59 protein-coding genes (2 of these 59 running past the window's edge) are annotated in these 56,247 nt (G+C 46.7%); 28 read left to right on the top strand and 31 right to left on the bottom strand.

Annotated elements, in window-relative coordinates; translation table 11 throughout:
- On the top strand, positions 1–316 hold the 3' portion of the coding sequence (locus tag M1D90_RS16980; RefSeq protein WP_306453675.1) for a YqzG/YhdC family protein. 11 nt of this gene lie to the left of the window's left edge; 316 of the gene's 327 nt are visible here — the last part of the coding sequence; its start codon lies beyond the left edge, outside the window; the stop codon is at positions 314–316.
- A 31-nt stretch (positions 317–347) separates the two neighbouring features.
- On the opposite strand, the gene nsrR is transcribed toward M1D90_RS16980, so the two are convergent.
- Complete coding sequence (gene nsrR, locus M1D90_RS16975) at positions 348–779, bottom strand: nitric oxide-sensing transcriptional repressor NsrR (RefSeq protein ID WP_023856512.1); 432 nt, start codon at positions 777–779, stop codon at positions 348–350.
- A 258-nt stretch (positions 780–1,037) separates the two neighbouring features.
- Here nsrR and hmpA point away from each other — a divergent pair, with 258 nt between their 5' ends.
- From hmpA to M1D90_RS16960, 3 genes are all read left to right on the top strand, one after another.
- A complete protein-coding gene (gene hmpA, locus M1D90_RS16970) occupies positions 1,038–2,252 on the top strand; it encodes an NO-inducible flavohemoprotein (protein ID WP_095289877.1) in 1,215 nt (404 codons plus the stop codon).
- A gap of 95 nt (positions 2,253–2,347) precedes the next feature.
- Complete coding sequence (locus M1D90_RS16965) at positions 2,348–3,757, top strand: SpoVR family protein (protein ID WP_456282916.1); 1,410 nt, start codon at positions 2,348–2,350, stop codon at positions 3,755–3,757.
- A gap of 385 nt (positions 3,758–4,142) precedes the next feature.
- Complete coding sequence (locus M1D90_RS16960; RefSeq protein ID WP_095289879.1) at positions 4,143–4,979, top strand: C40 family peptidase; 837 nt, start codon at positions 4,143–4,145, stop codon at positions 4,977–4,979.
- 48 nt (positions 4,980–5,027) lie between these two features.
- Here M1D90_RS16960 and M1D90_RS16955 read toward each other — a convergent pair whose 3' ends face one another.
- Positions 5,028–5,906, bottom strand: a complete 879-nt coding sequence (locus M1D90_RS16955; protein ID WP_456282915.1) for a LysR family transcriptional regulator — start codon at positions 5,904–5,906, stop codon at positions 5,028–5,030.
- A 110-nt stretch (positions 5,907–6,016) separates the two neighbouring features.
- Here M1D90_RS16955 and M1D90_RS16950 point away from each other — a divergent pair, with 110 nt between their 5' ends.
- From M1D90_RS16950 to M1D90_RS16930, 5 genes are all read left to right on the top strand, one after another.
- Entirely contained in the window at positions 6,017–7,108 is a 1,092-nt protein-coding gene (locus M1D90_RS16950) for a citrate synthase/methylcitrate synthase (protein WP_025811804.1), read from the top strand.
- Between the two features lie 121 nt (positions 7,109–7,229).
- Positions 7,230–8,294, top strand: a complete 1,065-nt coding sequence (locus M1D90_RS16945; protein ID WP_456282914.1) for a PQQ-dependent sugar dehydrogenase — start codon at positions 7,230–7,232, stop codon at positions 8,292–8,294.
- Between the two features lie 81 nt (positions 8,295–8,375).
- Positions 8,376–9,245 carry an SDR family oxidoreductase gene (locus M1D90_RS16940; protein ID WP_026579988.1) on the top strand — a complete coding sequence of 290 codons (870 nt, stop codon included), beginning with the start codon at positions 8,376–8,378 and terminating at the stop codon, positions 9,243–9,245.
- 138 nt (positions 9,246–9,383) lie between these two features.
- Positions 9,384–10,742: a sodium-dependent transporter gene (locus M1D90_RS16935; protein WP_020450728.1), complete on the top strand. Its 1,359-nt coding sequence runs from the start codon at positions 9,384–9,386 to the stop codon at positions 10,740–10,742.
- A 21-nt stretch (positions 10,743–10,763) separates the two neighbouring features.
- Entirely contained in the window at positions 10,764–12,392 is a 1,629-nt protein-coding gene (locus M1D90_RS16930; RefSeq protein ID WP_095289888.1) for a pyridoxal phosphate-dependent decarboxylase family protein, read from the top strand.
- A 36-nt stretch (positions 12,393–12,428) separates the two neighbouring features.
- Here the strand turns inward: M1D90_RS16930 and M1D90_RS16925 are convergent, their stop codons facing one another.
- Both M1D90_RS16925 and pdxR read right to left on the bottom strand, forming a co-directional pair.
- On the bottom strand, positions 12,429–13,316 hold the full coding sequence (locus tag M1D90_RS16925; RefSeq protein ID WP_456282913.1) for an AraC family transcriptional regulator: 888 nt from the start codon (positions 13,314–13,316) through the stop codon (positions 12,429–12,431).
- A 77-nt stretch (positions 13,317–13,393) separates the two neighbouring features.
- Positions 13,394–14,803, bottom strand: coding sequence for a MocR-like pyridoxine biosynthesis transcription factor PdxR (gene pdxR, locus M1D90_RS16920; protein ID WP_161517281.1), 1,410 nt, complete (start codon positions 14,801–14,803; stop codon positions 13,394–13,396).
- A 112-nt stretch (positions 14,804–14,915) separates the two neighbouring features.
- Here pdxR and M1D90_RS16915 point away from each other — a divergent pair, with 112 nt between their 5' ends.
- A complete protein-coding gene (locus M1D90_RS16915) occupies positions 14,916–15,350 on the top strand; it encodes a GNAT family N-acetyltransferase (protein ID WP_456282912.1) in 435 nt (144 codons plus the stop codon).
- Positions 15,351–15,378: 28 nt separating this feature from the next.
- Here the strand turns inward: M1D90_RS16915 and M1D90_RS16910 are convergent, their stop codons facing one another.
- The 4 genes from M1D90_RS16910 to M1D90_RS16895 form a co-directional block, all read right to left on the bottom strand.
- A complete protein-coding gene (locus M1D90_RS16910) occupies positions 15,379–15,669 on the bottom strand; it encodes a hypothetical protein (protein ID WP_003180123.1) in 291 nt (96 codons plus the stop codon).
- A complete protein-coding gene (locus M1D90_RS16905) occupies positions 15,657–16,727 on the bottom strand; it encodes an anti-sigma factor (protein ID WP_011197691.1) in 1,071 nt (356 codons plus the stop codon). Before M1D90_RS16905 ends, M1D90_RS16910 begins: the two co-directional genes overlap by 13 nt.
- Positions 16,720–17,211, bottom strand: coding sequence for an RNA polymerase sigma factor SigM (gene sigM, locus M1D90_RS16900; protein ID WP_011197692.1), 492 nt, complete (start codon positions 17,209–17,211; stop codon positions 16,720–16,722). The genes M1D90_RS16905 and sigM overlap by 8 nt, the downstream gene beginning before the upstream one ends.
- A gap of 288 nt (positions 17,212–17,499) precedes the next feature.
- Positions 17,500–18,042 carry a cupin domain-containing protein gene (locus M1D90_RS16895; protein WP_456282911.1) on the bottom strand — a complete coding sequence of 181 codons (543 nt, stop codon included), beginning with the start codon at positions 18,040–18,042 and terminating at the stop codon, positions 17,500–17,502.
- 155 nt (positions 18,043–18,197) lie between these two features.
- Here M1D90_RS16895 and M1D90_RS16890 point away from each other — a divergent pair, with 155 nt between their 5' ends.
- The 3 genes from M1D90_RS16890 (at position 18,198) to M1D90_RS16880 (ending at position 20,386) form a co-directional block, all read left to right on the top strand.
- A complete protein-coding gene (locus tag M1D90_RS16890; protein WP_035339104.1) occupies positions 18,198–19,193 on the top strand; it encodes an aldo/keto reductase in 996 nt (331 codons plus the stop codon).
- 125 nt (positions 19,194–19,318) lie between these two features.
- Complete coding sequence (locus M1D90_RS16885) at positions 19,319–19,918, top strand: lysophospholipid acyltransferase family protein (protein WP_020450740.1); 600 nt, start codon at positions 19,319–19,321, stop codon at positions 19,916–19,918.
- A gap of 102 nt (positions 19,919–20,020) precedes the next feature.
- A complete protein-coding gene (locus tag M1D90_RS16880; protein WP_195536122.1) occupies positions 20,021–20,386 on the top strand; it encodes a DUF805 domain-containing protein in 366 nt (121 codons plus the stop codon).
- Between the two features lie 29 nt (positions 20,387–20,415).
- Here M1D90_RS16880 and M1D90_RS16875 read toward each other — a convergent pair whose 3' ends face one another.
- From M1D90_RS16875 to M1D90_RS16860, 4 genes are all read right to left on the bottom strand, one after another.
- Complete coding sequence (locus M1D90_RS16875) at positions 20,416–21,693, bottom strand: acyl-CoA thioesterase/bile acid-CoA:amino acid N-acyltransferase family protein (RefSeq protein ID WP_095289900.1); 1,278 nt, start codon at positions 21,691–21,693, stop codon at positions 20,416–20,418.
- On the bottom strand, positions 21,690–22,310 hold the full coding sequence (locus M1D90_RS16870; RefSeq protein WP_456282910.1) for a TetR/AcrR family transcriptional regulator: 621 nt from the start codon (positions 22,308–22,310) through the stop codon (positions 21,690–21,692). Before M1D90_RS16870 ends, M1D90_RS16875 begins: the two co-directional genes overlap by 4 nt.
- Before the next feature lie 107 nt (positions 22,311–22,417).
- The gene (locus tag M1D90_RS16865) at positions 22,418–23,740 is read right to left on the bottom strand and encodes a hemolysin family protein (protein ID WP_020450744.1); all 1,323 of its coding nucleotides are present in this window, start codon (positions 23,738–23,740) and stop codon (positions 22,418–22,420) included.
- Between the two features lie 60 nt (positions 23,741–23,800).
- Positions 23,801–24,226, bottom strand: a complete 426-nt coding sequence (locus tag M1D90_RS16860; RefSeq protein WP_020450745.1) for a MerR family transcriptional regulator — start codon at positions 24,224–24,226, stop codon at positions 23,801–23,803.
- 314 nt (positions 24,227–24,540) lie between these two features.
- On the opposite strand from M1D90_RS16860, the gene M1D90_RS16855 reads away from it, so the two are divergent.
- The 4 genes from M1D90_RS16855 to M1D90_RS16840 all read left to right on the top strand — a co-directional run bounded on the left by M1D90_RS16855 (position 24,541) and on the right by M1D90_RS16840 (position 27,550).
- On the top strand, positions 24,541–25,914 hold the full coding sequence (locus tag M1D90_RS16855) for a hemolysin family protein (RefSeq protein ID WP_456282909.1): 1,374 nt from the start codon (positions 24,541–24,543) through the stop codon (positions 25,912–25,914).
- A gap of 97 nt (positions 25,915–26,011) precedes the next feature.
- Positions 26,012–26,413 carry a hypothetical protein gene (locus M1D90_RS16850; protein ID WP_003180147.1) on the top strand — a complete coding sequence of 134 codons (402 nt, stop codon included), beginning with the start codon at positions 26,012–26,014 and terminating at the stop codon, positions 26,411–26,413.
- Positions 26,414–26,622: 209 nt separating this feature from the next.
- Positions 26,623–26,910: a hypothetical protein gene (locus tag M1D90_RS16845; protein WP_456282908.1), complete on the top strand. Its 288-nt coding sequence runs from the start codon at positions 26,623–26,625 to the stop codon at positions 26,908–26,910.
- Positions 26,873–27,550, top strand: coding sequence for an N-acetylmuramoyl-L-alanine amidase family protein (locus M1D90_RS16840; protein WP_009328972.1), 678 nt, complete (start codon positions 26,873–26,875; stop codon positions 27,548–27,550). Before M1D90_RS16845 ends, M1D90_RS16840 begins: the two co-directional genes overlap by 38 nt.
- Positions 27,551–27,756: 206 nt before the next feature.
- Here M1D90_RS16840 and crcB read toward each other — a convergent pair whose 3' ends face one another.
- The 3 genes from crcB to M1D90_RS16825 are packed head-to-tail and all read right to left on the bottom strand — an operon-like array spanning position 27,757 to position 29,231.
- A complete protein-coding gene (crcB, locus tag M1D90_RS16835) occupies positions 27,757–28,113 on the bottom strand; it encodes a fluoride efflux transporter CrcB (RefSeq protein WP_456282907.1) in 357 nt (118 codons plus the stop codon).
- Complete coding sequence (locus M1D90_RS16830; protein WP_035339092.1) at positions 28,110–28,511, bottom strand: fluoride efflux transporter FluC; 402 nt, start codon at positions 28,509–28,511, stop codon at positions 28,110–28,112. Before M1D90_RS16830 ends, crcB begins: the two co-directional genes overlap by 4 nt.
- A 15-nt stretch (positions 28,512–28,526) precedes the next feature.
- Positions 28,527–29,231 carry a glycerophosphodiester phosphodiesterase gene (locus tag M1D90_RS16825; RefSeq protein ID WP_268509150.1) on the bottom strand — a complete coding sequence of 235 codons (705 nt, stop codon included), beginning with the start codon at positions 29,229–29,231 and terminating at the stop codon, positions 28,527–28,529.
- Between the two features lie 191 nt (positions 29,232–29,422).
- Here M1D90_RS16825 and M1D90_RS16820 point away from each other — a divergent pair, with 191 nt between their 5' ends.
- From M1D90_RS16820 to M1D90_RS16810, 3 genes are all read left to right on the top strand, one after another.
- Positions 29,423–29,530: a YhdX family protein gene (locus M1D90_RS16820; protein WP_003180159.1), complete on the top strand. Its 108-nt coding sequence runs from the start codon at positions 29,423–29,425 to the stop codon at positions 29,528–29,530.
- Positions 29,531–29,712: 182 nt separating this feature from the next.
- Positions 29,713–30,789 (top strand): mechanosensitive ion channel family protein, encoded by a 1,077-nt coding sequence (locus M1D90_RS16815; protein ID WP_023856529.1) that lies wholly within the window; start codon positions 29,713–29,715, stop codon positions 30,787–30,789.
- A 29-nt stretch (positions 30,790–30,818) separates the two neighbouring features.
- Positions 30,819–31,568: an NAD-dependent protein deacylase gene (locus M1D90_RS16810; RefSeq protein ID WP_456282906.1), complete on the top strand. Its 750-nt coding sequence runs from the start codon at positions 30,819–30,821 to the stop codon at positions 31,566–31,568.
- Between the two features lie 39 nt (positions 31,569–31,607).
- Here M1D90_RS16810 and M1D90_RS16805 read toward each other — a convergent pair whose 3' ends face one another.
- Both M1D90_RS16805 and M1D90_RS16800 read right to left on the bottom strand, forming a co-directional pair.
- Positions 31,608–32,102, bottom strand: coding sequence for a GNAT family N-acetyltransferase (locus M1D90_RS16805; protein ID WP_023856531.1), 495 nt, complete (start codon positions 32,100–32,102; stop codon positions 31,608–31,610).
- A gap of 134 nt (positions 32,103–32,236) precedes the next feature.
- Entirely contained in the window at positions 32,237–33,148 is a 912-nt protein-coding gene (locus M1D90_RS16800; RefSeq protein WP_026579976.1) for a polysaccharide deacetylase family protein, read from the bottom strand.
- A 293-nt stretch (positions 33,149–33,441) separates the two neighbouring features.
- On the opposite strand from M1D90_RS16800, the gene dat reads away from it, so the two are divergent.
- Positions 33,442–34,293, top strand: a complete 852-nt coding sequence (gene dat / locus M1D90_RS16795) for a D-amino-acid transaminase (RefSeq protein ID WP_023856533.1) — start codon at positions 33,442–33,444, stop codon at positions 34,291–34,293.
- A 41-nt stretch (positions 34,294–34,334) separates the two neighbouring features.
- Here dat and nhaC read toward each other — a convergent pair whose 3' ends face one another.
- Positions 34,335–35,693 carry a Na+/H+ antiporter NhaC gene (gene nhaC / locus M1D90_RS16790; protein ID WP_035339086.1) on the bottom strand — a complete coding sequence of 453 codons (1,359 nt, stop codon included), beginning with the start codon at positions 35,691–35,693 and terminating at the stop codon, positions 34,335–34,337.
- A gap of 237 nt (positions 35,694–35,930) precedes the next feature.
- Here nhaC and M1D90_RS16785 point away from each other — a divergent pair, with 237 nt between their 5' ends.
- On the top strand, positions 35,931–36,911 hold the full coding sequence (locus tag M1D90_RS16785; protein ID WP_026579975.1) for an aldose 1-epimerase: 981 nt from the start codon (positions 35,931–35,933) through the stop codon (positions 36,909–36,911).
- A gap of 15 nt (positions 36,912–36,926) precedes the next feature.
- Here the strand turns inward: M1D90_RS16785 and M1D90_RS16780 are convergent, their stop codons facing one another.
- From M1D90_RS16780 to M1D90_RS16760, 5 genes are all read right to left on the bottom strand, one after another.
- Complete coding sequence (locus M1D90_RS16780) at positions 36,927–37,403, bottom strand: DUF4944 domain-containing protein (protein WP_023856536.1); 477 nt, start codon at positions 37,401–37,403, stop codon at positions 36,927–36,929.
- A gap of 77 nt (positions 37,404–37,480) precedes the next feature.
- The gene (locus tag M1D90_RS16775; protein ID WP_456282905.1) at positions 37,481–39,415 is read right to left on the bottom strand and encodes a TOMM precursor leader peptide-binding protein; all 1,935 of its coding nucleotides are present in this window, start codon (positions 39,413–39,415) and stop codon (positions 37,481–37,483) included.
- The gene (locus M1D90_RS16770; protein ID WP_456282904.1) at positions 39,415–41,271 is read right to left on the bottom strand and encodes a putative thiazole-containing bacteriocin maturation protein; all 1,857 of its coding nucleotides are present in this window, start codon (positions 41,269–41,271) and stop codon (positions 39,415–39,417) included. The genes M1D90_RS16775 and M1D90_RS16770 overlap by 1 nt, the downstream gene beginning before the upstream one ends.
- Positions 41,272–41,395: 124 nt before the next feature.
- Positions 41,396–41,674, bottom strand: coding sequence for a hypothetical protein (locus M1D90_RS16765; RefSeq protein WP_456283513.1), 279 nt, complete (start codon positions 41,672–41,674; stop codon positions 41,396–41,398).
- Between the two features lie 725 nt (positions 41,675–42,399).
- Positions 42,400–42,900, bottom strand: coding sequence for a universal stress protein (locus M1D90_RS16760; RefSeq protein WP_026579971.1), 501 nt, complete (start codon positions 42,898–42,900; stop codon positions 42,400–42,402).
- A 521-nt stretch (positions 42,901–43,421) separates the two neighbouring features.
- On the opposite strand from M1D90_RS16760, the gene M1D90_RS16755 reads away from it, so the two are divergent.
- Together M1D90_RS16755 and M1D90_RS16750 are read left to right on the top strand one after the other, a co-directional pair.
- Positions 43,422–45,176, top strand: a complete 1,755-nt coding sequence (locus tag M1D90_RS16755; RefSeq protein ID WP_101560656.1) for an ABC transporter ATP-binding protein — start codon at positions 43,422–43,424, stop codon at positions 45,174–45,176.
- Positions 45,173–47,191 (top strand): ABC transporter ATP-binding protein, encoded by a 2,019-nt coding sequence (locus M1D90_RS16750; protein ID WP_080131302.1) that lies wholly within the window; start codon positions 45,173–45,175, stop codon positions 47,189–47,191. The genes M1D90_RS16755 and M1D90_RS16750 overlap by 4 nt, the downstream gene beginning before the upstream one ends.
- Positions 47,192–47,210: 19 nt before the next feature.
- On the opposite strand, the gene M1D90_RS16745 is transcribed toward M1D90_RS16750, so the two are convergent.
- From M1D90_RS16745 to M1D90_RS16735, 3 genes are all read right to left on the bottom strand, one after another.
- Positions 47,211–47,834: an NAD(P)-dependent oxidoreductase gene (locus M1D90_RS16745; protein WP_416377338.1), complete on the bottom strand. Its 624-nt coding sequence runs from the start codon at positions 47,832–47,834 to the stop codon at positions 47,211–47,213.
- 23 nt (positions 47,835–47,857) lie between these two features.
- The gene (locus tag M1D90_RS16740) at positions 47,858–48,001 is read right to left on the bottom strand and encodes a hypothetical protein (RefSeq protein ID WP_023856545.1); all 144 of its coding nucleotides are present in this window, start codon (positions 47,999–48,001) and stop codon (positions 47,858–47,860) included.
- Positions 48,002–48,171: 170 nt separating this feature from the next.
- Positions 48,172–48,375, bottom strand: coding sequence for an alpha/beta-type small acid-soluble spore protein (locus M1D90_RS16735; RefSeq protein WP_020450770.1), 204 nt, complete (start codon positions 48,373–48,375; stop codon positions 48,172–48,174).
- Positions 48,376–48,608: 233 nt separating this feature from the next.
- Here M1D90_RS16735 and M1D90_RS16730 point away from each other — a divergent pair, with 233 nt between their 5' ends.
- Positions 48,609–48,833: a hypothetical protein gene (locus M1D90_RS16730; protein WP_020450771.1), complete on the top strand. Its 225-nt coding sequence runs from the start codon at positions 48,609–48,611 to the stop codon at positions 48,831–48,833.
- Between the two features lie 50 nt (positions 48,834–48,883).
- Here the strand turns inward: M1D90_RS16730 and M1D90_RS16725 are convergent, their stop codons facing one another.
- The 5 genes from M1D90_RS16725 to M1D90_RS16705 form a co-directional block, all read right to left on the bottom strand.
- Positions 48,884–49,990: an ABC transporter ATP-binding protein gene (locus tag M1D90_RS16725; protein WP_023856547.1), complete on the bottom strand. Its 1,107-nt coding sequence runs from the start codon at positions 49,988–49,990 to the stop codon at positions 48,884–48,886.
- A gap of 115 nt (positions 49,991–50,105) precedes the next feature.
- The gene (locus M1D90_RS16720) at positions 50,106–50,987 is read right to left on the bottom strand and encodes a helix-turn-helix domain-containing protein (protein ID WP_020450773.1); all 882 of its coding nucleotides are present in this window, start codon (positions 50,985–50,987) and stop codon (positions 50,106–50,108) included.
- Between the two features lie 18 nt (positions 50,988–51,005).
- Positions 51,006–51,224, bottom strand: a complete 219-nt coding sequence (locus M1D90_RS16715; RefSeq protein ID WP_171866274.1) for a YheE family protein — start codon at positions 51,222–51,224, stop codon at positions 51,006–51,008.
- Between the two features lie 144 nt (positions 51,225–51,368).
- Complete coding sequence (locus M1D90_RS16710) at positions 51,369–52,727, bottom strand: YheC/YheD family endospore coat-associated protein (RefSeq protein ID WP_456282903.1); 1,359 nt, start codon at positions 52,725–52,727, stop codon at positions 51,369–51,371.
- Positions 52,724–53,809, bottom strand: coding sequence for a YheC/YheD family endospore coat-associated protein (locus tag M1D90_RS16705; RefSeq protein ID WP_020450775.1), 1,086 nt, complete (start codon positions 53,807–53,809; stop codon positions 52,724–52,726). The genes M1D90_RS16710 and M1D90_RS16705 overlap by 4 nt, the downstream gene beginning before the upstream one ends.
- Positions 53,810–54,138: 329 nt before the next feature.
- Between M1D90_RS16705 and M1D90_RS16700 the strand changes: the two genes are divergently transcribed.
- The 3 genes from M1D90_RS16700 to M1D90_RS16690 form a co-directional block, all read left to right on the top strand.
- Positions 54,139–55,269 carry a DUF445 domain-containing protein gene (locus M1D90_RS16700; protein WP_026579966.1) on the top strand — a complete coding sequence of 377 codons (1,131 nt, stop codon included), beginning with the start codon at positions 54,139–54,141 and terminating at the stop codon, positions 55,267–55,269.
- 122 nt (positions 55,270–55,391) lie between these two features.
- Positions 55,392–55,745 (top strand): YlbF family regulator, encoded by a 354-nt coding sequence (locus M1D90_RS16695; protein WP_016886435.1) that lies wholly within the window; start codon positions 55,392–55,394, stop codon positions 55,743–55,745.
- A gap of 447 nt (positions 55,746–56,192) precedes the next feature.
- On the top strand, positions 56,193–56,247 hold the start of the coding sequence (locus tag M1D90_RS16690; RefSeq protein ID WP_026579965.1) for a Cof-type HAD-IIB family hydrolase. Its footprint extends 809 nt past the window's final position; only the first 55 of its 864 coding nucleotides appear in the window; the start codon lies at positions 56,193–56,195; its stop codon lies beyond the right edge, outside the window.

Below are 56,247 nucleotides of genomic sequence, written 5' to 3'. Positions count from 1 at the left end.
AAAACGATATTGCACGTACTTTTTTTGCATATTAACGCTTTTGTCATTCCCGGCGAAGAGCCACTTTCAAGCAGGTGTTTCCGATGCGCCAGAACGGTGGGAGAGAATCGCCTGGAGCGCCCTTGAAGAAAAATACGAAGGTGCAAAGCTTGAGGATTATGAATATTTAGGGCGCACTCAAGTCAATGATGAAGAGACAAAAGATGTCTTCAGGGTAACCGTCAATCAGGAAGGCAAATCATTTTCGGCGCACGCCGAGGTGTATTTTCACCCGGTGACCAATGCGATCATCAACGTGAATATTTTTACTCTATAACAAAAAAAAACGAAGGAAGCAGCTTCCTTCGTTAACTCAATAATTTACGTATATGGTCCTGATTAACGATAATATCCTGCAGAGTGTATTGATCCAATACGTCCAAATAGGCGGAAAGGGCTTTGTTTAAAACATGCTTTAATCCGCAGATCGGAGAAAGTATACAATGGTTTTTTTCTCCGTTAAAACACTCGACAAGGTTAAAATCATCTTCTGTATTTCTTATGACTTCACCGATATTAATCAGTTCAGGCGCTTTTCCGAGACGAATCCCGCCGTTGCGGCCCCGAATCGTTTCAACGTAGCCAAGCTTGCCAAGCTCGTAAATCACCTTCATAAGGTGGTTTTTTGAAATGGAATAAGATTCGGCGATGTCTTTTATATTGACAAGCTCGTTTGAGTTTTTGGTTGCTAGAAAAATCAGTACTCTCAATGAGTAATCCGTATAATTTGTTAATTTCATCGCATTACCTCAATCAAACAAGTTTCCATTATCTTATCACATTTGCCTTCGGTTATGAGGGTGAAGCGGAAATTGTTACAAAAATATAAAACATTCATTGAAAATATTGCTTTAATTCCATTAAAAGTCTAGTATAAAGATGTATTCAAAATACATCTTTAATCAAAAGTAACAGTCCCATTTAAAAAAAGATCTTATTGCACCTTTAAAGATGTATTTTAAATATATCTTTAAAGTGACTGGAGAGGAGAAAGCGTTATGCTATCTGAAAAAACCATGCAAATTGTCAAATCGACCGCCCCTGTTTTAAAAGAAAAGGGAACAGAGATCACCACTTGTTTTTACAAGCGGATGTTTAATGCGCACCCTGAATTGAAAAATATCTTCAACATGTCCCGCCAGCAAACCGGCGGACAGCCGAAAGCTTTGGCTTTTACTGTTTTGCAGGCGGCTGAGAACATCGACCGGCTCGGAGACCTGCTGCCGGTTGTCAAACAAATCGGACATAAACACAAAAGTTTGCATGTGAAACCAGAGCACTATCCTATTGTCGGTCAGCACCTTTTGGAAGCCATTGAAATCGTGCTCGGCGAAGCTGCGACAGAGGACATTCTCCAGGCATGGGCAGAAGCCTATGAAGAGATCGCCCGCGTATTTATTGAAGTCGAAAAACAAATGTATGAAGAAGACAAAAAGCAGGATGGAAACTGGGAAGGATTTAAACCGTTTGTCATCATGGATAAGCGGGTCGAATCCGCTACGATTACTTCCTTTTACTTGAAGCCTGCCGATGGAACGGATTTGCCCGCTTTCAGTCCCGGACAGTACGTATCTGTCCGCATTAAAATTCCCGGCGAACCATATTTCTTAACAAGGCAGTACAGCTTGTCAGATGCCTGGAATAAAGACTACTACCGCATTTCAGTCAAACTGGAAGCGGAGGAAGGGCAACCGGTCGGAAGGGTATCAAGCTATCTGCATGAGAACATGGTGATCGGGGGCAGCTTGGAAGTGAGCGCTCCGGCCGGAGATTTTACCCTTTCCGAAGGAACGGATCGTCCGGTTTACTTCATCAGCGCCGGATCAGGCATCACGCCTGTCATGAGCATGGTGCAAACATTGGCTCAAAAAGAAAGCAGCCGCGAGATCACATTCGTGCACGCTGCGAAATCTGAACAGCACCACGCTTTCAAGGAAGAAACGGAGAAGCTGCTCGGCGCCAATCCGGCGAACCGTCTCCTGTTTGTCTACAGCAGGGGTGCTGAAGCGACGGAAGATCATATTGTAAAAGGCCGGGTGAATGAAGAGCTTTTGAAATCGATCGTGAAAGATCCAAATGGCGAATTTTATGTATGCGGTCCGCTTTCATTTATGAAAAGCGTGATTGAAGGATTGCAAAATCTTGGCGTTCAGATGGAAAACATCCGCTATGAGAGCTTTGCTTCATCCCTTGACATGCAAATAGCGAACTAACCAAAGAGGCAGCTGTCAAACCGACAGCTGCCTTTCATCTTTTCAAATCCCGGCTCATACAATAAAGAGAAGTCCAACCGGGGGGGATTTGAGTATTGAGCATACGGGAGCAAAAAGAGCTGCAGCGGGCGATAGCAGAAATTACGGAGATCGCGGAAGGATTCGGCCTGGATTTTTATCCGATGAGATATGAAATTTGTCCGGCTGAAATCATTTATACATTCGGCGCATACGGGATGCCGACAAGATACAGCCATTGGAGTTTCGGCAAGCAATTTCACAAAATGAAGCTTCACTATGACTTTGGCTTGAGCAAAATATATGAGCTTGTCATTAATTCAAATCCGTGTTACGCGTTTTTACTGGACAGCAATTCATTGATTCAAAATAAGCTGATTGTCGCACACGTTCTGGCTCATTGTGATTTCTTTAAAAATAACTGCCGTTTTCAAAATACGAAGCGCGATATGGTTGAAAGCATGTCGGCGACAGCAGAGCGGATTAAACATTATGAGACGGTCCACGGCTCAAAAGAAGTCGAGGCATTTCTCGATGCGGTGCTGGCGATTGAAGAACACATTGACCCTTCGCTCGTGAGGCCGAAGCTGTCGTGGAGCATAGATGACGAAGAGGAAGAAGAAACAGACGCGTCGCCCACTCCTTATGACGACCTCTGGGAACTGGATCACAAAGGATCGAAAGAGAAGAAGAAAAGGACGAAAAAAAAGTTTCCGCCGAAGCCGGAAAAAGACATTCTGCTGTTCATTGAAGAACATTCGCGGGAGCTGGAGCCTTGGCAGCGCGACATCTTAACGATGATGAGAGAGGAAATGCTGTATTTCTGGCCGCAGCTTGAAACGAAAATCATGAATGAAGGATGGGCGTCCTATTGGCATCAGCGAATCATCCGCGAGCTTGATCTGACATCAAGTGAAGCAATCGAATTCGCCAAGCTCAACGCGGGAGTGGTTCAGCCGTCCAAAACGGGCATCAATCCTTATTATCTCGGATTGAAAATATTTGAGGACATAGAGGAGCGCTACAACAACCCGACAGAAGATATGAAGAAGATGGGTGTAAAGCCGGACTCGGGGAGAGAAAAAATATTTGAAGTCAGGGAGATCGAATCAGACATTTCATTTATCAGAAACTATTTAACGAAAGATCTCGTAATGAGGGAAGATCTCTACTTGTTTCAAAAACAGGGAAGGGATTATAAAATCATCGACAAGGATTGGAAGGCTGTGCGCGATCAGCTTGTCAGCATGAGAGTCAACGGAGGATTTCCTTATTTGACAGTTGAGAATGGAGATTACTTAAAGAACAATGAATTATACATTAAGCATTGGTATGAAGGGATCGAACTCGATTTAAAGTATCTTGAAAAAGTTCTGCCTTACCTTCACCAGCTATGGGGAAGAAGCGTGCATGTCGAAACCGTGCTCGAAGATAAGCCCGTCATGTTTTCCTATGATGGAAAGGCTGTCCATCGCAGATATTTATAAAAAGTTTCAGGCTGCATTCGGGCAGCCTTTTTTTATTTTAAAGCGCAGCGACGTCCGTCACTATGCAGTTTTACGAGTTAATAACAAAAATGTAAAATAAAGTATTTGACACTCTTTCTAAAATTGTAATTTTCGCTGCAGGAAAGTGCGAAAATGTAGTATTTAAGTTACCTTTGAAATGTAAATGAAATATTATCGACCCTTAAAAACTTTTTTTAAAAACGAATAATTAAGGAATTTGACTTAGTAAGTCAAGACTATACCTGATGGAAACCCCTCCTTATAATAGAAGCAGAGGAAGGCTGAAGCAGCCGTTCTCAAAAATCATGAAACTGCTAATTTTTGCCTTTAAAAATATAAAGAATTCTGCTAGTGGGAGGACAACATGAAAAAACAAGTAATAACAGCAGCATCAGCGGTTGTTTTAGGATCGACTTTATTTGCGGGAGCGGCTTCCGCGCAAACCATAACGGTGAAAAAAGGGGATACGTTATGGGGATTTTCGAAGAAGTACGGTACAAGTATCAGCAAGATTAAACAGGAAAACAAGCTGAAATCCGATATCATTTACATAGGGCAGAGGTTGTCGATCAATGGAAGCAGCTCATCGTCTGCAAAAGTGTCGCAAGCTTCATCAGCTACGCATAAAGTGGTCAAAGGAGACAGCCTTTGGAAAATTTCTCGGTCATACGGCATGACCGTCAATGAACTGAAGTCTCTGAATGGTTTAAAAACAGATTTAATCCGGATCGGACAAGTATTAAAAGTTAAAGGGACGAAAAGCGTAAAAGCTGCATCAACGACAAAGCCTTCTTCTTCAAGCGGGACAAGCAAAACAAGTAAGGCACCTGCGCAAACCTCTTCAGCGCTGAATACGTCAAAGCTTGTTTCAGATGCAAAAGCCCTTATCGGAACGCCTTATAAATGGGGCGGAACATCTACATCAGGATTTGACTGCAGCGGATTTGTCTGGTACATCCTCAATAAACAGACAAATGTGGCGAGAACGAACACAGCCGGTTACTGGAATTCGATGAAGAGCGTATCAAGCCCTGCAGTAGGTGATTTCGTATTCTTCACGACATATCAGCCGGGACCTTCGCATATGGGGGTTTACATCGGAAACAATCAATTCGTTCATGCCGGTTCTGACGGCGTAACGATCAGCGATATGACAAACAGCTATTGGAAGCCCCGCTATCTTGGAGCAAAACGCTTCTAATGTTGCAGGGACAAGCCCGTTCATCATGATGAACGGGTTTTTTTCCGTTTAGAAACGGAACTCGGCTAAAAACGCTAAAAAGTGTTCGACCTTCTCATTATCTTTCAGACTAATTGCATATCCCCCTGCAACAGGAAGCTTCATGAAATCGCACGGCACCTCTATTAATCTTCCTTCCATCAGCTCGCGGCGCACAGTCGACAGCGGCAAAAATGATATACCGAGTCCTTCTGAAATAAATCGTTTCGTAATATGCGTCTGGCTTACGAGCATTGTTCTGACAAACGGAAATTTGATCCTCAGCTGCCTGACGAGGTCGTCCCAGTATTCGGGGTGATTATGGGTCAACAGCAAATATTCTTCAAGCAATTCTTCGACATCGAGCGGCGGCGCTTGTTCTGAATCGCGGCCGTCATGAGGGGCAACCAAAATCACGGGATCGCTGTACATGGAATAGCAGTTCAGGTTTGACGATTGCACGTTTAAGCAGCTTAATCCGATATCTGCATGGCCGGCTGAAATCAGGGGAGCGATTTCAGCTGATTCGGCGATCTTTACTTTGATCTCCGAATTCGGATGCAGCGCTGTGTATTTTTTTAATACAAATGGGAGAATCGTATCGGCGATAAGCGGTGAAACCGCTAGATTCAATGTCTGCGAATAGCCCTGTCTGATTCTGTGAAGCTCTGCCATGCTCGATTCATAGTCTTCCAGCAGGCGAAGGGCGAAAGGAAGGTAAGCGCGGCCTTCTTTCGTTAAATGAATGCTTCTTCCTTTGCGGGTGAACAGCTGGCACCCGAGTTCTTCCTCAAGCAGTTTAATTTGAACGGTGACGGTCGGCTGAGAAATAAATAAGGTTTCCGCCGTCTTTCTGAAATTTTCGTATTTTGCGGCAGTAACAAAGGTATGAAGCCATTTAAAATCCATTGCAGTCCTCCTGATTAATTTTGTTAATCAAAGACATCAATATAATTCAATATTTTTTAAATATTATATCAACTATAATGATATTTACAAAGGAAAAAGGAGGAATTGATATGGTTTATCATGGATTAAAAGGGATTACTTGTGTTGAAACAGCCATCAGCCGCATTGACGGTGAAGAGGGAAAGCTGATCTACAGAGGGTACAATGCTGATGAACTGGCGCTTACATCCACATTTGAAGAAGTCGCTTATCTGATACTCAACGGGTCATTTCCGACGGAAGCGGAACTCAGCCAATTCAATGAGATGCTCGCTTCATTCCGTGTGCTGCCAGAAGCATGCGAGCGATTGATCCGCAGCCTTCCTGCCGAATTAGACGATATGGCGGTTCTTCGCACGGCCGTTTCTTCATTCGGGGATAAATCGTTTGCGTTCAAGCCGACAATGGAGCAGGCTCTCAGACTGATAGCAGCCGCCCCGTCAATTATCGCCTTCAGAAAAAGGCTGACTGATGGCAAAGAGCCTGTTCAGCCGCTGGATGAGCTTGGCTTTGTGGAACATTATTTTTACATGCTGAAAGGAAAGCGCCCGACAGAAGCTCAGAAAAAAGCGCTCGAAACGTACATGATTCTTGCGATGGAACACGGCATGAACGCTTCAACCTTTTCGGCAAGGGTTACGGTGTCTACGGAATCCGATCTTGTTTCTGCCGTCACATCTGCACTTGGCACAATGAAAGGACCTTTGCACGGCGGAGCGCCGTCAGCGGTTACCGATATGCTGGAAGGCATCGGGGAAAAACAGCACGCAGAAAGCTATATAAGAGAGAAGCTTGAAAAAGGCGAGAGACTGATGGGATTTGGACACCGCGTCTATAAAACGCATGATCCGAGAGCGAAGGCTTTAAGGGTGAAAGCTGAGGAAATTGCCGGGGGCGACCGGGATATCGACCTTGCTCTTCATGTTGAAAATACGGCGATCCGCCTTTTGGAAGAATACAAACCGGGGCGCAAGCTTTATACGAATGTCGAATTTTACGCAGCGGCTGTCATGAAGGCGATCGATTTTGATGCCGCATTGTTTACCCCTACTTTTTCGGCAGCGAGAATGGTCGGCTGGTGCGCCCATGTGCTGGAGCAGGCTGATAACAACATGATTTTCAGGCCGTCGGCTAAATATATCGGGGAATTGGTTTCTCAGTAATGCGGACACACGCCTTCTCAGCGAAGGGCGTGTTTTTTAATAGATTTTTGTATGTTTAAGTAGGGAATTATGCCGGTGTTCTTGAATGTATTCATCAAGAAAATCCTTTAAGGGGGAGACGATGAAAAAAGGATTCCTGATGTTGATCATGCTGTTTTTTCTGTGTGCATGCTCGGAAGGCCGGGATTTTGATGCTGAAAATGAAGCGGCGGCGACAAAAGAAGGCGGAAGCGGCGCCGAGGTCATCGCAGAGCGCTTGGATGTACCTTGGACGATCGCTCACACTGGCGGGATTTTTTTCATTACCGAAAGAAACGGGGGAATCGTATCCATTGCCGAAGGCAAAAAGGAGCGCATGCAGCTTCAGCTGAAAAAGCCCGTTCATCAAGAAGGGGAAGGCGGGCTGCTCGGATTTGTGCTCCATCCTGATTTTAAAAACAATCAGGAGGCATACGTTTACCATACATACAAAGACGGGAGCCATCTGAAAAACCGGATCGTAAAATTGACGCTTGACCGCCTTACTTGGACGGAAACGGAGGAGCTGCTTGCCGATTTGCCAGGAGGCGTGATTCATAACGGCGGCCGGATGGCGATCGGGCCCGATCAAAAGCTGTACATCACGACAGGCGATGCGGGGGAAAGGGAATGGGCCCAGCAGCCTGAAAAGCTGGCGGGTGTGATTTTAAGGATGGAGCTTGATGGTGCGGTCCCTGCTGATCAGCCTTTTCGCTCGTCTTATGTATACAGCTTTGGACACCGCAATCCGCAAGGCCTCGCATGGATCGGCCGGCAGCTTTACAGCTCCGAACACGGGCAGTCTGGACATGATGAAGTGAACAAAATTGAACCCGGAGCCAATTATGGCTGGCCGGTGATTGAAGGAAGCGATGAGAAGCGGGGAATGAAAGCGCCGCTCATCCATTCGGGAGAAAAAACGTGGGCCCCATCCGGTTTAGCGCAGAAAGGGGATGTCCTCTATATGGCCGGGCTGCGGGGAGAGGGGGTTTTCCGGGTCGATCCTGCGGAAGCCAAAGCGGTCAAGTGGCTTGGCGGATACGGCAGAATCAGAGATGTAAAAGTAATCGGAGATGATCTGTATTTCATTACGAACAATGGCGACGGAAGAGGCGAAAAAAAACAGACAGATGACCGGCTCATCCGCGTGCCTCTGTCTGACCAGTAAACATGTCTCGTGAGTTCTTGCGTTTAAGGATGCCGGAATCGTGGTAACTGTGCACTAAACAATGGTGAAGAGGTGAGACGAATGAATCCGGCAAACAGACAGACGGATGGACAGAAAGCGCAAAAACAAGAAAAACAACCCGGGGCTGAGCACAAGATGGTGCCCCTTCCGCTCTCGGAAGATCGCGACTACAAAGGAAGCGGCAAATTAAAAGGAAAAACCGCCATTATTACCGGAGGAGACAGCGGAATCGGCAGAGCGGCCGCCATTGCATACGCCAAAGAAGGTGCCGACATTGCCGTCATGTACTTGGACGAACACAAGGATGCCGAGGAAACGAAAGAACGAATCGAACAGGAAGGCGCAAAATGCCTCTTGATTCCCGGAGATGTCGGGGATGAAGCACATTGCAAAACATCTGTCGAAAAAGCGGTGAATCACTTTGGCGGACTCGACATTCTTGTCAACAACGCTGCCGAACAGCATCCGCAAAAAGGGATCGAAGATATTTCGATCGAACAGCTTGAACAAACGTTCAGAACGAATATTTTCTCCATGTTTCACATGACAAAAGCCGCGCTCCCGCATTTAGGGGAAGGAAGCGCGATTATCAATACCGCATCGATCACAGCTTATGAGGGCAGTCCGGCGCTGATTGACTATTCGAGCACAAAGGGTGCGATTGTCGCGTTTACCCGTTCGATGGCTGCATCCCTTGTCAAAAAAGGAATACGCGTCAACGCGGTAGCGCCGGGGCCCATTTGGACGCCGCTCATTCCGGCTACTTTTTCGCCGGAAAAAACGGAAAAACACGGTACAAATACGCCGATGGGAAGGCCCGGACAGCCTTCTGAACACGCTGCGGTATATGTTCTGCTCGCTTCAGACGATTCTTCTTATATGACAGGACAGACGATCCACATCAACGGCGGAAGATATGTGACGACATAATTTCAACCGGCTGCCTTACAATTGCAGCCGGTTTTTTTCTGTTTGTTTTTTTCGGAAAAATAAGAATTTGAAAGATCACTTTCAAAAAAGCTGCCCCGTAAGAGATAATAGAAACAGAAAGAGAAAGGATGTGTATGAATGAGCGATCGCAGAATGACAGCAAAATGGGCATCCAAACTTGGATTTGTTCTCGCTGCAGGGGGATCCGCCATCGGCCTGGGGGCGATTTGGAAGTTTCCCTATGTGGCTGGAACGAGCGGAGGAGGCGCATTTTTCCTTGTATTTGTCCTATTTACGATCCTGCTGGGATACCCCTTGCTTTTGGGGGAATTTATATTAGGCCGAAAAAGCCAATCGGATGCTATCGGCACCTATCAAAAAATAGCGCCGGGGACGCCTTGGGTGATCACAGGCTGGATCGGAATCGCCGCCTGCTTCCTTGTTCTGTCGTTTTACAGTGTGATCGGCGGCTGGATTTTGCTTTATATCATCAAAGCAGTAACCGGTTCATTGTCGGGTCTCACGCAGGACGGATACGGGGAGCTCTTCGGTTCGATCATCCAAGATCCGCTGCAGACACTGGCAGCGCAGCTTGCGTTTATCATCATGACGATCCTCGTCGTGGCGAAGGGTGTGCAAAAAGGAATCGAGCGCGTCAGTTCGATTATGATGCCGCTATTATTTATTTTATTTATTGCGCTCGTTTTAAGGGCTCTGACGCTTGAGCATGCGATCGACGGCGTGCGTTTTCTGCTTGTGCCCGATTTTGGCAGCCTGACGCCGCAGGCGATTCTTTTTGCGCTCGGACAAGCTTTCTTTACGTTGACGCTTGGCGTATCTGTGATGGTAACGTACAGCTCCTATTTGTCAAAGTCACAAAACCTTCCGAAGTCGGCGGTCTCGATCGTGATCATGAACCTTGCCGTCACGCTGCTTGCCGGTTTGGCGATTTTTCCGGCCGTCTTTTCATTTGGGCTTCAGCCCGATCAGGGTCCGACTTTATTATTTACGGTTCTGCCGGCAGTTTTTGACCGGCTTCCATTCGGGATGCTGTTTTTTATCGGATTTTTGACGGCCTTTTTATTTGCTGCCCTGACTTCGGCTTTTTCGATGATTGAGATCATTGTTGCCGCTATTACAAAAGGCGATCAAACAAAAAGGGGAAAATGGACGTGGGCGATCGGCCTTTTGATTTTTGCCGTCGGCATTCCTTCCTGCTTGTCTTACGGAGTGCTCGATGAGCCGTTCATTTTTAAGAAGACGTTTTTTGATGCGGCGGATTATGTCGTCAGCAATATTTTGCTGCCGCTTGGCGCGCTTTTTATTTCGATTTTTATTCCGCTGAAATTGTCCAAACACGATCTATATGAAGAAATGAAGAGCGGATCAAAAGCGGGGAAAGGCTTTTTTATCGTGTGGTTTTATCTTCTCCGTTTCCTTGTGCCGCTTGCAATTGTACTTGTCTTTTTAAATTTAATCGGAGTGTTTTCATTTTAAAAGATCAGGAGATGGGTGAATATGGTGTTAGACTTTCAACAGATGTTTCCGAGCGAGGATGGCAATCACGAGGCGCGGTATCAGCTGCTGGCATTGCTTGAAGCGGTATTGGCCGGAATGGACAGGCTGAAGGATCCCGCCCGGATGACGCTTGGCCGCGAGTCTGAAGTTTCCTCTGACTACTATCAAAGCGTCATTGAAGAGGCCGCCTTGCCGGAAAAAGGCTTCGGGGCGGAAAAAAGCGTTGAAGAGCTATTGAAATTGCTTGACGGCCACCGTTTTTTAAACAGGCATTATGTGGCCAACGCGACACCTTTGCCGAACACCGCCAGCATCGCCGGGAATCTTTTAATGGTTCTTTTAAACGGAAACAATTTATGGGATGTAGACGGCACGGCTGCAGCAAGGACGGAAGTGCAGATCACGGCGATGCTTTCGGACATTGTCGGCTATGACAGGCACAAGAGCGGCGGTTTTACCACATGGGGCGGGCAGGGAGCTGTTTTTCAGTCGCTCAGGCTGGCGATCGCAAGCGCGTATCCTGAAGCGAATCAGCAAGGAACGCCGCATCACCTGTACGCGTTCTGTTCAGAGCTTTCGCATTTCAGTCTTTACAAATCGATGGAAGCTTCCGGAATCGGGACGGACCATTTGATCAAGGTCAAGACGAATCGCGATCATTCGATGGATCTGGCCGATTTGCGGGAAAAAATGCAAGCCGTGATTGAAAAAGGCGGACATCCGATCTATGTATTGGCAACGCTTGGCACAACCGACTCATTTGGCATCGATGATTTGGCCGGTATCAAAAAAGTGACTGAGGAAATAGAGGCCGCCTACGGTTTGCCTCCTGTCTATATTCATGCCGATACGGCGATGGGCGGGATGTACGGTTTTTTTAACGGATACGATTTCATCGGAAACCCGCTTCATCTTGAAGATGAGGTGCTTGAGACGCTTGCCCGCTACAAAAAACATTTTCAGCATTTGCACCTGGCGGACAGCTTGGTCTTTGATTTTCATAAACTTGGACAAACGCCGTATATCACAAGCCTTTTCTTGGTGAAAAACCGTGAGGCACTGAAAGTCGTTGATTTGGATCCGGATGAGACGCCTTATGTCGGTAACAGAGGGTTTGGCAGCTATCATACGAGCTATACGCTAGAGTGTTCGCGAATGGGAAGCAGCATACCGATTTATGCTTCTCTGCTCGCATTCGGAATCGAAGGCTACCAGGAGATCTTGGCCAATTACATCAGAGTTAACCTGGCATTTCGAAAAAAACTCCTGCAGGCTTTTCCGAATGCAGCCGTCACCAATGATGTATCACCTGTAACGACATTCCGCTTCTATCCGGGAAATGTCCACTATCACGAAGAAATCAGCGGCGCCATCACGGAGGAAGAAGTGCGGAATATTAACAAATTCAATGAAAAAATCGCCGAAACATTGGGAAGGCACCGCAGTCACACCTATTTTGGCAGCACGAAAAAGCAAACATACGTTTATCCTGCTGACAGCCGTTTGCCCGTGCCGCTTTATGTCCAGAAATTCTACAGTGTCTCGCCTTACACGACGGTTGATACAATTGACCATTATATCGCCTTTTTAAAAGCGCATGTTGAACCGTCCGATGTAGCAGCCGGATAAAATTTAAACGGGAGGGTTAAACCTCCCGTTCTTTCTTTAGTCTTTATATGCGGTTCTTTTTTGGACAGGTATCCATATTTCGCTTTTAAACGTTGGGGAGCTGATATCTTGATCCTGATTCCAAAGGATTTCCGGCCCTTTCGTTTGCTCGTAATGTGAAGACGGGAACCATTCAGCATAAATGCGTCCCCAGACATTTTGAAGGGTGTCCGGAAACGGACCGGCCGCTTCAAAGACAGCCCATGTCGAGGCGGGAACTTCAAGCTGTTCATATCGGTCCGGGCATTCCTTCGTTGTCGCTGCACCGATATAATGGTCAAGTTCTCCCTTCTCTTCCATCCGGCCTTCGGAAAAGTTCGCTGATGCTTGAATCAGTCCAAGCGGCTCGACATTTGACAGCTCTTTTAATTCAGCGATGTTTTCACTGCTTAAAGCTTTCCACATCGAGGCGATTTCCGGATTGATTCCGTGAAAGACGACAGGGACCCTTTTTTTGATTCCGACGATCCGAAATGCCTTCTTTTCTACAATACGGTAGTTCATTTCGTTTCCTCCTCTAATTGTTAACTGGAAGGTCATCGGAGGATATGCTTTCAGTGTGCTGATATCGTGCCTTGCCTCTGTCGGCGTGATGCCGTGCAGCTTTTGAAATGCGCGCGTAAAAGCATCCGGCGAGTGATAGCCGTATTTCACCGCAATATCGATCACTTTTCGATTCGTGTTCTTCAGTTCAAACGCTGCAAGGGTAAGCCGCCTGCGGCGAATGTATTCGGACAGCGAAATCCCTGCAAGAAAAGAAAACATCCTTTTAAAATGATATTCAGAGCAGTAAGAAAGCTTCGCAAGCGTTTGAAAGTCGATTCTGTCCGTCAGGTGTTCTTCAATATACGCCATGGCTTGATTCATGTTCTTCAGCACATCCATTTGATGACCTCCTCTGTTTACAAAAATATCAGAATCAGAATCCCGGGATCCGACTTTCCATGCCCGATTGTGCAGGATCATTCCCGAGACTGTCCGCCGCTCAACCATGCTGTCTTCAGCTTTTTGATGCCGTCTGCGATGCTTTTTTCAGAAAGTCCGCCAAACCCGAGGAGCACCGCGTGGGTTTCAGGAGGAGTCACATACGAGACTGAGGCTGGATATACTTTGACCCCTTTTTCCAGCGCTTTCCGGGTCAGCCACTCTTCGCTCGGGGCGTCTTTCACCTCAAGGATGATGTGAAGGCCGGCGTTCTCTCCTCTGACTGCGGCATGATCGCCAAATTCACGCTTGATGGCATCAAGGAGCGTTTTTCGCTTTTTTCGGTAGAGTGTTCTCATTCGGTTCAAGTGTTTTTGATAATCCCCGTTTTTCATAAAAAGAGCAATGGCTTGCTGCACATGGCGGGAAACCGTTTGTTTAAATAAGGATGCCATGTTGAGCCCTTCTTTGACGAGCGAAAAGGGGAGAACCATATAGCTGATCCTGAGGGAGGGAATCAGCGATTTTGAAAAGGTCCCTAAATAGATGACCCGGTGGTTCCGGTCGAGTCCCTGAAGGGAAGGAATCGGCTGTCCTGCATAGCGGAATTCCCCGTCATAATCGTCTTCGATGATATAAGCTCCGGTCGATGCTGCCCAGTCAAGCAATTGCAGCCTGCGGCCGACCGGCATGATCATTCCGAGCGGAAACTGATGGGACGGGGTGGTGTATGCGAGCTGCGGCTGATTTTGCTCAAGATCTTGCACGGAAATCCCGCTCTCGTCGATTGCTATAGGCATCACATTGAAGCCGCCGGTTTTCAGGACCGTTTTCGAGCGATGAAATCCGGGATTTTCAAATCCGGCGGTTGTGCCTTTAGGAAACAGATGGCACAGCAACTGCAGTAAAACCGGTGTGCCGGCTCCGATGATGATTTGCTCGGGTGAACAGACCACGCCGCGAGACTCTCTGAGATAAACCGCAATCATTTTCCGCAGTGGAATGTCTCCGGCCGGCGGGCCGCTTTGAAAAAGGTCGTACCCTGATTCACCAACAGTTTTGGCGAGCGTTTTTTTCCATTGGGAAACAGGAAATGACGCGAGGTCTACATGGCCGTGGTGAAAATCGATCATGTCCGCCGCCGTCTCATGTTCTTCCATTTCTTTTTCGGCAGGAGGAGGTGCAGCCTGTGCAAAGTCTCCTTCCGCTTCGGCCGCATACCAGCCCTTTCTAGGCTTGCTGAGCAGATATCCTTCTGCAGCCAGCTGTTCATACGCGTGTTCAACGGTTGTCAGGCTGATATTTAAATGTTTGGCAAGCATTCGTTTGGAGGGAAGCTTTGTTCCAGGCTTTATGTACCCCGAATGAATGCTTCGTTTGAAAAACGCGTACAGCTGCTGATAAAGCGGCTCGCTGCCGCTGCGGCTTAAAAAGGGGGTTATATCCATTCAATCATCCCTTTCAATTCATCTGGTATGTTTTATTTTATCAAAACTGGCCATTTTAAAAAGGTCAGTTTCCGGGTTAAAGTAGTTTCATAACCAACAGAAGGGAATGACGATGTTGCTCGATTGTAGGGAATTGCATTGTGAAACAGAGCTCAAGGAAGTCTATCCGATTATGAGACAGCTCCGCCCCCATTTGGATGAAACGTCTTTTTTGGAGCTCGTCAAAGAAGCTCGGGAGGCTGAAAGCTACACATTATTTGCGCTGTACGACGGTGATATTCCGGTGGCTTTGGCCGGCTTTTTGCCGAGGGTTTCTTTGAACCAAGGCCGGCATGTTTGGGTAGCGGACCTGGTGACGTGTGAAAAACACCGTTCAAAAGGCTATGGAAAGAAGCTTTTAGGCACTGTTGAAGAGTGGGCCAAAGGGAACGGATTGGCTTCAATCGCTTTATCCTCAGGCTTGCAGCGGGCAGACGCTCACCGTTTTTACGAAGAGAAAATGGGGTATGAAAAAGCGAGCTACCTATTTCGCAAGGCTCTGAAATGAAAAACTCCCCGGTATAACCGGGGAGTTATTAAAAGCCGAGCTGCAGATTCGTATCGATGGAGACGATGGTCCATACGCAAACGAGAATGAAAATGTTCAGGACGACGCCGAGAAATCCGAGACCGGTCCGTCCTTTTTTTATGAACAGCTCGATAATTCCGAGCGGAACGGCGGCCATCGCAAAAGGAAGCATCTTATACGAATATGCGATCGTGTCGCTTAAAATGGCCAAGTTTAAGACGAACAGGGACAGAATGGCCGTGCCGACAGACACCCATCCAAATACGTTGTGCTCCTTAAAGATTCTTACCAGTTCCATAATTCCACCTCACCTACTTTAGCTGCTTTGACAGGCCCTTTTTTGATCAGCCGTTCAACCTCTTTTGACGGTCCGGTAATGACGGCTCCATACACGTTCACACCATTCTGTTCCACATAGTCAAGCCGTTTGGAAAGCTTCAGGTCTTTCCTGCCTGAAATGGTTTCAGCCCATTTCTTGTTCTTGATCATGTAGGAAAGCGCCGCTTTAAACTGCTCGTCATCGTTTTCGGCAGGTTGCTGAATTTCAAAAATCCGGTTTGAATCTTTTCCGGGAAATCCGATCGGCTCTGCGTATGGATGATCTTTTAAATCGCCCTCTGTTTCAATCGCATTCCACAGAACGCGAACATCATAGCCTTTTAATTTTTCATACAGCTCCTTTGTCGGGTATGCTTTTTCAAAAGAAAGGAAAGCTTCGGTTACGGTTCCGTCAGGCAGCTGTTTTAAAATCGACTCGGCTTTGGACACTGATTTTTCTTTGATGCCGTCAGGGTAGACAAAATGACGTTCTTCTTTTGAAAGCTCCTGATTGTATTGATGAATCTGCGGAGACTTCAGCTGATCGAAGAACATTTCCACTTCTTCATTTCCAACTACTTTTGTGACGTTTCCGATTTGCTTCTTTAACGGGAACTGTGTTTCGATTCCAAAGAGTTTTACTTTGTTGACAAGGGCTTCAGTATCGACTTGAATATTCGGGTTTGTGACGGCAACTGTCATTGAAGCGGTTTGCACCAGTTCATTCCCTTTGCTTTCATGCCCGCCCAACCCGTAGTATAGATAGCTGCCGAGTGTGCAGATCGGCAGAATAATAAGCGTAGAAATAACAGCAAGGGTGGAAATCCGCATATATGATTTATTTTTTCCGTATCTTAAAATCGCTTTTTGCTTTTCAGGACTGATCGCCAAATCCCAGTCTTCGTCTTTCATTTCCTGTTCCAGCATGTCCTGGTATTCTTCAAGCTGTTCAAGCTCTTCTTCGACCCGGAGCATTTCCGATTCGGAAAGTTCGCCGTTTTTATATTTTTCCCAACGTTTTTTAAAATCTTCATTCATCGTTAACACCTCTGTTGTAAAGTGCTTTCAGCCGCTGTCTGGCACGAAATAAAACACTTTTAAAATTAGCCTCTGAGATATTCATCAAGCTTGACGCTTCCTTGTAGTTCAATTCTTTTAAATAGTACAGCGTAAGCGCTTCCCGGTAGTTATCGGGGAGCTGGTTCATATATAAGGTTAACACTTCCTTGATTTCGACCTGGTGAGCAGGGCTTTGCACCGCGTTTTGAAACAGGTTTCCGATCATGTCGTCAGAAATCGTCACTTCCTTTTTATGCTTTCTGACATAGTCGATAAACGCATTGCGTGCCACTTGAAAAAGCCATGGCTTCACTTTGCTGTGGTCGTAAGAATGGATGTGTATGTAAGCTCTCATAAAGGTTTCCTGAAGCAAATCCTCTGCTAGATGTTTATCTTTCGTCATGGAGAGCAGGAACCTGTAAACATCATTCATATACATTTGGTAAATTTCGTCGATAGTCACTGCCTTTTCTCCCCTCTATGTTATAAACGCATAAGAAAGGTTTGAAGTTGCACTAAATATGCCCACGGCTCATTTTTCCTCCAATTTCTTACCTTTAAAATCATCTACCCTATATAATAACTGAACACGTTCAAAAAAACTAATCTTCATGGCGATTTTAACGACTGAACGGCCGAAATATAAAGCACAGCAGCAAAATAAGCCTTTAAGCATATCAGATCTTTATTATATGCTAAGAGGCTATTTGATTAGAGGATATCCTTCATTATCAGCTGTTTTTATCGTCTGTCAAAAATATTGGCCGTGACCGCGGCGGCCTTCTGCGGCCAGCGCATCGGCTTTCGTTCGATGGACGGTGCCGAATGGGTGGTTGGGCGGAGCATAGATTGAATAGAGTTTCAGCGGAGTATTGCCTGTATTGGTGAGATTGTGCCATGTTCCGGCAGGGACGACGATAGCGGTGTCATCGTAAACATTTCTTTTAAATTGCAAAAGATGTTTGCTCGGCCCCATTTGCACGATTCCCCTGCCTTGTTCAACACGAAGGAACTGGTCAACGTGAGGGTGCATTTCTAATCCGATGTCTTCGCCGGGGTTGAGGCTCATCAGGGTAACTTGCAAATGCCTTCCTGTCCATAAAGCGGTCCGAAACGTTTTGTTCTGTTTGGCCGCTTCGTTGATGTTCGCGGCAAACGGCTTTTGTCCATAATCTCTTAATACGATGCGTTCTTCGCTGCCGGGTGTTCGAAAAGCGCCTGCATAGTCTGATTCGTGAAACCAAACCGGGTTATAAGAAAAAGGAATATAATATGGGTATTGATTTGGATGCATTTGTTCTAGGTCCCTTCATTAGCTTTATTGGGATCATCGTATGCAATAGGCATATGAAGTGTCCCGCTGTAAGATGGTTTTTAGTCAAAACACGTTTTTTAAAAAAAGCTTCCGGGAAAATATGATATCAGACTCACAACAGGAGGGAGAGGAGCATGGAATACATCAACATATCCGGTACATCGATCGAATCGTCGCGCATCGGTCTCGGAACATGGGCCATCGGAGGTTTTATGTGGGGCGGAAGCGATGAAAAAGAAGCGATTCAGACGATTCATGCTGCGCTTGATGAAGGAATCAACCTGATTGATACCGCTCCGGCATACGGTTTCGGGCAGTCGGAAGAAATCGTCGGTAAAGCCGTACAGCAATACGGAGAGCGCGACCGAGTCATTCTCGCGACAAAATCAGGACTTGATTGGAAGCAGGAACAGCTGTATCGCGACGGATCGAGGGAGCGGATCATCAAGGAAGTTGACGATTCGCTGAAAAGGCTCAATACGGATTACATCGACCTGTATCAAGTGCATTGGCCCGATCCGCTCGTCCTGATCGAAGAAACGGCGGAAGCGATGAAAGACTTGTATGATGCGGGGAAAATCAGAGCGGTCGGCGTCAGCAATTTTTCCCCGGAGCAGATGGACACATTCAGAGCTGCGGCGCCGCTTCATACCGTACAGCCGCCGTACAACATGTTTGAAAGGGAAATCGAGCAAGACATTCTTCCGTATGCGCAAGATCAAGGGCTGACGACGCTATTATACGGAAGCTTGTGCAGGGGGCTCCTGTCAGGAAAAATGAATGAGGACTACACGTTCAAAGGGGACGACCTTCGAAAGCGGGACCCTAAGTTTCAAAAGCCGCGCTTTAAAGAATATCTTGAGGCCGTCAGGAAACTTGATGAGTTTGCAAACGAGCGGTTCGGCAAATCGGTTCTCCATCTGGCAGCAAGATGGGTGCTTGATCAGCCTGGCGCAAGCATTGCTTTATGGGGGGCAAGACGCCCTGATCAAATCCGTCCCGTCAGCGAAATCATCGGCTGGAGTTTAACGGAAAGTGATCAAAAAGCAATTGACGACATATTGGACAATACGATTTCAGAACAGATCGGGCCTGAATTCATGGCGCCGCCGACAAAAGAAAAAGTCTGAAAACCGGGGAGAAAATTCCTCGGTTTTTTTTGTGAAAAATCATTTTTTAGTACCAGGTAATAAAAAAAATTGTTATAATAATAAAGGGAAACCTCATACGACTACATCAATAAAGGAAGTGCCATATGTATAAATTTACTGGTTATGCTGCAAAAGCGATTCTTTCTTTGCGCGGCGGAATTAAAGTATACAATAAAGAAAATCTTCCTAAAGACACAGGTTTCGTTATTGCGTGCACACATGCAGGATGGGTGGATGTCGTCGCACTGGGTGTCGGCATTTTGCCTATGGAAATTCATTACATGGCGAAAAAAGAGCTTTTTGAAAATAAATTAAGCGGTTCTTTTCTTTCAAGCATCAACGCATTTCCCGTCGACAGGGAAAATCCCGGGCCAAGCAGCATCAAAACCCCGATCAAGCTGTTGAAAGAAGGAAAAATCGTCGGCATTTTCCCAAGCGGAACAAGATCATCTGAAGATGTTCCATTGAAAAGAGGGGCTGTCACGATCGCCCAGATGGGAAGAGCGCCGCTTGTGCCGGCCGCATACAGCGGTCCTTCCAACGAAAAAGAGCTTTTCAAGAGAGGCAAAATGAAACTGGTCATCGGCGAACCGCTCAATCAGGAAGATTTCGCTCAATATTCGTCAAAAGAAAAGCTGGTCAAGATGACGGAGGCTTTGAATGACAGTATTAAAGCTTTAGAGAAAAAGCTGGAGCAGCTATAATTCAAACATACGCAAGGAAAAACAGCTTCTCACGCACAGAAGCTGTTTTTTAATTTTTTGGGCAGTATTTTAGAACGATATTTATTGGTGAGGAGCTTATATATGAAATGGTATTTGAAAGCAATAAAAAACTATGCAGGATTTACAGGAAGGGCGAGACGAAAGGAATTTTGGCTGTTTTGCTTTTTCTCATACATGATTTTGGTCCTCTACGGTTTTTTTAAAGCCATTCTGCATCTTCCGGAATATGAAATAGAGACATTTTTAGGGATGGTTTATTTGCTTGCCATTCTTGTGCCGGGCTTGGCTGTCACGATCCGCAGATTGCATGATACGGGTAAAAGCGGCTGCTGGATCTGCATCGGTCTGATCCCTCTCATTGGGCAATTTACTTTGCTGATCATGCTTTGTCAAAACAGTGTAAAAGAGGAAAATCAATACGGGCCGAACCCGAAGGGAGCTATCTAAGCGAAAACCGCCTGTCCCCAGGTGGTTTTTTAGTTGTTTGTGGCAGTTGATTTTTCTAAAAACAAAAGCAGTTCCCGCCAAAATGTTTGAGCTGCAATGGCATCGGCTTCAGTTTTTCCCCCATAGGCTATTTTTCGGCTTTTCCGCCCGGATGTCGGAAAGTATGGAGGCCTGATATTATGGCCGGCATCTTCGAAATATAGATGTTTAACAGAATAGGGAAATCTCTTCTTTTTCAGCCGTTCAACGATTTTCTCGTTCATAGAGGCGGAGGGCCATACCAAATCATCCGTACCTGAAGTTAACAGAATAGGCCCATTAATATGTTCCGCTTTTATAATTGCTGGATGATCCTCTTTCACTTTCCGTAAAGCTTTTTTGTAAAGATCAGTAAAAGCATGAGGCTGTCTTGTGAGCTTATGTGTCACCATATTCCACAGCTGAGAAAGCGAAAACAATGGCAGCGGGGCAAAGGCGAGCGGTGCGCCGTCCAGACTCCAGGAAGATGTCTGCCGAAATTTTTTTAATCCAACGCCTTGAAAGACGACCCCGCCGCCTACATGAGAAACCGCAAAACGGATTTCAGGAAAATGGGAACCTATCAGCAGCGCCAGTTCGCCGCCTTTTGACCTTCCGCATATTCCGATCTGACGATGATGAAGTCCTTCTTGGCGTCCGAGCCAATCGATCGCTTTCCGGAAATATTCAAGCGGGATTTCAACCAGTTTTTTAGGAAGCTGTTTGTATTGAAAATAAGGGATTGCAAATGTTGCATATCCGTAATTTGCTAACATGCCTGCCATTGTTTCATCAAGACCGCCGTCAGATCCCCCTAATACGATGACTGCGGGAGGCCGGTTGACAGCAAGCGGACGAAAAAATGTGCCGGACAACCCATTTTCGCTTACTTCCTGTCTCTCTACTGTTTCAGAAAGCAGCACTCGTTTTATTTCTTTACTCAGGATCGTGCGTTCTTTTTGCTTCACCTCAATCCTGTAAACGGAGGAATTAACCGATTTTTTATGGAACGAGCAGGAGGATTCAACCGCCTGCATTGACCAAAAAAGCCCCATTTGATCTTTAGACTGGTAGGTTCCTTTTATTGGGGCTGCTGCTGCAGGGTCGACTTCTCCCAATCGATTCGCTTGAAAAACAGCATGTGATCTCCACTCTGCGTCAGCTTCATCTTTCACAGTCAAGATGATTTCAATGATATCAAACGGTCGGAGTCCGCTTATCTTCAGGTTTATTTTTTCATCCCATTTGGAAACTGCAGGTATGTGCAAAACCGGTTGCAGAGTAATCAAGACGGCACTTCCTTTTCAAGTTTTGTATAAAATAAATCGACGCACTCCTCAACATAGTCATCAATACGATCATCGAACGACTCCTTGAATGCGGGCAAATGTTGAAACATAATGTATTGATTCAGCAAACCGAAAAACATTTGGCTTAAAATTTGAAAATTGCCGCCTGAAATTTTTTTTTCGGCATAGAGGTTCGCAAAATAAGTCTCTAAAAAGCGATTGAGACGGCGGGGAATATCCATGATTAATTCGCAAACTTCCTTATCCTGTACTGCATCATTAAAGTAAAGTAAAAAAACAGTACCTTTTTCCAGGTTTTCTTTTAGATATGCTTTCGCAATGAATGAGAGGTCTTGTCGTAAATCGCCGCTCAGTATTCCTTCAAGTTCTCCAATAAAATCTCCTGATGACACATGTTGAATAACACTTTCCCGAAATAAATTCTGTTTATTTCCGAAGTGTCTAAAAAGGGTCAAATGATTGACGCCTGCTTTTTGGGCAATTTCCCTGGTGGATGCGGCTAGATATCCTTTTTCTTTGAAAAGGACAAGCGCCGCTTCGATTAATCGATCCCTTGTAGATTGTGCTGACATAAGTCCCTCCTGAAATGTAATCACTTGATTACATGATAATTGAATTTTGCTCTGTAATCAAGTGGTTACATATTTTGAATGCAAAAAAAAGAGGATACAAATTCATTGTATCCCCCGGTTTGTTCACAATGTTATTCCGCTTCCTCAAGCAGCGGCGTTTCCGCAGCTTTTTTCACCTCAACGTATGAAACGTGGTGGCCGTCGATTTCGTTGATCGTGAATTCAAATCCCTGATCGGTGATCATGTCGCCTTTTTGGACGTCATATTTTTGTGTCAGGAACCATCCGCCGATCGTGTCAATTTCCTCATTGTCGAGCTGAATGCCGAGCAGATCGTTGACTTGGTTGACGAGCACTTTACCGTCGAGAATGTAATGGTTTTCGCCAATCTTGCGGATTTCATTAATTTCATCGATATCGAATTCGTCACGGATTTCGCCGACGATTTCTTCAATGATGTCTTCGACCGTCACGAGTCCGGCCGTTCCGCCGTATTCATCAGAAAGGATCGCCATATGAACGCGTTCTTTCTGCATTTTCAGAAGCAGATCGTGGATCGGAACAGTCTCGATCACATGAATGATCGGATTGATAAACTGTTCAATCGTGTCTTCTTTGGAGCATTCTCCGCTGATGCAGGCCGTTAGTATTTCCTTGACATTGATGACGCCGACGATGTTGTCCTTATCTCCGTCTTCGACGGGATAGCGGGTATAGCCTTCGACCTTCGTGATGTCGATCATCTCGGCGATTTTCATATCATTTGGAAAGCTGACGACTTCTGTTCTCGGGATCATGATTTCCTTGGCAAGACGGTCATCGAATTCAAAAATTTTGTTGACATATTTGAACTCAGATTGATTGATTTCGCCGCTTTTGTAGCTTTCTGACAGAATAATTCGCAGCTCTTCCTCTGAGTGCGCCATTTCATTTTCAGAAACCGCTTCAAGGCCAAACGCTTTCGTCAGCAGCCTTGCCGATCCGTTCAGCGCCCAGATGAATGGGAACATGATGCGGTAGAACCAGATCAACGGTTTTGCAAAAAGGAAGGAAACGGCTTCCGCTTTTTGGATCGCAAGCGTCTTCGGAGCGAGCTCGCCGACAACCACATGCAAAAACGTAATCAAGCTGAAGGCGATCACGACTGAAACGATGTGTGATACAGAGCTCGGAATGTTCCACTTCACAAATAGCGGTTCAAGCAGCCGGGCAACTGTCGGCTCCCCGAGCCAACCGAGACCGAGAGCCGTCAAAGTGATGCCGAGCTGACAGGCCGATAAATATTCGTCTAAATGCGTAATGACTTTTTTCACCGAAACCGCTGTTTTGTTTCCTTCAGCAATCAATTGATCAACCCGCGAGCTTCTGATTCTGATAATCGCAAACTCAGACGCTACGAAAAATGCTGTTAAAGCAATTAATACAGCAACAAAAACCAAATTAACTATTTCCAATTAGGACCTTCACTCTAGCGTGAGAATGAAGGTAACACCTCCTGTTTAGTAAAAGATTAACTAAAGCAGCAGTAAAAAGGACTGGATGACCGTCATTTTTTCAGGAGAAAGCCGGCTTTTCAGAATCTTCCGTTCATCGGGATTCAGCCGTTTCAATCTGTTTATGAGCACGGAAATATTGTCATTGACATGATCAATTTCCGTTGTCAGGCTTCCAATTTCATCATCATTCACAGTTGAAGAGGGAAACTGGTTTTCCAGCCTTACTTTAATGTCGGACAGGGCCAATCTCTGCTGCTTGCAGTCCATAATAAACTTCAGCCGTTTGAGAGCGGCTTCATCGTAATAACGGTAGTTTGAACATGATCTGTCAGGCGTTAACAGCCCGAGATTCGTATAATAATCGACAGTCCGTTTTGTTACGCCTGCAGCAGCTGCTAATTCGCCAATGCGATATTTCTCTGCCCCATCTGCATCCCTCCTCAACCATCACGTTATAGTTATAAAACATTTTAATATATTAGAAGCTGTTTATACAAGTTAATTGATCAAAAAAAGGCGTAAAATTGATGCGAAAACCTTTATTTATCTAAATATTCGAGAAAATATTGTTAGATTTAAAGTTTAGACATTTGACTGACTCTTTTTTAATAAAGTAAGATAATAGTATATATTTGGCTTGGAGGTGGTTAGATGGGGCCCTCTGCATAGTCATTTTTACAGAACGCACATCAGCCTTATTAAGGGAATTTGAATTCATCAGGAGGTGACTCCTTGTCCTTTGTGAAGGATAAGGTTAAATGGACGATATTGTTAGTCTGATAATCATCGGGATTCTGATTGCATTAACCGCTTTTTTCGTGGCATCGGAATTTGCGATTGTCAGAGTCAGAAGCTCCCGCATTGATCAGCTGATTGCTGAAGGAAACAAAAAGGCGGTTCGCGCAAAACAAGTGGTGTCGGATTTGGATGAATACCTTTCAGCTTGCCAGCTCGGCATTACGATTACAGCACTCGGACTCGGCTGGATGGGGGAGCCTACGGTTAAAAAGGTGCTGCATCCGGTCTTTGAAAGCTTGCATGTTTCTGGCGCTGTATCGCACGCTCTTTCAGTTGCCATTGCATTTTTAGTGATTACATTCCTGAACGTCGTGGTTGGAGAACTTGCCCCAAAAACCATCGCGATTCAAAAAGCCGAACAGATGACACTGTGGCTGGCGGGACCTCTGCACTTTTTCAATGTTGTGATGTTCCCGTTCATTTGGACGCTGAATGCCTCAGCCAGAGTGCTGACCGGGTTATTCGGTTTGAAGCCTGCTTCGGAAAAGGATGAATCCCATTCGGAGGAAGAGCTGCGAATCCTGTTATCAGAAAGCTACAAAAGCGGAGAAATCAATCCGTCTGAATATAGATACGTTAATAAAATCTTTGAATTCGACAATCGGATCGCCAAAGAAATTATGGTGCCGCGCACTGAAATCGCCTCTGTCCCGGTGGATATGCCGATCGATGAGGCCATTTCGGTCATGCTGCAGGAAAAGTATACGCGCTGGCCTGTCTATAAAGGCGATAAGGATCATGTCATCGGCTTGATCAATACGAAACAGCTGTTTACGGATATGCTCATGATGTCAGAGGCTGAGAAAAAGCGATTGTCCCTTGAAGCCTATGTCCGTCCGGTTATTGAAGTCATTGAAACCGTGCCTGTTCAAAAGCTGCTGATCAAAATGCAGCGGGAGCGGATTCACATGGCGATCTTAACGGATGAGTACGGCGGGACATCTGGTCTTGTGACGGCCGAGGATATTCTTGAAGAAATCGTCGGGGAAATCAGGGACGAATTCGATGAAGACGAAAAACCGCTTATCGAAAAAGTCTCCGATCATGAATACATCATGGACGGCAAAGTGAGAATCGATCAGGTCAATGAGCTGTTTGAAGACGATCTCGAGGAAGAGGAAGTCGAAACAGTCGGCGGACTTGTGCTGAAAGAAAACATAGATATCGCGGAAGGCCAGGCGGTGCATATCGGCTCTTACACGATAACGGTTCTCGAAATGGAAGGGCGTCTGATTAAGCACGTCGAAGTTAAGCGGGAACAAACAACAGAACATGTAGAGCTGGCACCGGCAAATCCGGTCGTCGTTAACGAAGTCACCTTGAGCGAAAAATAGCTCAAGGTGATTTTTGATTTTAAGAAAAAAGTCATTTGAACAGGAACTTTTGTTCGTATATAATGGGAACAAACGTTCTGTTTGAGAGGTGATTGATTTGCTGTGGTACGAAATCATTTCGGAGGAAGAGAGGAAAACGTATATTAAGCGGATCGAATTTCATTTGCGGAATTGGAAAAATTACAAAGCCGCCGTGCTCAATTTAGAAAGGAGGATGGAGAAGGAGCAAAAGAACGGGCTCACCGTCAAAGAAAGAAACGCTGAATATCAGATCGACGCGGAAAAAAGGCTCTATCAATTTTTGCTTGATTCGATGGAAACGGCTGTCTCCGAATTGGATGAGCTCGAGCGGAAGTTGGTGGAATGCCGGTATATTCATAATTGGAGCATGGGAAAATGCGCGATGGAAATCGGCTACAGCGAAAAAACGCTGTTTTTAATGAAGAAATCGCTGCTGGACAAGCTGCTTGTCAGCTTGGCGGCGATCACGAATATTTAACGGATGCGAGGGCTTGTCTCAAACAAGCCCTTCTTTTCTGCGCCGCTTCAGTTTTTTTTCAGGTTCTTGACGCGATGATGACACGGGAGAGGGCAGCTTTTCTTTTATGATAAAGACAAGCTTTAAACAGCGGGGAGGTTTGACACATGTAATGAAACAAATGCCGGTCATTTTTTGAGACAAACGCTTCAGGAAAGGAGAGGAAGAACATGGATTTTTCTGAAATTGCGCTCGTTCCGCTGATTACGGGATTGGTGCATACGGTAAAGCTTGTCGGCATTCAGAAACGATTTCTCCCCATCTGTGCAATTGTCTTCGGCATCTCGCTTTCTCTCTTGTTTACCGCAGGGGACTGGAAGGAAGATATGATGATCGGAACTTGGCTTGGCTTGTCATCAGTTGGATTTTACTCCGGCTCAAAAAACGTCTTGAAACCATTATCAAAGGAGGAGATTGAACATGAAGATTTATTTGGATCCGGGACACGGCGGAAGTGATCCGGGAGCATCGGGAAACGGTTTGCAGGAAAAGGACGTGACGCTTGCGATTGCTCTCAAAATGAATGACATTCTATTAAAAGAGTATGATAACGCAGAGACGAGGCTGAGCAGAACAACAGACAAAACGGTCACGCTTCAGGAGCGCACAGATGATGCCAATTCGTGGGGGGCCGATTTATTTGTCTCCATTCATACAAACGCTTTTGACGGTACGGCGTACGGGTATGAAGATTATATCTACAGCGGCTTGACCGATGAGTCGGTTACTGCTCTTTATCAACGGATCATTCACGGCGAAGTGATCAAGCAGAACGGACTCAGGGACAGGGGAATGAAGAAGGCGAACTTTCATGTTCTTCGGGAAACAGCGATGCACGCCATATTGACGGAGAACGGCTTTATCGATCATCCCGAAGATTCGGCAAAAATGAAAAGCGCCGCCTGGATCGAACAGACGGCGCGGGGACATGCAGCCGGCATCGCACTCTGCCTCGGTCTGACACACAATGAGTTTCCCCTGTATAAAGTGACGATGGACGGGGGACAAATTGGAGCTTACCAAGAAAAAGACGATGTTTTGAACGTTATTTCTGCGAATTGGGACAGCTTTCAAACAGCGGCCATTGAAAAAGGATAAAAAGGGAAGAATCCATTTTGAAGCATTCAAAATGGATTCTTTAATGTGTTTGTATCTTTTTTAGTTGTCCGTGGTGTTCCTTTCTGAACAATGCCATTCAAATCAGGGCACAGCTTTTGCGACGGCGGGCGCAAGAAAAATGACAACCGGAAGTACATGTGCAAGCGCCTGTTCATAGCCGAACGAGCATCATTGTTTCATCATCTTCACAAAATCAGCATGCTGCCGGCCCAGAACCCCCCGAGTGAGCATGCCATTGTAAGCAGCATGTAAACCGCTGAATCCTTTACACGTTTTGCAGCCAAAAGCTGAACCGCTTCGACGCTGAATGTGGAAAATGTTGTGAAGCCTCCGAAAAATCCAGTTCCGACCAAGATAGAGACCGTTTGATTGTCAATGCCGAGGCTGACGAATATGCCGAGGGCGAATGAGCCGACAATATTGACCGCCATCACGTTGACAGGAATGCGCGGGCGCGGAAACATCGCCATGAGCATATTGCCGAGCCAAAATCTTAAAACGGAGCCGAATCCTCCGGCGATCATAAATCCAACTGCCATCATGATTGATACCGCTCCTTTTCTTTCCCTGACGCTCCGCTCATCCTTTTGCCGATCATGATGCCCAAAAATGCGAAGCACACCCCGCAGGCAAGCGACACGATCAAGTACAGAACCCCGATGTGCGGAGCGGCCGATTGCAGCAAAAATACGGTCTCTTTAGAAAAAGCGGACATTGTCGTATATCCTCCGCAAAACCCCGTTCCTAAACATAACTGGACGAGCGGCTTTTTTGCCCGAGCCGCAAAAAAACCTGTCAAAAGGCCGAGGAGAAGGCTTCCAGACGCATTTTCAATAAAAGTCGGCCAAGGAAAACCGGCGGTGCCGCCATGCAGATTGACGAAGTAGCGCAGCAGCGAGCCGAGGGCTCCTCCGATAAAAACGGCAACAGATGATTTCATACTCTTCCTTCTTTCTCAAAAATAATCCGGGTAGTCGGTAATGATCCCGTCGATTTTCCAGCTTTTCAGGCGGCGTCCCGTTTTCTCCCCGTTGACCGTCCAGGCCAGCGCCTTCAAATCACAGCTGTGAATCGATTTGATCAGAAAAGGGCTGACCATCGTAGCTTTCAGGCTGACGTACCGGGCAAACTCCGCGATTTGCCGCAGCCGGGCGCGCGGCAGCATTCCGAATCGCGGCCTGATCAAAACGGCGGTCGGAATCGAAGGATACATGTGATGAAGCGCCCTCATGGCGCCTGCGTCAAACGACTGGACAATCGCGTTCATCGAATGGCCGAACCGGCTGATCAGTTGTCCGGCCGCTTTTTCGATTCCGGGCTGGGTTTTGGACGACTTGATTTCGATGAGAAGGCCCGTCTTGTTGTGATATTTCCCTAGAACAGCTTCAAGTGAAGGGATTTTTTCGCCCTGAAATTCCGGGCTGAACCAGCTTCCCGCATCAAGCTTTTCGAGCTCATTCATCGTATACTCGCGAACGAACCCGGTACCGTTCGTCGTTCTGTCAACTTTGTCATCGTGGATGACGGCAAGTCTGCCGTCTTTTGTCAGCTGTACATCGAGTTCGATAAAATCAGCCCCGAGCTCCACCGCTTTTTCAAAAGCGGCAAACGTATTTTCAGGGGCGTAAGCCGAGGCTCCGCGATGTGCGATAATATGCAAGCATGTCAGCTCCTCTTGATAAAATCTTTCCATCACAAGGATACCCGATTTTGACGATGCAAGTAAATCATTTGACTGAAGCGGACAAAGGGCAGGGAGAAGAGACAAGCGACAAATTTCGGCAAAATGGTACAAAAGGATCATTTACTAAAGATTCTGATATTTTATAATGGACAAAAGGAGGCGAGATGATGGGTAAAGGGAGAATTAAAGTGGAAGAACGGATTAAGATCGAAACCGATGCTGAAATGTTTAAAGCGACTCTCCTTGACCAAACACAGTCTCAGAAGAAGAAATAGCGGTGTTGGCCCGAATCACGTTGTCTCTGGAACAATAAAATATGATGATCATCAGGCTGCCGAAGTGTTCGGCAGCCTTTTATGCGTGTCGACGGTTATTTTTGGTGCACAATAAAATGAGAAATTTTTTTCTCGTTTTAGTATAATTAAAGCTTGATGAGTGAAATAAGGGAGAGAAAGCAATGTTCGAAAAGTATATGACAATGGATTTCGCTGTCGATATCGGAATCAGCATCGGTATCCTTCTTTTATTTTTCGCGTTTCGAAAAATATTTACGAAGTACTTGTTCAACTTAATACTGAAATTGACGAATAAGACGAAAACAGACTTTTTCAATCAGGTGGTGCTGGCGTTTGAAAAGCCGGCCCGGTGGTTTTTTGCGATACTCGGTATTTATCTGGCCATCATATATTCCCCGTTTTTTGATGGGCATATGGCGATCGTTCATAAACTGTACAGAGTGTCCGTGATTTTGGTTATTGTAAGCGGCCTATACAACTTAACGGCGGCTTCGTCGGTTTTATTCGATAAAATCAATAAGCGGCTTGAGCTTGATATGGATGATATTCTTGCGCCGTTTTTGTCCAAGATTCTCCGCTTTATCATTGTAGCGCTCGGAATCAGCGTCATCGCCGGAGAGTTCAATTATGATGTCAACGGATTTGTTGCCGGACTCGGGCTCGGTGGCTTCGCTTTTGCTCTTGCGGCAAAAGACACTGTCGGCAACTTTTTCGGCGGAATTGTCATTATTATGGAGAAGCCCTTTACAATCGGCGATTGGATTGAAACAAATATCGTCACCGGATCTGTTGAAGATATATCGTTCAGAAGCACGAAAGTCCGCACAGCCGGAGAAGCTCTCGTGACCGTCCCCAACTCGGTGCTGGCTAACGAAGCGATCATGAACTGGACGAAAATGCGAAAGCGTCAGGTCACCTTTACGCTCGAAATCGATCCATCCACCCCGCGCGAGAAAGTCGAACGATGTGTGGAGCGTTTCAAAGAAATGCTCAAGTCGCACGAAGGGGTCAACCCGGATGTCATTATGGTCAATTTCGACGTCCTGAAGGATACGCATTTAAGCATCTTCTTCAACTACTATACCAATACGACGGTCTGGGCCGAAAACTTGGACGTCAGACAGGATGTCAACTACCGAATTCTTGATATTATGAAAGAGGAGCAGGTTGATTTTGTTTCTCCGGGTCACAGCCTCTTTGAGTTGAAGAAAATGAAAGATCAGCAAGGAGATGCTTAGGTAATGCTTTTGGAAGGGAGACAAGCCAAATGGAGGAAAAAGCCCTGAGATTTGTGGAGATGATCGAAAATGCCGAGCGCATTACCGTTTTGACAGGCGCCGGTATGAGCACGGAATCAGGTATTCCCGATTTTCGTTCAGCCGGCGGCATATGGACGGAAGATCTGTCGAGAATGGAAGCGATGAGTCGTGATTATTATGAACGATATCCAAAATTGTTTTGGCCGAAGTTTAAAGAGCTTTTTCAAATGAAAATGACCGGAACTTATCAGCCGAATGACGGGCACCTTTATTTAGCCGATCTCGAGAAAAGCGGTAAGGATGTCAAGGTGTTCACGCAAAATATCGACGGACTGCATCTTAAGGCGGGAAGCCGCCATGTATATGAACTGCACGGTTCGATCCAAACAGCCGCATGCCCAAAATGCGGGGCGCGCTATGGTCTTGACCACATTCTTCAAGAAGAAGTGCCAAGATGCCATCGCGTCAATGGCAAGGGGAGAGAATGCGGATTCATATTAAAAACGAATGTCGTGCTGTTCGGCGATGCCGTTCAGCATTTTGACACGCTTTTTGAAGTCCTCAACGAATCCGACCTGCTTTTGGTGATCGGCACTTCACTTGAAGTGGCGCCTGTCAGGTTTGTTCCTGAAGAAGCGCACTTGATCCTAGGCTTGAAGAAAGCGATGATCAATCTCGATAAGACACCTTACGATCATTTATTTGATATTGTCATCCATCAAAAAATCGCCGAGTTTGTTCGGAAGCTTAACTGTTAAAAAGGCGCTCCAGACCGGAGCGCCTTTTTCTGAGCTTCATCACAATTTTTTATAATAAAAAACGGATGTATCGAAGCTGCCGTCTGCAGATTCCGCGTATGCGGGAATGCGGCCGGCTTCGGCAAAGCCGAGCGAAGCGTAAAGAAGGTTGGACGGGTCTTTTTCCCTTGTATCCAGCACGAGAAGAGATCTGCCTTCCTGTTTCGCCCTGTCGATCGCTTTTTCCATTAACGATATGGCGACGCCCTGCCGCCTGAAGGCGGGATCTGTCATTAACTTGCAGATTTCCGCTCTGTGGCGGCCGTTTTGTTTTGTGCATAAGTGCAATTGAACACTTCCTGCGATCCGGCCGTTTTGTTTGGCAATCCATAACACCGAATCCGGTGTGACGGCTGTTTTCCAATAAGCCTCCGCCAGCTGCTCATCAAGCGGGGGCAGAAAGCCGATCGATGCCCCGTCATCGACGACCCGGATGAGAAGCTCGGCCAATTGATTGGTATATTCGGCAGTCGAATGCAGCTCTTCAATTTTCATTTATTCACCCCATGATATAAAGATAACTGCATCATAATCAGAAAACGGTTTGTTTGGCAACAAGTGTGTCAGATAATCACACTTGCGGGAGGAAATAAAAAAATCCCCTTCAGCAGGGGATCAGGCATGGGGGGTTATTCATGAACGGGTGTCATCGATTCATCAAGCGTTGCAAATGAATACCCCATGTTTTTTAAATTTGTCAGCAATAACGGCAACGATTGAACCGTTGAAGGAATATCGTGCATCAGGATCACGATCGGCTGTTTTGTCTGCCGCTTTTCCAGCGTATTCAGCTGGTTCATGACTTCCGGAACGAATTTTTGGCTTCTGTATTTCCAGTCCATGCTGTCAATATTCCAGTCCCAATAAACAAATCCGTTCTTTTTCAGCACTTTTTTCTGCGCTTCGGTCAGCGAAGGTTTGCTCCCGTAAGGCGTTCTGATTAAATGGGTTTCAACCCCGGTGATAGACTTCAGCGTTTTTTGAGCCTGCTTCATTTCCAGCTGAGGAGAATTGGCGCCTTTATAAAATTGCTTTTGGTCATGGGTCACTCCGTGAAGTCCAAGTGCATGGCCCTGCTGCTTCATATTGAGAACGGCTTTTTTGTGAAGCTTCATGTTCGGTTCGAGCATGAAGAACGTCGCTTTAGCGTCATGTTCGGATAAAATTTGCAGCAGCCTTTGGCTTACGGCTGAAGGCCCATCGTCAAACGTCAAATAAACCGTTTTTTCCTTCAATTTTTCTTGCTTTTTTTCGGCGGCAGCTTTTTGCTTCTCTTTTTCCTGCTTGCGCTTTTCGATCTGCTGTTTTGTGCTCAAGTGATCGAGAAGTTCGCCTTGCGTTGCTTTTTTGAGCGGAACGCTGTCTCCTTCATGCCTCATTTGGCTGTTTTCCGACACCGTAAGCTCTTTTTTCTCAGCGGCGGCAGAGGACTGTGAAAGGTCCCACACGTACAGGAGAATCAGACACAAAACAAAAAAGCACGCTGTTTTCGTCAACAGATAAGCTACAGATGGGGCAGTTTTTTTTGATACTTGGCGCATGTCACTCTCTCCGTATCATTTTTCTCGTTCCAATGCCATTATAGAATGCTAGTCTCATAAAATAATGGATCACAATGTTTAAGTATACAGGATTGGAAAGAAGATGAATACAGGATGAAGGGAAAAAGATATCAAATTTTAATAGAAAATGCTGAACGATGGGGAATGCTGTTTTTTTGATCATGAAGGCGGAGAAAAGTTTTTGGAAATATTGCACTATTTTGAAGGGCAGGGTCGTGTTAGAATGGAATGGAGAAAATTCAGAAGTCAACAAAAAACAAGGGGATGGAGAAATGAAAGTTCTTTTTAACGGCCGGCTGATGGAACGGAGCGAGTGTGCGGTTGATATTGAAGACAGAGGCTACCAATTTGGAGACGGCGTCTATGAAGTCATCCGCATTTACAATGGAATCTTGTTCACGCTTGATGAACACATTGCCCGCTTATATAAAAGCGCAGCCGAAATCGGAATCGACTTGTCTTTTTCAGAAGCCGAGCTGAAAAGCCAGCTAAAAGAGCTCGTCGACATCAATCAAATGCGGGACGGCGGGCTGTATCTTCAAGTGACAAGGGGAAAAGCCCCGAGAAAGCACCAATACGGAGCAGGGCTTACGCCTCAGGTGACGGCTTATACATTTCCTATTCAAAAGCCTGAAAAAGAACAGCAAAACGGCGTTTCAGCTATTACTGCGGACGACATGCGCTGGCTGAGATGCGACATTAAGAGTTTAAATCTGTTGTACAATGTAATGATCAAGCAAAAAGCGCATGAAGCTTCTTCATTCGAAGCGATCTTAATTCGCGACGGGTTGGTGACGGAAGGGACGTCCTCAAATGTTTACGTCGTCAAGAAAAACGTTATCTACACCCATCCTGTGACAACGCTCATCTTAAACGGCATCACGCGGAAGAAAGTGCTTCAGCTGTGTGAGAAACACGGCTTGAACTATGAAGAAAAAGCGGTGACAAAGGATGAATTGCTGAATGCAGATGAGGTGTTCATCACGTCAACGACAGCCGAAGTCATTCCGGTCACATCGATTGATGGGCAAACTATCGGCTCCGGAGCGCCCGGACCGCTCACCAAAAATGTGCAGACCGCATTGCAAAACAGCATTTTGTCAGAGACAGCCAAACCGGTTTAACAAAAGAAAAACGCCGCTTCCAAGGGGAAACGGCGTTTTTTTTACTTGCGGAAACCGAACAAAATTGAAAAGAGCGGCGATAAATATAGGAAAAACACAAACGGCAAATATTCAATAACGGGAACGCCGAGCGCGCTGGACATGAACGCGCCGCTGACTCCCCAAGGAATCATCGGATTGATTAATGTCCCTCCGTCTTCAAGCGATCTCGACAAATGTTTTCGGTCGATTCCGAGCTTGTCATACAGCTTTTTAAAGGACTGTCCGGGAATCAAGATCGATAAATACTGTTCGCCTGTCGCCAGGTTCATGCCGATGCTTGATGAAACGGTTGAGAACACAAGCCGGCCTTTCGTATGAATGCCCTTGATCACACCTTCAAGCAGGCTTGTAATCAGGCCGATCTTTTCCATGAGACCGCCGAGCGCGAATGCGATGATAATCAGGGAAACAGAGCCCATCATCGATTGAAGGCCGCCGCGGTTTAAAATTTTCTCAACGGCTTCAGTGTCGGCTGAGAAAACAGGACCATTCTGCATCGCTGACAAAAACGATGAAATGCTGGCGTCAGGCTGTATCAACGCGGCAAGAATTCCGGCGGAAACGATCCCCGCTGCAAGCGACGGAATGACGGGCGTTCGTCTGACAGCAAGTACAATCACAAGAAGAGGCGACAGAAGCGCCCAGACGCTGATGTTGACTGTACCTTCTATTCCGTTTATGATCGCTTGAATGTTTTCGGTAGAAGCCGGTGCCGCCGTTAAAGAACGGCCCATGAAAAAGAAAAGCAAAATCGTGATCAAAAGAGCGGGGATCGTCGTTCCCGCCATATGTCTAATATGCTTGAAAATGGGAAGCTCTCCGACTCCTGCGGCAAAATTGGTCGTGTCAGACATCGGAGACATTTTGTCGCCGAAACAGGCGCCGCAAATCACAGCTCCCGCCGCCCATGTCAGTGGAACGCCGGCCGCTGCGGCCACGCCGATGAGGGCGACGCCGATCGTGCTGACCGTCGTAAAGCTGGAGCCGACCAATGAACTGATCACAAGACAGCTGAAAAGTGCGGTGAGCAGCAGGTGCTGCGGTTCAATCAGATTCAACGCGTAAACCGTTACCGTCGGAATCGCGCCGCTGTACTCCCAGACTCCGATTAAGATGCCGATTAAACAAAGGACGATAATCGGCTGAACGCCATTCCGGATGCCTGAGACAATGCCGCTTTCAAGGTCTTTCCAGGAATGGCCTTTCACCGCGCCGACCGCAGCTAAAAAACCAACGCAAATCAACAGCGGTATGTGCGCTTCTGCTTTAAATATGAATAAGCAGGTGAAAATAATGAACAATATGGCTAAAAACAATAGAGCCGATATGGAAAACGATAGACGTTTTTCGTTTGACAAGTCACACACCTCATTAGAAGAAATATCTCTCTTTAATACTTTGATGCTTTTGTGCATAAACGTATTATAACAGAAAAATAGATTATATACTTAAATTAAAATATTTCAAACATTTTTCAAAGGTTCGCCCATTCTCTTTTGAAAGCGCTGACTTTTTTAAGATATAATAGATTGGAGATAGGCATGTACTTGATACACGTTTCACTGATCCTTTAGCCAAAATAGGGGGAAATGCGAATGTCTTACACTGTTCAGAAAAGCCGGTTTTTAGATGAGGAAGCGATCTGGTTGGAAAATGATGATTTAGAGGCTGTACTTGTGCCCGGGTGGGGAAGCAATTTAATTTCACTGAAGTGGAAGCCGAGCGGTTTGAAATTGTTGAAAACGCCTGAAACAAAGGAAGAATATAACGCGAATCCGTTTTTATTCGGAATTCCTGTTCTTTTTCCTCCCAACCGGATCGACCACGGAAGATTTACATATGCGGGAAGAACGTACGAGCTGCCGATCAATGAAAAGCCGCTCGAAAACCACCTGCACGGATTTCTTTACGATAAAAAATGGACGGTCGAAAAAGTGGAGGCAACAGAAGAGATGATCATCGTGCAGACGAAGCTGGACTCTGATGATCATCCCGATATTAAAGCGATCTTTCCGCACTCGTTTTCCATCACCATCACTTACACGTTAGAAGGACAGCATCTGAAAATCGATGCATCGGCTGTCAATCGCGGTCAAGACCCGATGCCGATCGGATTGGGGTACCACACATCTTTCCGCTATCCTTTAAACGAAGCAGGAGATAAAGAAAGGTGTCTGTTTACTCTTCCTGCCTCAAAGCGATGGACGCTGACAGACCGCATGCTGCCGACAGGCGAGTATCGGGTGACAGAGGAGTTCAAAGCGGGAAAAATGGCAGCGGGAGAAAGGCTTGACGATATATTGGCAGCTGAACAAGACCAGGAAGGAAACAGCGCGGCCGTCATTGCGGACAGCCTCGCCGGCATTCGCGTCCGCTACCAATGCGACGGTCATTTTAAGCACTGGGTTGTGTTTAACGGTACATCTGATCAGGATGACCTGCTTTGTATAGAGCCATATACTTGGATGACGAATGCACCGAACCTCAACCTTCCGAAGGATGTGACCGGATTTCGGGATTTGGGGCCGCAGGAAGAGCTGACGATGCGAAGCAAAATTGAGGTGGGCGGAATATAATCGATATTCCGCCTTTTACCATGAGCTTTTATCAAGGGTAAATGCTGTATGGGACGCTTGTTTGCCCTCTCTCCAATCCAATTGAACCGTGATCTTGCGGCCGGCGAATTCGGCTTCTTCAAGCTCTTCCAAAAAAGAAACGGATTGTTCTTTTGACCCTCCGCCGGGGAATTCGCCTCCCGCGTAATCTTTCATCGGCGTCTCGACTTGGGAGTTCAAAACGATTTCATCACCAAACTTTACGACCAACTTTTCCAAATATATATCGTCCAGCTCCCCGCGGTCGCCTGTCCAATAGAGGTCTCCGCCAAATAGCGTGCGGCCTTCTATCTTTTTGATCACGGCCTCCCAATTTCCATCGGCGCTTTGTCCGTTCCATTTCGGGTATTCCGTCATATAGAAACCGATCAGTCTGCCGCCGAAATAAACGGTGCAAAAGGCCGTGAAAAGGGAAGCAATGAAAAGAAGCGGCCGCTTGTATTCCTGTTTCATATTATCCACCGCCTAAAAAGTTCTGCTTTATGATCATAAAGCAGAACAATCGGGAAAAAAAGTCATTCTCTTAAATTTTAAGGGAACGGGTGCGGATGCAGGTTCAGCTGTTCTGGTGTTAACGGCTCTTCTGCAAAGCCGAGCTCCTTCGGCACCGTGAAAATTCTCTCAAGTCCTTCTAGGCGGATGAAGCGCTGTCCGAATGTCATCGGAATCAGGCCCGGGATAAGCACTTTCACACAGTAAAGTCCGTTCCGTTTGATAACAGGGGAAGTCTGGTCAACGACAATCACTTCAAGATTGAGACTCCGGAAAGCTTCAAGCAGGTCGCAGAGATCTTCGGTTAAATCAAGGTGTTTCTTTCTTTTTTTAAAGGCATCGTCGAATGTTTGTAGAGGCCGGCTTTGATTCAGCAAAAACCGGAGTCGCTCTTCAGCTTCAGGCAGTCCGTACATGAAGCTGTGATCCTCCATTTCCTGCACTAAAGCAGGATTGCGGAGCATCTGGTGATATTTGCTCCTTTCAGATTCAAATTTGCGGTCGTGCTTCAACATCATGCCTGCCAGCTCATGAAGGGCGCTTTTCACCGCTTTTACGGGATCGGGGTGGGCCCCTGCGGAACAAATCAGATTCAATCCTTCCCGTTTTCTGTTTTTGGCGATCGCCCAAACGCTTGGAATGCCGTATTCCATCGTTGAATTAAAGACATGCAGATCATATCCCGCCACACTTCGCACCCTCTCTGTCATGAGGCGTAATTCCGGATCTTCTGAAGAGCCGAGATCCAGCTGCCGAAGTGGGAGCCTGGCGTACCAGGCAAGCAAAAATGAATCGCGCTCAGCGGCTTCTAGTATGGCATGGAAAATCGCTTCCTCCAAACTCCCTCCAAGTGCACAGCCGTTCGATGTTTCATAGACGAAGCTGTCTTCGCGCCCCAGGCTGTAATAGGCGAGCGATTCAGGAATGAGAATCGGCCGTTTCTGCAAAAATGAATAGCCCCATACCCAGTGAAGAGGACGGGCCGGGTGAAATGGCTGAAAAGGAAAATCGGGATGCATGTATTGTTCCGCTTGATGGAGCCCGACTTTTGCCGGGTTGAGCGCACGATCCTTTACATTTTCATAGGTGTCATGTACGACCGTCCGTTTGCCGCGCGGTTCAATTCCGGAATAACGTTCCAAACCCTCTAAAATGGCGGTCAATTCGCTGTCTTCATACGAATGGCTCCGCCCTCCGACACCTTCATTTCCCGTCCATAAAGGCATATTGACGATCATATCGGCGAACGGCAGAATCGCGTCATAAATTTTGGCGTTGAATATCCCCGTTCTATGATCCAGATAGTCTTTGGCGAGCGTTTGTTTTAAATCGTCCGTGTTTCGCACGCGAAAGCTGTCCGGGTTCGTTTTCAGACTGGGCCGAAGCGATATCCGTGCGGATTCCGCTCCGTCTTCAGGCAGACTCCCGCATATAGGGCATGTCGGTTCCGGGATGAAAGCGTGGAGCGAACTTTCTAACGTTTTCAAATTGACGATGTAAAGGTTTTTTATCAACCGGCCGCACCCGCCGTTCATGATGTTGTCGACTTCTGTGCAGATCAGGCTGACCATTTGGCGGCAGCCGGTCTTTGAAACCCACGGATCGCGGCTTATGCCATTGCTTTTTTGTTCCAGTTCAAGGGTCTCTCTGCTGTCGGGGCCGGAGATATACCGCCTCATATCGGCGCATTGGGAACATCCTGACGCTGACGAAATAACGAGCGGTCCGATGACCCCTTCGCCAAAAGATGCAAACCCGCGAAGCCACGGAATCCCTGCCGCCCTTAGCACCTTTTCCGCCTCGCGGTATAATAAAGGCCGCCAAGCATCGTGCAGCACAAGAGCGAACGCAGTCTCCTCCGGTATGCTGTTCTCAAAATCAGACCTTCGGATAATGTTATATTCAGCAGATAATTGTTGTGATGCGTCTTCTGCCATCAATCCTTCGCCAATGACCAAAATGCAGCGGTTCATCAAGATTCCTCCTTTCGCAACTGCACGCAGTAAATGCCTGCCAGTTTTTCTTTGAAAAATGGTTCAGCAGGCAGCTCATAGACATAAAGCTGCAAGTTGCAGTTGTTTTTCAAGGCGGAAAGCAGTGTTTGCTGCAAATCAGCGGAAACGGGGGTAGCAAGCTTAAGGTCACTAGACTCCAGCAAAACATCCGCGCCTTTCACAGGGTCTTTGTCTGTCAGCGCCCGTTCGAGCGCTTTTCTGAGAGCGAATGTGATGTTGAGTCCAGAACTTCCGTACCAGCGGCCGCGAATTCCTGCCCATGCGACAGGGAAGCCTTGTATGTTTTTTCCTAAACCGATTTCCGGTTTGCCGTACAAGACTGTCAGCGCTTTTAAATAAAATGCGGTATGCCGGTCTTCCATTCCGCCTAGCTGAACGAGGGAAATCGTTTCTTTTCCGCTTTTGATCCGTTCTCGCAACCGGTGTTCCAAGCATTTCTCCAATCCCCTTAATACGCCTTCAGCCAGCGTTTCCCCGGCGGCGATCGCGAACAACTCCCCGTTATTCGGATAAGAACGGTTCAACCTTGATGCATACATTTCAATACCCGTCAGCCCGGCTTCCCGCCGCGCCTCTTGATGGGTCAAACCGACCGACTCCGTCTTGGGCAAAAGCTCCGCAGGTCCGGAAGAGAGCGGGTCTGCTGTCTGAACAAAGCATTGTGCTAAAGGAAGCTGCCGCAAATGTTTCTCTTCCCACAGATGAAAAATGCCCGTTACAGGTGAGGTCAGTTCACTGAAACATTGAAATAACCTGCTTTCTGCTTCTCTTCCGGGGCGCTCCGAAAGTTTCGCTTCAAGGTCGCAGATGAGTTCAGGCGAATCCTTGCCGCATTCGAAGTCCGGATGCGGAAGAAACATATGCCAGCCGCCTTCGAGCGTTGCCAAATCAATCAGATACACTTGATTCTTCTTAGATAATGGTGCAATCTCAGCAGTTGCTTTCATCAATTCGAACACAATAACGTTTGCCAGCATGTCTTTCCCTGCCGAAGGAAAAGTTCGAAGCGTCCGTTCTTCATGGAGCGCAGACCGATGGAGGCGCCTCCAGGCATCCTTCAGGCAGCCGTCTCCTTGTTGATGAAAGACTGGGCCTGCCAGTCCGACTTGTTTCAGGCAGATCCCGGGTATGAAGCCTTTGTTCTCTTCGAGGCAAAACGTTTGAAGATCGCGGAGCTCATCTGTGAAGCCGCGGTCAGAGACATACAGAACCCAATCGGCAGATCGCACCGCTTCTCGCCAGTGTTGCGTTTCGGCGCAGCCAATCTCCAGTCCGCTTTCGGTTTGCCCTGATATTTCTGCCAGTTCGTCTAAAGCGCGCCCGGATGCATCCGTCACGATCGCACGGATTCTTGAAAAACCGGAATCGATCAGCGACCGGACCAATTTTGTGAGAAAGGAGCCGGCCCCTATAGCCAATATTTTGGTTTGACGCGACAGCTGAAAGCGGTAAGCGCCGGAATCGGCAAAGCTCTCAATAAATTCGATTTGGGCTTCAAACGTTTGAAGCACTGAGCTTTCCAGTTTGTGCGGGTGATCCCGGCTTACGTCGCGAACGAACCCGTTTTTATAAAGCATTTCTCCGATTTCATATACTCTCTTTCGGTACTGAGCCTGCAGCCCTTTTGTCAAGTCTTCAAGCGAATGTTCCCCGTTGAACATCGGCAGAAGTTTTTCGATCCATTGAGCAATCGAAGATCCTTTTATGCGAAACGACCCGGAATTATTTCTAAAATATGCGCCGCCGTTCGGATCAGGGAGAAACCATGTATCCTGGTTTACTTTCAGGCGAGCGGAAGCAGTCAGGTGTGTCATGCTCTTCCTCCTTCTATGTTTTAAAAACAAGACATACCATTATATGTAATTTTGTTTGTCCTTTATGCAATAGAAGACCCCTGCGGCAAAAGAGGCAGGGGAAGTCTTCTTTTTTATAAAAAAACTACATGCCTCCGCGCCAACAGCTCCAACAGCAATGGCCCGCGCAGCTCCAACAACTGTGGCCCATGCAGCTCCAACAGCTGTGGCCCATACAGCTCCAGCAGCTGTGGCCCGCACAGCTCCAGCAGCTGTGACCCGCGCAGCTCCAACAGCTGTGACCCGCGCAGCTCCAACAGCTGTGACCCATGCAGCTCCAACAGCTGGCACAGCTTCCGCAGCTCCAGCAGCTTGCGCAGTGTTTAACATTGGCGTGATGACGGTCCGCATCCCAATGCGTCATATCTTCTGCCTGGAATTGATCCATCTCCAACGACTGCAGTTCATCATGGAATGGTTGCATTTTAATATCCCCCTCATCGATAAAATTTTTTGACCAAAACAATAAAAGAAGAATGAAACATAAGCAAAGTCAGATTAAGTCAAATACCCCGGGTACTCACAAGATCAAATTATGAGGTCTGTTAGGTGGTTGTTACTAATTTGAACGCCTATTTTTCCTGTTATTGGATTTCGCTGGAGAGGGGCTTTTATTTTGCGGCAGTTTATTGATATAAAGATCGTTGGGACTGTAGAGAGGGGGGACAATAAGTAAAACCAAGAATGCGGGGCAAGGCGGAGAAAGAAATCAATTGTAAGTCATGTGGAGTGAAAGTCAAATTTCAAGGGAAACGTCTAAAGTGAAGAAAGTCTAGAGGATAAAGGTAACCATTCGGCTTAGCAGGAAAAAATCAATTGGCGTTGTATATAGCAGTAGAGGATCATTCGCGGGAACAGTGCCCTTGCAGTTTTATACTGATGCAAATGCTTATGTATGACTGCAAAAACAGGTTCTTTCTACAAGTATGTTTTCATAGAGAAGGAGAGATTGCATTGATTCAATAATAAATGCGGTCATAGTATTAGGAGTCTTCCTATCCATTGTGTGGGGCATGATCTATATTATGAACAGGAGAAGATCGTAACATGATGAGAGGCCGGACATTTGACCGGCCTCTTTTAAAATCGTTATTTTACAATTAGCACAGGGATCTCCGATTTTGTCGATATCTTGTCACTGACACTGCCAAACAGGAGCTTTTTCAGGCGGTTTTGGTCGCGCGTACCCGTGATGACAAGGTCAGCGCCGATATTTTCCGCATGTTGTAGAACTGCGTTGGCCGGGTCGCCTTCCAACACCTCTATTTCCGCGTCGTACTGGTTTTCGCTCAATATGATTTTCGCTGCCGCAATCGCTTCTTCCGCGCTGTCCTCATAGATCATGGGTTCACCGGCCAAGTCTGAATCGTGGGGGACCCGGGGCACGGCCGGGAAGCCGCTGTAAAGGTATGGCGCGCCGGCAGCGGGTCTTTCAGTCGCAGCCTCTGTTCTCACTTGCCTCGGTTCATGGACATGGGCGACGGTCAATTGCGAGCCGAGCCTTTTCGAGAGGTCGATCGCTTTTTTCAGCGCTTTTTTGCTTTCCTCTTTTCCGTCAAACGCGACAATGATCCGGTCAGCTTTAAACAAATTGATCATTCCTTTCAGAATGGATTTACTTTTATATTACCCGTTTTCCCAACAAATCTAACGAAATATGAGAATATGAATCAAAAGCCCGCCATTCGCCAAAAAAACAAATTGACAAATAAAGGGCCGTACTATAAGATGGAAAATATTAATAAGATTGGAGGGTATCGTCATGTTTAGAAATATCAAAGCATCAGTTCAACAACAAAAGCACCTTAACGTGACATTTTTATACCTTCCTTACGATCAGGGCTCTGTTTCACTTTAACAATTTTCAAAAGGAAGGCGCATGTCGCGTGAACAAGCGTACATGCGCCTTTTTATATGAAAAAAGGCATGCTGGTACACAGTGTGCCTTTTTTTTCTGAGAAAAAACATTCTGTTCCCGATGCGGAGCAGCATGTTTTTCTAATAAATAAACCGCACATAAGGAGGAATTTTTTATGCCGAGTATCAGAAAAAACGAAATCAAAGATTGTAAGGAAAAACTTGAAGGCGGCTAAAAAAGGAGAGGATATTAGATGTTTTCTGTTTTATGGAAGCTGGGCTGGTTTTTTAAAGCCTCTTGGCGGCGCTACACGATAGCAGTCGTCCTATTGATTATTGTAAACGTATTGGAAATGTTTCCGCCGAAGCTGCTTGGCAACGCGATTGACGACATGCAGGCGGGCACTTTTTCAAAGGCCGGCATGCTCGGCTATATCGGTTTATTTCTCGCGCTTGGCGCAGTTGTTTATATCTTGTCCTATTATTGGATGTATCAGCTGTTTGGGGGAGCGAACCTTGTCGAAAAAATCCTCAGATCCAAGCTGATGGGCCATTTGCTGAAAATGACCCCGTCTTTTTACGAGAAAAACCGCACAGGGGATTTGATGGCGAGGGCGACAAATGATTTAAAAGCGATTTCCATGACGGCGGGCTTCGGCATTTTGACCTTGGTCGATTCGACGATGTATATGCTGACGATTCTTTTGACGATGGGTTTTTTGATCAGCTGGAAGCTGACGCTTGCTTCGATCATTCCCCTTCCGCTGATGGCGGCTGCCATCAGCATTTACGGGAAAAAAATTCATGAGCGTTTCACGGAAGCGCAGGATGCGTTTGGCGCTTTAAATGATCGAGTGCTTGAGTCCGTGTCAGGGGTAAGGGTGATCCGGGCCTATGTACAGGAGAAAAATGATGTCAGCCGGTTCAACAGCATGACGGCTGATGTGTACAAGAAAAATATGAAAGTCGCTTTGATCGATTCGCTGTTCGAACCGACGGTGAAGTTTTTGGTCGGGATCAGCTATTTAATCGGTCTTGGCTACGGCGCCTATCTTGTTTTCCGCAGCCAGCTGACATTGGGTGAACTCGTCTCTTTCAACGTGTACCTCGGCATGCTGATCTGGCCGATGTTTGCGATCGGAGAACTGATCAATGTCATGCAGAGGGGAAATGCTTCGCTTGACAGAGTAAATGAAACATTGGCATATGAGCCTGATGTGAGAGAGCCCGCCGAACCTGAAGCAGCGGAACCGGGCGATATTGTGTTTGACGGGGTCGCTTTTACGTACCCGAGCTCCGCGTCGGAAAACCTGGCCGATATTTCATTTACCGTATTAGAAGGACAGACGGTCGGAGTCGTCGGAAAGACGGGAAGCGGCAAAACGACGTTAGTCAAGCAGCTGCTGAGGCAGTACCCGAAAGGAAAAGGAACGATCACCATTTCGGGCGTGCCGATTGACCGCCTGCCGCTTGATCAGCTTCGCAGCTGGATCGGGTATGTGCCTCAGGACCACGTGTTGTTTTCAAAATCGGTGAAAGACAATATTTTGTTCGGCGGACGACTCGCCGAGGAACGCGATTTATACGATGTCATCTCTGCAGCACATCTGAAAAAGGATATTGAGATGCTTTCAGACGGCTTGGAGACAATGGTCGGAGAGAAGGGCGTCGCTTTATCCGGGGGGCAGAAACAAAGGATTTCAATTGCGAGAGCGATGATTGCGGAGCCCCATATTTTGATCTTGGATGATTCGCTGTCCGCCGTCGATGCAAAAACGGAAGCGGCGATTATTGAAAACATCCGCAGCAGGCGGAAAGGCAAAACGACCTTTATTACATCACATCGGATGTCGGCCGTCGAACACGCCGATTTCATTCTCGTCATGGAAAATGGAAGGATCGTTGAAAGAGGGACGCATCAGGAACTGATCGGCCGGAAAGGCTGGTATTTTGAACAATACGAAGCACAGCAGCTTCCTTCGGGAGAAGAAGGGGGGACTGTAGCATGACAACAGGAAAAAGGCTTTTCCAATATGCGCTTCTTTACAAAAAAATTCTCATCTGGGCGCTCGTCATGCTGACGATTGCCGTCACAGCCGAGCTGACGGGACCGATGATCGCCAAAAAGATGATCGACGATCATATTCTTGGAATTGAAAAAACGTGGTATGAAACAACAGAGAAGACGAAATATACCGTTTCCTATAAAGGAAAGGAATATATCAGGGAGGACAGGACAGACTCTTCAGCTGAAAAGCTGCAGGAAGTTCACATCTTTCAAGTCGGCATGAACTACTACTTTGTGGAGGAACCGGTTTCCTTTGACGGAGAGCGGACGGTATCCGGAGAAGAGCTGAGAATGACAAGCGGAGACCGGACGGAAACCTACAAGGCCGATCGCCTGTCTTTGTCAGAAGTGTATGCTTTTTACGAGCCTGAAATAGGAGGGCTGATTTCACTCGTTTCTATTTATTTCGGCCTTCTCGTCTTCTCGATCTTTTTCCATTACGGCCAATTCTACCTCTTGCAGATGAGCGCAAACCGCATCATTCAAAAGATGAGGCAGGATGTATTCGCCAACATTCAAAGGCTACCTATCCGCTATTTTGATAATTTGCCGGCAGGAAAAATCGTTGCAAGGGTGACGAATGATACCGAAGCGATCCGCGACCTGTATGTGACCGTTCTTTCGACGTTTGTCACAAATATCATTTATATGGCCGGAATATTCGCCGCGCTGTTTTTCCTTGATGTCAGGCTGGCCGGCGTCTGTCTGTTGATTTTGCCCCTGATTGTCATTTGGGCGGCCGTTTATCGAAAATTCGCTTCTGGCTACAATCATAAACTCAGGTCAATCAACAGCGAGATCAACGCCAAAATGAATGAATCGATTCAAGGCATGCCGATTATTCAGGCATTCCGGCGCGGACAGGACACAAAAGAAGAATTTGAACAGCTGAACGAGAGCCACTTTCATTACCAAAATAAAATGCTGAAATTGAATTCGCTTATGTCCCACAACTTGGTCAACATTCTTAGAAATGTGATGTTCACCGCTTTAATCTGGTATTTCGGGGGAGCTGCCCTGAACGCGGAAGGAATGATTTCAATCGGCGTCCTTTATGCATTCGTTGATTACTTGAATCGTTTATTTCAGCCGATTACGGGCATTGTCAACCAGTTTGCCAAGCTTGAATTGGCTCGCGTATCATCGGAGCGGGTTTTCCGCCTGCTGGATGAGCCAGGCGTCGACGTCAAAGAGCCGGGCAGCGAAAGAGCGCGGGGGCGAGTCGTATTTGAAGATGTATCTTTTCGCTATCATGACGGTGAAGATGTGCTGAAAAACATCTCATTTGAAGCGAAGCAAGGGGAGACCGTTGCATTGGTCGGCCATACAGGCTCAGGAAAAAGCTCCATTTTAAATGTACTTTTCCGCTTTTACGATATTGAAAAGGGCGATGTCAAAATCGACGGCAGAAGCATATACGATATGTCAAGGCAGGAAATCAGAAAGCAGATGGGCATCGTTCTCCAGGATCCTTACTTATTTTCCGGCACGATTGCTTCAAATGTCAGCCTTGACAATGCTGATTTGACCAGAGATCAAATAGAAGCCGCCTTGAAACAGGTTGGGGCACTTGAAATGCTCGCCCGCCTGCCGAAAGGTCTTGACGAGCCGGTCATCGAAAAAGGAAGCACCCTTTCGTCAGGGGAAAGACAGCTGATCTCGTTTGCGCGTGCGTTGGCATATGATCCGGCTATTCTTATTTTAGACGAGGCAACGGCCCATATCGATACGGAAACAGAAGCGGTCATTCAAAAAGCGCTTGATGTTGTTAAACAAGGGCGAACGACCTTTATCATCGCCCACAGGCTGTCAACGATCAAAAACGCCGACCAGATTCTCGTTCTTGAAAAAGGCCGGATTATCGAAAGGGGAAATCATGAAGAGCTGATGAAGCAAAAAGGACAATACTATCAAATGTATGAACTGCAAAAGGGAAAAGGAACCCTGACAGGGTAAGCCGGATCTTCACCCGGCTTTAATAAGCAAGCCCCACCCTTGCCTTGACAAACTGGTCTGATTCAAGCTGTTTGAAAAGAAAATGGGCGGTGTCGCCGGTCGATATTTCTTTTCCGCCGTCCGGCAGAACATCCTGTTCAAAACGGTATGTCTTCAATGCCGGCCCGTCGGGGAGATATGTCGGGCAGACGATCGTCCAATCCAATTCAGACTCGCGGAGACGTTCGTACACACGGGCATGTTCTTGCGCTGCGCGCGCCGAGCGCCGTTTTGATTCGTTTGTTTCAAAGCGGTAAAGGTCCGGGTTCTGCCTCGCGTTTAAAATACCGGCCGTTCCGATGGTAATCAGCCGTTTAATCCGATGTGCGTTCATGGCATTTATCATATGTTCGATGGAGACGGTCAATGTATCGTCTCCATCTGTGTTTAAACAGCTGACAACGATATCCGAATCTTTTATTAAAGACTCGACGTCATGCTGGTTCCTGGCGTTCCCTGCAAGCGCTTGGCAGCATTTATCCGGAATGCGGGCGCCTTCCGTCCTCCTAACAAGTGCGTAAACGGAATAACGCCCATCCTCTTCAACAAAATTGAGAAAGGCCTGTCCGACACGGCCTGTACCTCCAAAAAGCGCAATTTTCAACATAATCACTCCCATCGGATCTATCATACGTCAGATCGTCCGGAAGAAAAAGCCCCGCGAAAGCAAAAAGTTCCATGATAAGGGTGGACATTTGAGACATACTCATTCAATAGAGAAATCCCGACAAATTGAATCAATTCCCAATTGATGCTCAACATCAGCTGCATGCCGACTCCTCCTTTATATCAGCATATGAAAAAAGGAGAAGCGGGTGCGGGCTTTCATAAGATATGCCAGAGGTGCGGGCCGCCGCCCCGGCAATGAATGTGAAAGTTTGTCGACACGCTAAAGAAGGTGCAGGATATGCACCTTCTGTTATCCATGAATATGAAGTTGTTTAAAATTGTTGACCGCCCATAGATGCTTGAGCTTGGGAAACTAAACGTTTTGTAATTTCTCCGCCGACAGAACCGTTTGCACGGGAAGTCGTGTCAGCGCCGAGGTTTACGCCGAATTCAGAAGCAATTTCGAATTTCATTTGTTCGATCGCTTGAGCTGCTCCTGGGACAACCAGTTGATTTGAAGAATTTTGATTAGCCATTTGTATCAAACTCCTTTATAAAAATGGTATGGTTGGGCTGACTGGAGTTGCACCAGCTGCCGGCTTTCACCAAAAGAAAACCGCTGCCTTCTCGGCTAAAGCCCAATGTTGGTTTGTACTACGTATTATGGTGGATTCGATAAAATAAATGCGTGCTTCAATCTGGTAAATGTTGAAAGGCGAAAAGGCCGGGAATGGGGCAAGCTAAGGAAAAAAGCAGGAGGATGAAGCAGATGATGTGTCCAGTGTGCAATGGGATTCTCGTCCAGACAAGGCATTGTCCGAAGTGCGGCGGGGAAATGGCGGACGCGGGGAGAGCAACCGATTTTTTCGGTCCGTACAGTCCGTATATGGAGTTTGATTCATTTAAACAAACGCAAACCGTATGCGTTCATTTATATACTTGCCAGGACTGTACTTATGAAGAAACCGTTGAAATTGAAACGACCGAAGCATAGCAGCACGGAGGGCCGCAGCATGCTTCGGTCATGGAGAGTGTTTAAATCCGCTATTCTTCAGAACGGATGCGAAGCTCCGTTTCTTTATCAAAGAAGTGGGCTTTATTCATGTCAAGCGCAAGAGGAAGCGTATCGCCGGCCTGGACGTCGGTTCTTGAATCGACTCTGGCGATGAACGGCTGCGTGCCGGCTTGCGAATAAAGCATCGTTTCGGCGCCCATCAGCTCAGCTACCTCAATTTTCGCATCGATTTTTGAGTCTTTTGACGCTTCAATGAAAACAGGCTCGTCATGGATATCCTCAGGTCTGATTCCCATGATGATTTCCTTGCCGGCATAGCCCTGGCTGCGCAGAACTTTCATTTTTCCTTCCGGCACGCGAACCGAAACGCCGTCAAATGTAAACAAGTCTTCTTTTAGAGTGCCGGTGAAAAAGTTCATTGCGGGAGAACCGATAAAGCCGCCGACAAACACGTTTTCCGGATTTTCATAGACTTCCTTCGGCGCGCCGACCTGCTGGATGATTCCGTCTTTCATGACGACGAGCCGCGTAGCCATCGTCATCGCTTCAGTCTGGTCGTGGGTGACATAGATGGTCGTCGTCTGCAGGCGCTGATGAAGCTTTGTGATTTCGGCGCGCATTTGTACGCGCAATTTGGCATCAAGGTTTGATAACGGTTCATCCATCAGAAACACCTTTGCGTCCCGAACGATTGCCCGGCCTAAGGCAACGCGCTGGCGCTGTCCGCCGGAAAGCGCTTTTGGCTTTCTGTCCAAATATTGTTCAAGGCCCAGAATTTTGGCCGCTTCATGGACGCGCCGTTTGATTTCATCCTTCGGAAACTTCCTCAGCTTTAAGCCGAAAGCCATATTGTCATAGACGTTCATGTGCGGATAAAGGGCATAGTTTTGGAATACCATCGCAATGTCGCGGTCCTTGGGAGCGACATCATTCATCCGTTTCCCGTCGATTGTGAATTCGCCATCCGTAATTTCCTCAAGTCCTGCGATCATTCTGAGCGTTGTCGACTTGCCGCAGCCTGACGGTCCGACAAAGACGATAAATTCCTTATCATCGATATGAAGATTAAAATTATCCACAGCCGTGACTTTGTTGTCATACACTTTGTATATCCGATCGAGCACGAGTTCCGCCATTTTTTCTCCCCCTCTTTTATGTAAGCGCTTTATCTGGTCTTAGTTTATAAAAAACGGCAGGTCGGTGTAAATGGACATGGTGCACAATTTCTTTTCGTGCAAGTTGCTAAAGCCGCTAAAGGAGATACATCATCAAATAAACAGCGGCTGCTTCTTCAAACTGTCTGATGTCAATCCCGGTCCGTTCGATGAATTTATCAATTCTGTACTGCAGGCTGTTTCGGTGGATAAACAAACGTTTTGCTGTAAGAGAGGCATTCAGGTTGCATCTCATATACGTTTTGATGGTCAGGGATGTCTCGGGATCAGACAGCGCCTCTCTTACGGCGTCCGAAAACGAAGAAGCATGAACCCGCTCGGGTTTTGCCGTCAAAAAAGACGGGAGACACTGGCAAAACGTGGCGACGTTTCCGATGTCACCCGCTTCCAGCATATAATGAAACATTTGTTTTTCAAAGCGGATTTTGCCTTGAAGCGATCCGTTGACTGGATGAAGCTGGCCGCTGAAAAACACAGGGTTTGCCATGAAATCGCTTGTCAGTGCATGCGCAAGCTCGGACAGTTCTTTTTTGGCGAGAAACGGCGAAGGATTTTCGTGGACGATGACAGCTTCGTGCCGGTCGTACCATACCACAAGCGGGTCTTTAAAAAAGCCGCTGACCGCTTCTTTGATCGCCTGTCTTTCTTCAGGTACATGCTCCATTTTAAAAAAATGTCCTTGCATCAGCTGAATGTTCCCCGGGTTTGGAAGGGGGGCATTGCGAAAAAAATATTGATGCCATTCTTTCTCCCGCTTTGTCAGCTGCTGTTCGGGACGCGGTTCTGAGAAAGGCCGGAACAGGCAATGGAGCAGCTCTTTTTCCCGGTCGGTGACCGCGTTTTTCAAAACGCCGAAGGTCTCGCCTTCGTCCGTTTGAAACCATAATGCATCGTGTTTTGAAACAGCCTCAGATACAATCATCCGTTCACCGTAAAGCGTCTTTAATTTCTCCAGCATACGACAACGTCCTTTTCTTTATTCGTAAATATGGAAGAGCATTAATTCATGAATTTCGCTTTTCAGGGAAGGCTCGTCATCGTGCGGGGGATAGGTGCTGCCCCACTCGATTTCCCCTGATTTATGATAGATTCCTTCATAGTGAATCCCTTTATGATAAAACGATATTTTCCAGCCGGGAAGCCTTTCTTTTTTAAACAGCGGCTTCCATTGAAAATGAGAAATCATAAACGCCACGCTCCTTCATTGATTTCAGGTGGGTCAAATCCAGCGAGCTGTCTACACGTTGATTTGTTATCATTGTATCTCATTCACAGAAAAGATCATAGATTCTTTTCAAGTGGAGCTTTTTCAAAAAAATACCGTGAAGAAGCAGGTTCTTCACGGCTTGAGGTCATGCCACATGTCCTCCGGATTAAGGATGGACTGTTCAGTTAAATAAGAAGCATATTCGAAGCTTCTTTTCTTCGTTAAGCTGCTGACAGATGCCAGACGGGGATGGGTGAAGATCCCCCTGCCGGGCCGGGAATTGGCTTCAAACAGCCACACTTTTCCCGAACGGTCCAATCCGAGGTCAAAGCCGATTTCCCCGATGAAACCGTCAAGCTTTTCGTCAAGGACCCGGCTGAGGAGGAGCGCCGCTTTTGTCAGTTTTTGCAGAGTGTGAAGCCTTTCCTGAGGATCATCATATAGCTCTGCAAGCGTTTTGACGGCACCGCCGCTCGACATGTGGGTTGTAATTCCGTCTTTTCCAGCGATTTTGACCGCGATGGCTGTGACGGTCCATTGGCCTTTTCCGTTTTTGTTTGTATGAACCCTGAAGTCTGCCGGATGATGATCCACTTCGATCCGTTCGATGCCCTGCTGGGCGAGATAAGAAGTATGTTTGTGCAGTCTCTGCCATTCATCTAAACATTCAGCAGCGGACGAATAAGATGTGACGCCTTCGGCATGTCTGGCGAGAATTCCGTTTTCTTCCCGTTTTGAAAGCTGGAGTATGCCTTTGCCCAAACTGCCGCCGGCGGGCTTTACATAAATGAAGCCGTATTGACCGATCATGTCTTCGATTTTACCGGCATCGGGCTCGAATGCCGAAAATGGAAGCAATTCCGCTGTCCTCTCGTCTTGCTGCAGACATTTATAGATCTCCCATTTGTTAAAGAAGCCCGGGTTGAACCACGGAATCCGGTATTCATCCATAAGGCGGGTTTTTGTTTCCCGCAGAGCGGCGGATTCTTCCGCTTTGCGGTTCGGCAGTCTGTCGTAAACGACGTTGGGAAGGGGGACTGTGGCCTCCTCCCAGCCGTTTTCCCTGAAAATGAGAGCCTGCACTGTACCTTCTTCCCAATCTATCTGGTGCGCTCCGAACAGATAGCTGTAGCCTCCTGCCGGGAGATCCATTGTCAAAAGCTTCGAAAAAAATAAAGACCTCCCTCTGACAGGGTCCAGCTGCGATTTTGTAAAACCGGCCGTGAAAATCCCGATTAAAGGTCCGATATAGACGGTATTGTCGCGGAAAATCAGGGAGGCTTTGCCGCGGTACGGAATCCGCAGGTTTTTGTACAGATTTTCAGATAATAAAACGGTGCGCTTCAAATGGCTGTCAAATGAGACGTGGCAACGTTCAACACTTGTACCGAAAGCCGCGAATAACAAACCGTCCTGTTTAAAAGAAGCGGGCAGGAGCATCGTGTTTTCGCTCGTCTGGTGGATGCCGACGGTCAGCGGTTGACCGGTCATCTTTTCTCAGCCCCTTTCGCGCCGGCTGAAGCCGTTAAGAATGAGCAGTACTCCAAAGGACCTTTATACAAAAGCTCCCTTTTTTCAGGAGAGTGCTTAATAAAAGCGTGCTTTCCGGGCTTTGAATTGACATCCAGAAGCCAGACTTTTCCGTCTTTCGTCAGGCAGATATCAAGGCCGAGCTCGAATAATGGTCCGTGATTTGATTCAAGCACCAGGGGTACGGCCTGCGCCATTGTCTCTAAATCATCGAGAAGGACGGCCTGGCGCTTTTTCGGCACGGATAAAAGCCAGCTGTCAAAGCTCACCGCCTCTGAGCCCCCGGCCAGGTTTGCAAGCAGTCCGTGCTGATAGCTCCGCCTTACCGTTTTGCCGGCTGTTTCCCATTCTCCACTGCCGTTTTTCTGAAGCAGCAGCCTGATATCGCACGGAAAACCGTCTTTGTCTTGAATATCGAGGAACGATTGCAGCAAATAGCGGTGCTGAAGAACTTTCTGACACCACGTTTCAAATGAAGCCTGTTTCGAAAATGACTTCAGCTGTTTGTGTTTTCCGGTTTGGTAGGCGGCCTTGACCGTTTTTCCCGTAAGCTCGAGGTGAATGATGCCGCGGCCTCCTGATCCGGATGCAGGCTTCAAGATGCACGCTTTTTCTTTTGCAAGCTTGCGCAGGATATCCTGGGCGTTTTCTGCAATCGATGTGGCAGGAAGGTAGGACTTGATGACGGGATCGGCATTCAATGCTTTGAAAACCGTCCATTTGTCAGGAAGTCCGAGTCCTAAAAATGTTGTTTTAGGATACTTTTTGAGCCATTCGACAATCGGTTTTGCTTTTTTCGATTGCTGATCTCTGCCGTAAAAGCAGCGGTCATAGATCAATTCCGGGATTTCTCTTTCAATTTCATTCCACTGTCCTGACTTCGGGTGAAAGGAGAGCCCTTTCACAAGCAGGGAACCGGGGGAAATATCCAGGGGCGTGAAACGGATAAACCGGATTCCATAGTCCGAAGCCATTTTGGCCAGTTCTTCGGCATAGGCTTTTTCATGTTCGTGTGACAGCGACATAAATCCAAGCGTCATCATGATTATACCTCCTTCATGAAAAACAAGGCTTAACAGGCTGAGACTGTCAAACTTCGGGCAAACTTTAATATATAGACTTCTGTTTCATGATACGCTTGAGATTGCAGAAATAGGCTTTTGTAAATTGGAAATGATTAAAAATTTTAGAGCGCCCTTCATACAATTGCCATCTGACCCATTGTATTTTGAAGCGGCTTGCTCCATTCCGTTATTTGCCCGTCTTTTATTCAGCTACTATAATAACGTTAGGCAAGACGGTGAGGATCGACCATAAGGCCCACGCTGTGCAGCTAAGATGTCAGGTAAAAAGGAAGGCAGTTGAAAAGAACATGTATGTATTTGGGGTTTTTGCCGTTATGATTGCAGTCGGTGCACTTATCGGCGCTGTAACGAACCATTTTGCGATTAAAATGCTTTTTCGCCCATATAAAGCCGTCTACATATTTGGAAAGCGGGTTCCTTTTACACCCGGATTAATTCCGAAAAGGCGCGATGAATTGGCGAGACAGATGGGACAGATGGTCACAGGCCATCTGCTGACAACAGAAGGGATCAAAAAAAGGCTTGCATCCGATGCGGTTAAAAGCCAGGCGGTGCAGGTTGGGGAGCGGATCTTGGCGCACCTCTCGCAATCAACGGCCACCGTTGAAGAAGCATTGGAAAGCATCGGAATTTCAAATCCCGCCCAAAAAGCGGATCGGGCGGTATCCAGATGGACGGATGAGAAGCTGTCCGCATTGTTAGAGGCACATGAAAATGAACCGCTCAAAGAGCTTATCCCTCTTGAGGCCCAGAAAAAGCTGAAAGAGAAAATTCCGATGGTGTCCGGCTATATTTTAAGCCGGGCTGTCACCTACTTTGAAAGCGGCGAAGGAAAGGAACGCCTCGGACATATGATTGACGATTTTTTGAAAGAACGGGGCATGCTCGGCAGCATGGTGCAGATGTTTTTAGGCAACAGCAGTCTGGTTGACCGCGTTCAGCCGGAGATTGTGAAGTTTTTAAAGAACGGCGAGACCGCGCGTCTTTTAACGGATCTGCTTGAAAACGAATGGGACAAGCTGAAAGAATATACGTTCAAGGAAGCGGATGACAAATGGAATCTCAAATCTCTCATTTTCGATTTGAAGGAAAAGTTTTTGAAACGATTCTCGCTTCAGCCGTTTTTCGAAAAAACGATCGGCTCCTCTATTGCCAGTGTTGAGCGGGATATCGCTTTGCGCCTGCCGCAGATCGCCGACCGGCTTCTCGAAGAGGCGGGCCGCCGCCTGGATCAAGTGCTCAAGCAGCTGGAGCTCGAGCAAATCGTCAAGGAACAGGTGGACAACTTCCCTGTTGAACGTCTTGAAGAAATGGTGCTGTCCATTTCCAGGCGGGAGTTCAAAATGATCACGTATTTAGGCGGTCTGCTTGGCGGAATTATCGGAGCCGTGCAAGCCATCTTTGTAATTTTGATCTGAGGCTGAAGACGGCCTGTTCAAACGGAATTATCGTATAACTGTGAAAAACGCTCCATAGTTTGTTATAGTGGAGTGGTGCCGATTCCATAAGAAGAATACAGGCAGGAAAGGAGCGGATCAGGATGACGGTCAATTTACATGACTCGGCTTATGACTTGGGGCAAGCCTTGCGACAAAGCGATGAATATTCCCGATTGAAAAATCTTTATGATGAGGTGAATGGCGACCCATCTGCTAAAAAGATGTTTGATAACTTTCGCGATATTCAAATGAACCTTCAGCAAAAACAGATGAACGGCGAAGACATCACACAGGAAGAAGTCGAACAAGCGCAAAAATCCGTGGCGCTCGTCCAGCAGCATGATAAAATCTCGCAGCTGATGGAAGCGGAACAGCGGATGAGCATGCTGATTGCTGAATTAAACAAAATCATCATGAAGCCTTTGGAAGAGCTTTACGGAAACCCAGAGAGCTGATAAAAAATCCCCCCTTGTCAAGGCAAGAGGGGATTTTTTCACTAAGTGAACAAATAACGTTCATAAAGATTTAAAAAAAGACTTGTCAATTCATGAAATAGTTGCGATAATATTAAATGTAAGTGCTTTCATTTTTTTGCCGGGATACGATCATGAAAAACGGACTGGCGGCAAAATGATAAGGGGTATAGAGGAAATTAACAGACTGAAAGCACGTCTGCTGGTCAAATAAAGGGGTTATCAATATACGGTGAATTGAACGAAAGGGGCGTTGAATTCACTGTTTTGAATATGAGGGAGAATCATGATCGTATCCACAAGATGCGAAGTAAAAAGTCTGTGAAAACAGGCTTTTTTAGTATGTGCATCAAGAGGGCTGTTCTAAAAAAAGAGATCGGGACATATCCTCTATAACAGATTCAGTCATCAAAGAAGGGGGACCTCCTGGTGTCAAAACAAATGCTTGCGCTGAATATAGACGGAACGCTGCTTCGGACAAACG

Source organism: Bacillus sp. JZ34 (genome assembly GCF_053903205.1).
The sequence above is the reverse complement of the archived record's forward strand: the minus strand, read 5'-3'. Positions and strand labels throughout refer to the sequence as shown.

What these genes read in the sequence shown, in the direction of transcription:
- M1D90_RS16735 (WP_020450770.1), bottom strand. Translation starts at nt 48,375, where the DNA reads ATGGCTAATCAAAATTCTTCAAATCAACTGGTTGTCCCAGGAGCAGCT.
- dat (WP_023856533.1), top strand. Translation starts at nt 33,442, where the DNA reads ATGAAAGTTCTTTTTAACGGCCGGCTGATGGAACGGAGCGAGTGTGCG.
- M1D90_RS16830 (WP_035339092.1), bottom strand. Translation starts at nt 28,511, where the DNA reads ATGAAATCATCTGTTGCCGTTTTTATCGGAGGAGCCCTCGGCTCGCTG.
- M1D90_RS16940 (WP_026579988.1), top strand. Translation starts at nt 8,376, where the DNA reads ATGAATCCGGCAAACAGACAGACGGATGGACAGAAAGCGCAAAAACAA.
- M1D90_RS16755 (WP_101560656.1), top strand. Translation starts at nt 43,422, where the DNA reads ATGTTTTCTGTTTTATGGAAGCTGGGCTGGTTTTTTAAAGCCTCTTGG.
- M1D90_RS16705 (WP_020450775.1), bottom strand. Translation starts at nt 53,809, where the DNA reads ATGATGACGCTTGGATTTATGTCGCTGTCACACGAACATGAAAAAGCC.
- M1D90_RS16775 (WP_456282905.1), bottom strand. Translation starts at nt 39,415, where the DNA reads ATGAACCGCTGCATTTTGGTCATTGGCGAAGGATTGATGGCAGAAGAC.
- M1D90_RS16880 (WP_195536122.1), top strand. Translation starts at nt 20,021, where the DNA reads ATGAAATGGTATTTGAAAGCAATAAAAAACTATGCAGGATTTACAGGA.
- M1D90_RS16770 (WP_456282904.1), bottom strand. Translation starts at nt 41,271, where the DNA reads ATGACACACCTGACTGCTTCCGCTCGCCTGAAAGTAAACCAGGATACA.
- M1D90_RS16785 (WP_026579975.1), top strand. Translation starts at nt 35,931, where the DNA reads ATGTCTTACACTGTTCAGAAAAGCCGGTTTTTAGATGAGGAAGCGATC.
- hmpA (WP_095289877.1), top strand. Translation starts at nt 1,038, where the DNA reads ATGCTATCTGAAAAAACCATGCAAATTGTCAAATCGACCGCCCCTGTT.
- M1D90_RS16725 (WP_023856547.1), bottom strand. Translation starts at nt 49,990, where the DNA reads ATGGCGGAACTCGTGCTCGATCGGATATACAAAGTGTATGACAACAAA.
- M1D90_RS16915 (WP_456282912.1), top strand. Translation starts at nt 14,916, where the DNA reads ATGTTGCTCGATTGTAGGGAATTGCATTGTGAAACAGAGCTCAAGGAA.
- M1D90_RS16820 (WP_003180159.1), top strand. Translation starts at nt 29,423, where the DNA reads ATGGGTAAAGGGAGAATTAAAGTGGAAGAACGGATTAAGATCGAAACC.
- M1D90_RS16730 (WP_020450771.1), top strand. Translation starts at nt 48,609, where the DNA reads ATGATGTGTCCAGTGTGCAATGGGATTCTCGTCCAGACAAGGCATTGT.
- M1D90_RS16895 (WP_456282911.1), bottom strand. Translation starts at nt 18,042, where the DNA reads ATGCATCCAAATCAATACCCATATTATATTCCTTTTTCTTATAACCCG.
- M1D90_RS16710 (WP_456282903.1), bottom strand. Translation starts at nt 52,727, where the DNA reads ATGACCGGTCAACCGCTGACCGTCGGCATCCACCAGACGAGCGAAAAC.
- M1D90_RS16740 (WP_023856545.1), bottom strand. Translation starts at nt 48,001, where the DNA reads ATGCAGCTGATGTTGAGCATCAATTGGGAATTGATTCAATTTGTCGGG.
- M1D90_RS16700 (WP_026579966.1), top strand. Translation starts at nt 54,139, where the DNA reads ATGTATGTATTTGGGGTTTTTGCCGTTATGATTGCAGTCGGTGCACTT.
- M1D90_RS16780 (WP_023856536.1), bottom strand. Translation starts at nt 37,403, where the DNA reads ATGAAACAGGAATACAAGCGGCCGCTTCTTTTCATTGCTTCCCTTTTC.
- M1D90_RS16805 (WP_023856531.1), bottom strand. Translation starts at nt 32,102, where the DNA reads ATGAAAATTGAAGAGCTGCATTCGACTGCCGAATATACCAATCAATTG.
- M1D90_RS16720 (WP_020450773.1), bottom strand. Translation starts at nt 50,987, where the DNA reads ATGCTGGAGAAATTAAAGACGCTTTACGGTGAACGGATGATTGTATCT.
- M1D90_RS16890 (WP_035339104.1), top strand. Translation starts at nt 18,198, where the DNA reads ATGGAATACATCAACATATCCGGTACATCGATCGAATCGTCGCGCATC.
- nsrR (WP_023856512.1), bottom strand. Translation starts at nt 779, where the DNA reads ATGAAATTAACAAATTATACGGATTACTCATTGAGAGTACTGATTTTT.
- crcB (WP_456282907.1), bottom strand. Translation starts at nt 28,113, where the DNA reads ATGATGGCAGTTGGATTTATGATCGCCGGAGGATTCGGCTCCGTTTTA.
- M1D90_RS16840 (WP_009328972.1), top strand. Translation starts at nt 26,873, where the DNA reads ATGAAGATTTATTTGGATCCGGGACACGGCGGAAGTGATCCGGGAGCA.
- M1D90_RS16935 (WP_020450728.1), top strand. Translation starts at nt 9,384, where the DNA reads ATGAGCGATCGCAGAATGACAGCAAAATGGGCATCCAAACTTGGATTT.
- M1D90_RS16910 (WP_003180123.1), bottom strand. Translation starts at nt 15,669, where the DNA reads ATGGAACTGGTAAGAATCTTTAAGGAGCACAACGTATTTGGATGGGTG.
- M1D90_RS16750 (WP_080131302.1), top strand. Translation starts at nt 45,173, where the DNA reads ATGACAACAGGAAAAAGGCTTTTCCAATATGCGCTTCTTTACAAAAAA.
- M1D90_RS16855 (WP_456282909.1), top strand. Translation starts at nt 24,541, where the DNA reads ATGGACGATATTGTTAGTCTGATAATCATCGGGATTCTGATTGCATTA.
- M1D90_RS16925 (WP_456282913.1), bottom strand. Translation starts at nt 13,316, where the DNA reads ATGGATGTGCTGAAGAACATGAATCAAGCCATGGCGTATATTGAAGAA.
- M1D90_RS16800 (WP_026579976.1), bottom strand. Translation starts at nt 33,148, where the DNA reads ATGCGCCAAGTATCAAAAAAAACTGCCCCATCTGTAGCTTATCTGTTG.
- M1D90_RS16885 (WP_020450740.1), top strand. Translation starts at nt 19,319, where the DNA reads ATGTATAAATTTACTGGTTATGCTGCAAAAGCGATTCTTTCTTTGCGC.
- M1D90_RS16905 (WP_011197691.1), bottom strand. Translation starts at nt 16,727, where the DNA reads ATGAATGAAGATTTTAAAAAACGTTGGGAAAAATATAAAAACGGCGAA.
- M1D90_RS16950 (WP_025811804.1), top strand. Translation starts at nt 6,017, where the DNA reads ATGGTTTATCATGGATTAAAAGGGATTACTTGTGTTGAAACAGCCATC.
- M1D90_RS16955 (WP_456282915.1), bottom strand. Translation starts at nt 5,906, where the DNA reads ATGGATTTTAAATGGCTTCATACCTTTGTTACTGCCGCAAAATACGAA.
- M1D90_RS16845 (WP_456282908.1), top strand. Translation starts at nt 26,623, where the DNA reads ATGGATTTTTCTGAAATTGCGCTCGTTCCGCTGATTACGGGATTGGTG.
- M1D90_RS16695 (WP_016886435.1), top strand. Translation starts at nt 55,392, where the DNA reads ATGACGGTCAATTTACATGACTCGGCTTATGACTTGGGGCAAGCCTTG.
- M1D90_RS16815 (WP_023856529.1), top strand. Translation starts at nt 29,713, where the DNA reads ATGTTCGAAAAGTATATGACAATGGATTTCGCTGTCGATATCGGAATC.
- pdxR (WP_161517281.1), bottom strand. Translation starts at nt 14,803, where the DNA reads ATGGATATAACCCCCTTTTTAAGCCGCAGCGGCAGCGAGCCGCTTTAT.
- M1D90_RS16930 (WP_095289888.1), top strand. Translation starts at nt 10,764, where the DNA reads ATGGTGTTAGACTTTCAACAGATGTTTCCGAGCGAGGATGGCAATCAC.
- M1D90_RS16810 (WP_456282906.1), top strand. Translation starts at nt 30,819, where the DNA reads ATGGAGGAAAAAGCCCTGAGATTTGTGGAGATGATCGAAAATGCCGAG.
- M1D90_RS16960 (WP_095289879.1), top strand. Translation starts at nt 4,143, where the DNA reads ATGAAAAAACAAGTAATAACAGCAGCATCAGCGGTTGTTTTAGGATCG.
- M1D90_RS16765 (WP_456283513.1), bottom strand. Translation starts at nt 41,674, where the DNA reads ATGACGCATTGGGATGCGGACCGTCATCACGCCAATGTTAAACACTGC.
- M1D90_RS16945 (WP_456282914.1), top strand. Translation starts at nt 7,230, where the DNA reads ATGAAAAAAGGATTCCTGATGTTGATCATGCTGTTTTTTCTGTGTGCA.